The organism is Gordonia neofelifaecis NRRL B-59395 (genome assembly GCF_000192435.1).
GTDB classification, from domain to species: Bacteria; Actinomycetota; Actinomycetes; order Mycobacteriales; family Mycobacteriaceae; genus Gordonia; species Gordonia neofelifaecis.
The window spans coordinates 1-57,671 of record NZ_AEUD01000007.1 but is presented as its reverse complement, the minus strand read 5'-3'; the positions used below and the strand labels follow the sequence as shown (position 1 = coordinate 57,671).

Genomic DNA, 57,671 nt, shown 5'->3' with positions numbered 1-57,671 from the left:
CACGGCCGCGCTCCACTTGCGATAGCTTCGCGGCGCGAAACGCAGCGTGTAGTCCTCGAGTGTCTCCTTGAGCGCCTCGCGCTCTTCGAGATCGGGTGCGGACACCGCCCCGATGTCGCGCGTCACCTGATCGGTCATCGATCCTCCACTCGCCGTTGTTGATTCGGTGAGCTGACCGTATGGACGAGATGTCTCCACGCGGCGACGCGCGAGTTTCGGCCGTGCTACGTGTGCGGCGGGCGACGTTACGAATGCGTGGCGTCCGCAGACTGGTAACCTAGCAAGCGCTTGGTTGAGCGCGACGCAAGGAGAATCCGATGGCCCTCGCCACCGACGACCGGCTCGCCATCGACGACCTCGCGGAGCGCTACGCGCATCTCGTCGACGCGGGCGAGTTCGAGCGGGTCGGCGACCTGTTCCTCCCGGACGCCACCCTGACGACGCCGCTTCCGCCTCGCGAGCTCGGCCCGGTGCAGACCAGCACCGGCAGGCAGGCCATCGTCGACGGCCTCGGCAAGCTCGACGGCTTCGCCGTCACCTTTCACGGACTCGCGGGATCGATGATCGACGAGACCGGACCAGGCCGCGCCCGCGGTCGGATCAACTGCGTCGCGCACCACGTGGCGTCGTCCGGTCGCGACGCCGAGGACGTGGTCTGGCACCTGCGCTACGACGACGAGTACCAACGCGTATCGGGCGACTGGTTCATCGCGAACCGAGCGATCACGATCCTGCTTCTGGACGTGCATACCGTGAAGCTCGCAGGCATCAGAACTGCAGATCAGTCACAAATCTAAGACCTTCGCCTCAAGACGCTCGGGGACTTTAGTCCCACCGATCGCCGTTCGGCCCGTCGATTCCTTCGCGACGCCCGAATCGCCCCGATCCCGGTCCTATGGTGACCGTATGGCACCGTCTGACTCGGTTCAGGGCCCAGCAGCGCAAGCACTGCTGGACGTCGGCAGGTTCTTCACGAAATGGGACGAGACGGACGACAGTCGCGTCGTGTTCCGCGACGGCGGCAGAGCGGGCGACGTCTTCTATCGCGACCGCTGGAGTCACGACAAGATCGTCCGCTCCACCCACGGCGTGAACTGCACCGGCTCCTGCTCCTGGAAGGTGTACGTCAAGGACGGCATCATCACCTGGGAGACGCAGGAGACCGACTATCCGTCCGTCGGCCCCGATCGGCCGGAGTACGAGCCGCGCGGCTGCCCGCGCGGTGCCGCGTTCTCCTGGTACACCTACTCCCCGACCCGCGTCCGGCACCCGTACGCGCGCGGCGTGCTCCTTGAAATGTACCGAGAAGCCAAGGCGCGCTTGAACGATCCCGTTCTGGCGTGGGCGGACGTGGTGAACGATCCGCTTCGTCGCCGCTCGTATCAGCAGGCGCGCGGCAAGGGCGGGCTCGTGCGCGTCACGTGGGAGGAGGCCACGGAGATGGCCGCCGCCGCACACGTGCACACCATCAAGACCTACGGCCCCGACCGCTGCGCGGGATTCTCGCCGATCCCGGCGATGTCGATCGTGAGCCATTGCGTCGGCACCCGTTTCATTCAGCTCATCGGCGGCGTGATGACGTCGTTCTACGACTGGTACGCCGATCTCCCGGTCGCCAGCCCGCAGGTCTTCGGCGACCAGACCGACGTCCCGGAGTCCGGAGACTGGTGGGACGCGTCGTACCTGATGATGTGGGGATCCAACGTCCCCGTCACCCGGACACCGGACGCCCACTGGATGGCCGAAGTCCGTTACCGCGGAACGAAAGTCGTCTCGGTCTCCCCCGACTACGCCGACAACACCAAGTTCGCCGACGAGTGGATGCCCGCACAGGCGGGCACCGACGCCGCCCTCGCGATGGCGATGGGTCACGTGATCCTCAAGGACTTCTACGTCGACCGCGAGAACGCCGACGGGTCCGGCGGCACCCCGTTCTTCTCCGACTTCACGCGCAAGTACACCGACCTGCCGTTCCTCATCCACCTCGACGAGCGCGACGGAACACTGGTCCCCGGCAAATTCGTCACCGCGGACGAGATCGGCGGCACCGCCGACGAGGACCACTGGAAGACGGTGTTCGTCGACGACGTCACCGGCATCCCGATGGTCCCAAACGGCACCCTCGGCGACCGCTATTCGGACTCGGGCGAAGGCAAGTGGAACCTCGCCCTGGAGGGCATCACCCCGCGGCTGACGATGATCGACGAGATCGGCGCGCAGCCCGTCGAGGTCTCGTTTCCTCTCTTCGACGCGCCGGACGGATCCGGGAGCGTGGTCACCCGCGGAGTTCCGGCCCGGCAGTTCGGCGGCGGTCTGGTCACCACCGTCTACGACCTCCTGCTGGCGCAGTACGGCGTCGGCCGCGACGGCCTGCCCGGCCAGTGGCCCACCGGATACGACGACGCCTCGAGCCCGTACACCCCGGCGTGGCAGGCCGAGATCACCGGTGTGCCTGCGGAACAGGCGATCCGGGTCGCCCGCGAGTTCGCGACCAACGCCGAGGAATCGGGCGGCCGGTCGATGGTCATCATGGGTGCGGGCATCTGCCAGTGGTTCCACGGCGACGCGACCTACCGCGCGATCCTGGCGATGCTGATCCTCACCGGGAGCATGGGCCGCAACGGCGGCGGGTGGGCCCACTACGTCGGGCAGGAGAAGTGCCGGCCGATCACCGGCTGGATCTCCCTCGCGAACGCGCTCGACTGGAGCCGTCCGCCACGGACCACACCCGGCACGTCGTACTGGTACATGCACACCGACCAGTGGCGCAACGACGGCTACTCGACGTCGGCGCTCACCTCGCCGCTGTCGTCGGGGACGCTCGACGGGATGCACACGGCCGACGCCATCGCGCAGTCGGCACGACTCGGCTGGATGCCGTTCTACCCGCAGTTCTCGACCAATCCGCTCGAGGTCGCCGACGCCGCGCGTGCCGCCGTCGACGCCGGTGAGGCGGCGACTCCGGCGGACTACGTCGCGGACCGGTTGGTGGACGGCGGACTGACCCCGGCGATCTCGGACGTCGACGCTCCGGAGAACTGGCCGCGCACGCTGGTCCTGTGGCGGTCGAATCTGCTCGGCTCGTCGGCCAAGGGCAACGAGTACTTCCTGCGCCATCTGCTCGGCACCCACCACAACGTGCTCGGCACCGAGAACCCGGAGGCCCCACGACCGCGCGAGGTCAAATGGCACGAGCAGGCGCCGGAGGGCAAACTCGACCTCCTGATGTCGGCCGACTTCCGGATGACGTCGACGACGCTGCTGTCGGACATCGTGCTGCCCGCCGCCACCTGGTACGAGAAGCACGACCTCTCGTCCACCGACATGCACCCGTTCGTGCACGCGTTCAGCCCGGCGATCGACCCGCCGTGGGAGGCCAAGAGCGACTTCGACATGTTCCACCGCCTCGCCCAGGAGCTCTCGCGGCAGGCGAGGACCCATCTGGGCACCCGCCACGACCTGGTCGCGACCGCCCTGCAGCACGACACCCCGGGCGAGACCGCGCAGCCGCACGGCCGGGTCGTCGACTGGCGTGAGACCGGGAACCCCGCGAAGCCGGGCGTCAACACGCCGGTCTTCCAGGTGGTGGAGCGCGACTACACGGCGATCGCCGACAAGCTGGCCTCGGTCGGACCGCTGGCCGACGAGCTCGGGTTCACCGTCAAGCACGTCACCTTCGACGTCGGCTCCCAGGTCCCGAAGCTGGCGGCGTCGAACGGCGTCATGTCCCACGGCGTCGGCGCCGGACGGCCCGCGATCGACACCGACGCCAAACTGGCCGAAGCGATCCTGACCTTCTCCGGAACCACCAACGGCGAGTTGGCCGTCGACGGTTTCAAGAAGCTGGAGCGCCGCGTCGGCAAGAAGCTCGCCGACCTCGCCGAGGGCTCGGAGGAGAAGCGGATCACCTTCGCCGACACCCAGGCGGCCCCGGTCCCGGTGATCACCTCCCCGGAGTGGTCGGGTTCGGAGACCGGCGGTCGACGGTACGCGCCGTTCACGGTGAACATCGAGCGGGAGAAACCCTTCCACACACTCACCGGACGACTGCACTTCTACCTCGACCACGACTGGATGCTCGACATCGGCGAGGCGATGCCGACCTACCGGCCGCCGCTCGACATGCACCGGCTGTTCGGGGAGCCGAAGCTGGGCGCCGACGGCAGCAAGGAGATCACCGTCCGGTTCCTGACGCCGCACAACAAGTGGTCCATCCACTCGGAGTACCAGGACAATCTCTTCATGCTGTCGCTCTCCCGCGGCGGCCCGACGGCCTGGCTCTCGGCCGAGGACGCGGCGTCGATCGACGTCCGCGACAACGACTGGATCGAGTGCACCAACGCCAACGGCGTCTACGTGGCCCGCGCCGTGGTCAGTCACCGCATGCCCGAGGGCGTCTGCTTCGTGCACCACGCGCAGGAGCGCACCATCGACGTCCCGAAGTCGGAGGCCACCGGTCGTCGCGGCGGCATTCACAACTCGCCGACCCGGCTGCTGGTGAAACCGTCCCACCTGATCGGCGGCTACGCGCAGCTGTCGTACGCGTTCAACTACCTCGGGCCCACCGGCAATCAGCGCGACATCGTCTCGACTATCCGCAAGCGAAGCCAGGAGGTGACGTACTGATGCGAGTCATGTCGCAGGTCGCGATGGTGATGAACCTCGACAAGTGCATCGGCTGCCACACCTGCTCGGTGACGTGCAAACAGGCGTGGACCAATCGGGCGGGCACCGAGTACGTGTGGTTCAACAACGTCGAGACCCGCCCGGGGCAGGGCTATCCGCGGCGGTACGAGGATCAGGAGGAGTGGAAGGGCGGCTGGCACCTCAACAAGAAGGGCAAGCTGCGGCTCCGCACCGGCGGACGACTGCAGAAGCTCTTCACCATCTTCCACAGTCCCGTCCAGCCGACGCTCGACGACTACTACGAGCCCTGGACGTACGACTACGAGACGCTGATCAACGCGCCGCTCGGCGACGACTTCCCCGTCGCCCGGCCGAAGTCGTTGATCACCGGAGAGGACACCAAGGTCACCTGGTCGGCCAACTGGGACGACAACCTCGGCGGCTCGATGGAGTACGGCGAGCTCGATCCGATCGTCGCGAAGATCCGCAAGGAGTCCGCCGACAAGATCAAGTTCTCGTTCGAGCAGACCTTCATGTTCTACCTGCCGCGCATCTGCGAACACTGTCTGAATCCGTCGTGCATGGCCTCCTGTCCGTCGGGTGCCATCTACAAGCGCGAGGAAGACGGCATCGTCCTCGTCGACCAGGACCGATGCCGCGGCTGGCGCCAGTGCATCACCGGCTGCCCGTACAAGAAGATCTACTTCAACCACCGGTCGGGCAAGGCCGAGAAATGCACATTCTGCTATCCGCGCGTCGAGGTCGGCCAGCCGACCGTCTGCGCCGAGACCTGCGTCGGCCGCCTCCGCTACATCGGCATCTTCCTGTACGACGCCGACGCGGTGACCGCCGCCGCGTCGGTGCCGAACGAGCAGGACCTGTACGAGGCGCAGCTCGAGCTCATGCTCGACCCGACCGATCCCGAAGTGATCCGCCAGGCCAAGGCGAACGGCATCCCCGACGAGTGGCTCGACGCGGCCCGACGCTCCCCCGTCTACGCCCTCGCCAAGAAGTACAAGGTGGCGCTGCCGCTGCATCCGGAGTACCGCACCATGCCGATGGTCTGGTACATCCCGCCGCTCTCGCCGATCGTCGATCTGCTCGCCGAGCAGGGGCACGACGGCGAGGACCGCGACAATCTGTTCGGCGCCATCGAGGCGCTGCGCATCCCCGTCGAGTACCTCGCGGAGCTGCTGACCGCGGGCGACACCGACCTCATCGAGTTCGTCCTGCAGAAGCTGGCGTCGATGCGGTCGTACATGCGCGAGGTGAATCTCGGCCGCGAACCCAATCCGCTGATCCCGGGCAGCGTCGGAATGAGCGAGGAGGAGATGTACGAGATGTACCGGCTCCTCGCCATCGCCAAATACGACGAGCGCTACGTGATTCCGACGGCCCACCACGAGCAGGCGCACAGGCTCGAGGAGACCGCGTGCCCCGTCGACTACGACGACGAGCTGCGCCACTACGGGTCGTCCGCGTTCGGCGAGGCCAGCGGGCGGCCGGTCCCGGTCTCCGTCGAGACCTTCGAGGCGCTCAGACAACGACAGTCGACCGACACGGCGGCGAGCGAATCGGTGCTGCGCGGCCGGACCAACCTGCTGAACTGGGACGGCAACGGCGTTCCAGACGGCATGTTCCCGAAGGGCGGCAACCGATCATGAAGCTGCTCGCCCGCCGCCGCGACCCGGCACGCATGGACTGGCAGGTGGTCCACCAGGTCTCGGCCTGGTGCCTCGGCTACCCCGACGAGCAGCTCTTCGACCGGCTCGATCTGATGCGCGCCGCACTCGACGAGCAGAGTCCGTCCACGGCGACCGCCGCACTGCGCCGGTTCCTCGAACACGCGGCCACCGCCGACCGGACGGGCCTGGCTCAGCACTACACCGACGTCTTCGACCTCTCGCGCAAGCGAACGCTGTACCTGTCGTACTGGTCCGCGGGAGACACCCGCCGGCGCGGTGCCGTGCTCGGCCGCTTCAAACAGCTCTACCGCGACAGCGGGTTCCTGGTGAACCTGCAGGGCGAACTCCCCGACCATCTGCCGATCGTCCTCGAGTTCACCGCACTGGCCGACGCCGACCGCGGCACGGCGATCCTCTCCGACAACCGTGCGGCGCTCGAGCTGATCCGCTTCGCCCTGCTCGATCTCGACTCGCCGTACGCCGACATCCTGACCGCGGTCTGCGCGACGCTGCCGGGTCAGGCTCCGCCCGACCGCGCCTCTGCCATGGCGATGGCCGCGCCGCAACGGCCCGTCGAGACCGTCGGATTGGAACCGTACGATCCGCGGCTGCTGCCGCTGATCACCGACGACCCCCTCACCGACCCCCTGAGAAACAACTCCGCGAAGGCCTTCCGATGAACATCTTCCTGTGGGGCGTTCTCCCGTACATCACGCTGTTGTGCGTGATCGGCGGAACCATCTGGCGCTACCGCTACGACAAGTTCGGCTGGACCACCCGCTCATCCGAGCTCTACGAATCGCGGCTCCTGCGGATCGGCAGCCCGCTGTTCCACTACGGGATCCTCGCGGTGATCGCCGGGCATGCGATGGGGCTGATCATTCCGGAGTCGTGGACCGACGCGGTCGGCATCTCCGAGACCATGTACCACTGGGTCGCCGCCATCGGCGGCATCATCGCCGCACTCGCCGCGATCGTCGGCGTCGCGATCCTGATCTACCGCCGTCGTCGCACCGGCCCGGTGTTCATGGCCACCACCCGCAACGACAAGCTGATGTACGTCGTCCTGGTGGCCGCGTTGATCGCGGGCACGTACATCACGATCGTCGGCATGATCGATCCCCACGGCGAGGGCGTGGACTACCGCCAGACCGTCTCTCCGTGGTTCCGCTCGGTCTTCGCCTTCCAGCCCGACATCGACGCGATGGAGGCCGCGCCGACCCGCTTCCACATCCACGTCGTGATCGGCATGGTCATGTTCATCCTGGTGCCGTTCACCCGCCTGGTGCACATCTTCACCGCGCCGCTGCACTATCTGTTCCGCCCCTACATCGTCTACCGCAGCAAGGATGCGCGCCCGGCCCCGGGCAACGCGCCGAGCCGTCGCGGATGGGCGCCGATCGGAGTGAAGGATCGTGACTGAATGACTGCCCCGACCACGTTCGACAAAGCCGCCCAGACCCGCAACCTCATCCTCGCGACGGCCGCGTTCGCGATCAGCTTCTGGGCGTGGAACCTCATCGCGCCGCTCGGCGTGTTCTACGCCGGTCCCGACCAACTCGACCTCGACTCCACGCAGAAGTCGGTCCTGGTCGCGGTACCGATCCTCGTCGGCTCGCTCGGCCGCATCATCGTCGGCGTCCTCACCCCGCGCTACGGCGGCCGCATCATGTTCACGGCGCTGCTCGTGATCTCGGCACCGTTCGTGATTCTCGTCGCCGTCGCCGGTGAGCTGAAGTCGTATCCGATGATGCTGGTGATGGGCTTCTTCCTCGGCATCGCGGGTACCACGTTCGCCGCGGGCATCCCGTTCCTGAACACCTGGTACGAACCGAGTCGACGCGGCTTCGCGACCGGCGTCTTCGGTGCGGGCATGGGCGGCACCGCGCTCTCGGCGTTCTTCACTCCGCGCTTTCAGGAGTGGTTCGGCTACTTCCCGACACACCTCATCGTCGCGATCGCGCTGGTGGTCGTCGCCGTGCTCTGTTGGATGTTCATGCGTGAATCCCCGGTGTGGGTGGCGAACACCGAACCCGCCGTACCGAAGCTCGTCAGCGCGCTGAAGCTGCCGGTCACCTGGCAGATGTCGTTCCTGTACGCGGCCGCGTTCGGCGGCTTCGTGGCCTTCTCGACATACCTCCCGACCTACCTCAACGACGTCTACGACATCACCGACCTCAAGTCTGCGGGCGCCCGCACAGCGGGCTTCGCGATCGCCGCCGTCGTCATGCGCCCGGTCGGCGGCGCCCTGTCCGACCGATTCGGTCCCCGCGTGATCACCGCGATCTCCTGCGGCGGCGCAGCGATCCTCGCCGTGTGGATGATGACCAAACCAGACATGGGCAACGGCATGGCCGCCGTCGACTTCATCCTGATGGCGATGATGATGGGCATGGGATCGGGCTCGGTCTTCGCCTGGGTGTCGCTCGCGTCGCCGCCGGCGAAGGTCGGTGCCGTCACCGGTCTGGTCGGCGCGGCCGGCGGCCTGGGCGGATTCTTCCCGCCGCTCGTGATGGGTGCGACCTACGACGCGGTCGACCACTCCTACACCATCGGACTCGGCCTGCTCGTCGCGTTCGCGGCGGCGGCGTGCCTGTTCACCGTGTTCGGGATACCGCAGAGCGAAGACGAGTCCGCTGAGACAGGAGCGAAGGCATGAGTTCGGTATCACTGCCCGAGGTCGTCGAAGAACTGCTGGCCGAGGCCCGCGAGGCCTCGTCCGGCCGAGCCGGCCGCACCGTCCGCGGCCACAGCGACCACCGCCTTCGGCAGACGGTCATCGCCCTGCGCGCGGGCGCGGAACTCTCCGACCACGAGAGTCCGGGCGAGGCCACCCTGCAGGTGCTCGCCGGACGGGTGCGGCTCACCTGCGAAGCCGGCGACTGGGAGGGGTCCGCGGGTGCGCTCACCGACATTCCGCTCGTCCGGCACGGTCTGCTCGCCGACGACGACTCGGCGGTGCTGCTGACGGTGGCACTGCAGTGAGTGGATGACCTTGAGCCGACGCCACACGGAGATCTCGCCCCGGGGATGATCCGCGTGGTTCGCCGTCAGAAGCGTGGTTCACAAGCCCTCGTCTGACGGCGAGCCGCGCGGATGCCGTCAGCCTCGCCCAACACCCGCATGCCGACTGGCGTCAGCCAGACGCGCTCCCCCACCGCAGGCGCCGTGGCGCCGACCGGGATCTCCGCCACGAGGCCGCTCTCGCTCTCGACCCGCACCCGTCCCGCGTGCACCGACACGGCGCTCACCCGGCTGCGCACCGCACCCGACGTGGTGGACAGCGTCACCTCCTGCGGGACGACGATCCCGAAAGCCCTGGCGCCGTCGCGGATCTCACCGTCTCCGACCGCGGGAAGCACCGCGTCTCCGACTACCAGTGCCCCGTCGGTCCATCGCCCTTCGACGACGCTGTAGCCGGCCAGCACCGCGCTGAACGGATGCCCCGGCGCGGCGGCGAGTTCGGCGGGCGTCGCCGCTTCGACCACCGCGCCCTCGTCCAGCACGAGGCATCGGCTCGCAAGCTGCCAGGCGTCGGTCAGCTCATGTGTCACCAGCAGTCCGGTGGTGCCGGTCCGGGCGAGCTCGTCGGCGAGCATCCGCCGGATCGCCGGGGCGCTCTCGGCGTCCAGCGCGGCGAACGGCTCGTCGAGCAGCAGCGCTTCGGGTTCGGCGGCCAGTGCGCGGGCGATCGCGACCCGCTGCTGCTGCCCGCCGGAGAGCCGATTCGGCTTCCAGGCTCCGACGTCCGGCAGGCCGATCCGTTCCAGCCAGCCGGCCGCGACCGCACGAGCCTCCCGACGCGACCGGCCCTGCGCGCGCGGCCCGAAGGCGAGGTTCTCCGCGACGGTCAGGTGCGGGAACAATCGGGACTTCTGTTCCAGCAGCGCGATTCGACGGCGCTCCGGCGGGACGTGCACGCGGCGGTCGTGCTCGTGACCGTCGAGCAGCCGGTCGCCCAGACGGATCTCGCCGTCGGCCATTCCGACGAGCCCGGCGACCGCGCCCAGGACGGTGGACTTGCCGGCACCGTTCGGTCCGAGGATCGCCAGGCACTCACCGCCGGGCACCACGAAGTCCGCCGCGACAGTGAACCCGGAGCGCCGGACCTCGATGCGCGCCGCGAGCCGCTCGCCGCTCATCGGACCGCGTCCTGACGCCACGACCGCAGCCCGAGCACGATCACCGCGGTGCTCACCAGCAGCAGCAACGACAACGCGACCGCCGAGTCCTGAGTGACGCCGACGCCGTTGAACGCGGTGTAGATCGCGAGCGGCATGGTGCGAGTGACGCCCGGCGAATTTCCCGCGAACAGCGCCGTCGCCCCGAACTCGCCGAGGGCGCGGGCGAACGCCAGCGCCGCGCCCGCGGTCAGACCGGGCAGCACGAGCGGCAGGGTGATCCGGCCGAGTACGCGCCACCGGCCCGCACCGAGGGTGGCCGCGATCTGCTCGTAGCCGTCGCCCGCCGTCCGCAGTGCGCCTTCGACCGCGATCACGAAGAACGGCATCGCGACGAATGACTGGGCCACCACCACTGCGGCCGTCGTGTACGGCAGGCTGTAGCCCGTGGCCTCGAAGAGCGGCTCGCCGATCAGCCCCGAACGCCCCAGCAGCGCGAGCAGCGCCAGTCCGCCGACCATCGGCGGCAGGACGAGCGGTATCAGCACGACCGCCCGCAGCACCGACGCCCAGCGCTGCGGGGCCCGCGCGATCACCACCGCCAGCGGAGTCCCGATCGCTACGCAGACCGCGGTGGCACAGGCCGCCGTGCTGAGTGAGAGCCAGAGCGCCGTGAGCGACGCGGACGAGAACAGGTCTGCGCCGATTGTCTCCCAGTGCACTCGCGTGAGGAGACCGATGATCGGCGCCACCAGCAGTGCCAGGGCGATCAGTGCGGGAACGTAGAGCGCCGTCGGCAGCCGCGACGCGGTCATGGCGATCCGAAGCCGTACTCCGCCAGGATCTTCTGGCCGGCAGGCGACAGCACGAACTGTTCGAAGGCGACGGCGGCCTCGGGCGACGGCGCCTTCTTCGACACCGCGATCGGATAGCGATTGACCGCGGCCGTCACGTCGGCGGGCGTGATGCCGGTCAGCTTGTCGCCCGCGGCGGCGACGTCGGTCTTGTAGACCAGGCCCGCGTCCGCCTCGCCGGCCTCGACTCGATTGACCACCGAGGTCACGTTGGTCTCCTCGCTCACCGGGTGCACCGTGACGCCGGCGGCGTCGAGCAGCTTCTTCGACGCCTTGCCGCACGGCACCTCGGGTGCGCAGAGGACCGTGCTCACATCGGATCTGGCGAGATCGGCCAGGGTGGTGATGTGCTTCGGGTTACCCGGTGCCACCGCGATCTGCAGCGTGTTGGTTGCGAAGACGGTCCCGTGGTCGGTGATGCCCGCGTCGGTGACCGGCTTGAGGCTGGACTGGTCGGCGAAGGCGATGACGTCGACGTCGGCGCCCTCGACGATCTGGGTGGCGAGCGCCTGCGAACCGTCGTACACGATCGGCGCCACCGAGTACTCCGGGTGCGCCGCGGTGAACTGTTCGGCGAGCTCGTCGAACGAACCTTGAAGGGAGGCCGCGGCGAAGATCTTGACTGGAGCGGCGCCGCTCGCGGCGGCCTGCTCGTCGCTGCCGCATCCGGCGACCAGCAGGGTCAGGGCCAGCAGGCCCGCGATCAGTCTCTTCATCGACTTCCTTCGGCTCTCTTCGGCGTCTCGACCACCACGGTGGTCGCCTTGACGGTGGCGGTCGCCCGCGACCCGACCTCGAGCCCGAGTTCGCGGACGGCTTCGGTGGACATCAGGGACACCACCCGGTGCGGTCCGCACCGCATCTCGACCTGACTCATCACCGGATCGGACAGGACGCGGGTGACGATGCCGACGAACCGGTTGCGGGCGCTGGTGGCCCGGCCCACGGGGTCGTGAGCGTCGGCCTCCGCCGAGTCGAGATACCTCGCCAGGTCGGCGCCGTCGACGGTCGCGCGGCCGGACTCGTCCGTCCCGGCCGCGATCCGTCCCCGATCGATCCACCGGCGGAGCGTGTCGTCGCTGACGCCCAGCAGCTCGGCGGCGTCGCGTATCCGAAATTCGGTCATATCTAGTGAATCTATCCGTAAACACGGCACATTTCTCGGTATGCATACGCAAATGCGTCCGCGCCGGGTTCGACGCGGACATCCGCACCCGGGACCCTTGTGCGAGTCGAGGCACTAGGCTGACGGCATGCGATCTGCCGCAAAGCAATCCGAGGTCCGACGGTGATCACCATCGACGAGCACCGCGCCCGGATTCTCGCGTCCGTATCCCGCTCGACGGCCACCGAGCGGTCGGTTCATCGGTCCGCGGGCTTCGTGCTCGCCGACGACGTGGTCAGTCGATGGCCGGTTCCGCTCTTCGACAATTCGGCGATGGACGGTTACGCGGTGCGTCGTGCCGACGCCGTCGAAGGCGCGATCCTGCGAGTGGTTGCGGACGTCCCCGCGGGATGTGCGGACGATCCGTCGTTCGGTCCCGGCGAAGCCGTCCGGATCATGACCGGCGCTCCGGTGCCGGCCGACGCCGACGCGATCGTCCCGCTCGAGCACACCGACCTCGGCACGGAGGTCCGCGCCACCCCACCCGAGTCGATCACCGTCACGGTGGCGCCGAAGCCGCACGCGCACATCCGCCGGGCAGGCGAGGACGCGGCGGCGGGCTCGGTCGCGGTGCGGGCGGGCACGGTGCTCGGACCGTGGCAGCTGTCCGCGATCGCCTCCGCAGGCCATGACCGGATCCCCGTCGTCGCACGTCCGCGTGTCGCGGTGATCTCCACCGGCTCCGAGCTCGTCGAACCGTCCGATACCCCGCAACGCGGGCAGATCCCGGAGTCGAACTCCGTCCTGCTGGCCGCGGCGATCGTCGACGCCGGCGCCGAAGTCGGCTGGACGGCGACCGTCCGCGACGACGAGGAGGCCCTCGTCGCGACCCTCGCCGACGCCGACGTCGATGCGATCGTTCTCACCGGCGGTGCGAGTGTCGGTTCGTTCGACGTCGTGAAGGCCGTCCTCAACGGCACCGGCAGCATCGAGTTCACCACCGTCGCGATGCAGCCCGGCAAACCCCAGGGCTTCGGCCTCACCGAGGCCGGCGTTCCGGTGTTCTGCCTGCCCGGCAATCCGGTCAGCGTCGCGGTCTCGTTCGAGATGTTCGTCCGTCCGGCACTTCGCACCATGGCCGGACATCCGACCATAGATCGCCCGCGGTCGGTACGGCGTGCGGCGACCGGTTGGCGCAGTCGTGCCGACCGCGTCCAGGTCCTGCCCGTGACGGTCGACGAGCACACCGTCCGGCCGGCGGCCCCCGGCGGCAGCGGCTCGCACCTGGTGACCTCGCTCGCCGAGGCGACCGCGCTGGCAGTGGTGCCCGCCGAGGTGATCGAAGTCTTCGAAGGAGATCCCGTGACCGTGATGGAGCTGCGATGACCCAGCCGTTCACCCACCTCGACACGGCCGGGCAGGCCCGGATGGTCGACGTCACCGAGAAAGCCCCGACGGTGCGCAGTGCCACCGCAGAGGGCTTCGTGCGGTGCAGCGCGCCGATCGTCACCGCGTTGCGCGACGGGACCGTGCCCAAGGGCGACGTCCTCGCCGTCGCCCGGATCGCCGGAATCGCCGCAGCCAAGCGGACTCCCGAGCTCCTGCCGCTGGCCCACGTGATCGGCGTGCACGGCGCCGCCGTCGACCTGGCGATCACCGACGACGGGGTCAGCGTCTCGGCGACCGTCCGGACCGCGGACCGGACCGGCGTCGAGATGGAGGCGCTCACCGCCGTGAGCGTGGCCGCGCTCGCCCTCGTCGACATGGTCAAAGGCCTCGACAAGTCGGTGGAGATCGAGAACGTACGACTGCTGCGCAAGACCGGCGGCAAGAGCGGCGACTGGGTGCGATGACCGCGGCCATCGTGCTCGCGGGCGGTCGTGCCACCCGGATGGGCGGCGTCGACAAGGCCGCCGTCGACATCGCGGGGCGGTCGTTGATCGACATCGTCTACGAGGCGGTGGCCGACGCACACCCGGTGATCGTGGTCGGACCGGAGTCCCTCGAACGCCCCGGCGTCCGGGTCATCCGCGAGGATCCGCCGTTCGGCGGGCCGGTCGCCGGCCTGGCCGCAGCCCTTGCGGCGATCGACACCGACGAGGTGTGGCTGCTCGCCTGCGACCTGCCGCGGGCGTCGGCGATTGTCGCGCAGTTGCGTGAGGTCCCGCTCGCGGCCGCCGACGACGCGGTGATCCTGGAAGACGCCGACGGTCGCGCCCAGTGGCTCGCCGGCCGTTATCGAGCGGGCGCCCTGCGGCGTGCGCTCGCACGACTTCCGGAGGTCCGAGACGCATCGATGCGCGCACTCGTCGGCGGCCTCGCGCTGCGCTCGGTCGTCGACCGGGCGGGCGCGACAATCGACCTGGACACCTGGGACGATGTGGAGAACTATCGGGCCGTGACGGCCCGGCCGAGCAGTCTGGAGGACGAATCGTGAGCACCTATCCACCCGGTCTGGACCGGTGGGCCGATGAGCTCGCTCCGGCGCTGGGACTGTCGCAGGCCGACGTGCCCACCGAGGTCCTCCTCGACGTGACGCGCGACGTCGCCCACGCGGTACTGCGTCCCGCCGGGCCGATCACGACGTACCTGATCGGCCTCGCGGTGGCGAACGGGATGAGCGTCGAGGACGCCGCCGCTCGCGTGCACGAGCTGGTGAAGGCGAAAGAGGCCGGATGATCATCCGGTACTTCGCGGGCGCCGCCGAAGCGGCGGGCCGCAAGGAACAGACGGTCGACGGCGAACTCACCGTCGGCGACTTGAAGGAACTGCTCTCCGGTGCGCTGGGGCCGGAGTTCGCCCGAGTGCTGACCTGCTGCTCGGTCCTGGTCGACGGAACGCGAGCGACCGACGAGACCTTCGCAGGCTCGGGCGCGACAGTCGACGTCCTCCCTCCCTTCGCCGGCGGCTAGGCGTCGTTCACGTCTCACCCTCGTTCCTGATGACCACAGCCCCCACACAGAGGCTGGTCGAGTAACGAGGAACGAAGTGACGAGAGTATCGAGACCCCACACGACAACCGGGTCTCGATGCGCCTCGTCGCTACGCTCCTCGGCTTACTCGACCAACCTTGGGGCGGCCTGGGGCCACTCAACCCTCACGCTGAGACCAGCCTGGGGGCGGCCTGGGAACTATTCGACCAGCCTTGGCGTCAGCCGCCGATCGCGGACATCGGGCGGTCGGGCTGGAGGAAGCCGGGGTCGTCGATGCCATGGCCGGCGAGCTTGGCGGTCACCGAGGCGCGGATCGCGGCGGCGACGTCGTCGGTCGACGCACTCGAGCGCAGCAAGGACCGCAGGTCCGACTCGTCCCGCGCGAACAGGCAGTTGCGGAGCTGACCGTCGGCGGTGAGCCGAACGCGATCGCACGAGCCGCAGAACGGCGCGGTCACCGAGGCGATCACGCCGACCGTCGTCGGTCCGCCGTCGACGAAGTACAGCTGGGCCGGGTCGGAGCCTCGCCCGGCGCAGGCGTCGAGGGTGAACTCGGCCGACAGCACGTCAAGAATCGCTTCACCGGTGACCATCCGTACGCGCGACCAGATGTGCCCGGCGTCGAGCGGCATCTGTTCGATGAACCGAAGCTGCGCGTCGTGGTCCCGCGCGAAGTGCACGAGGTCGACGAGTTCGTCGTCGTTGGTCCCGTGCATCGCAACGGTGTTGATCTTCAGCGGACGGAGCCCGGTGGCCTGTGCGGCGGCGATGCCCTCGAGGACGTCGGTCAGCCGGTCTCGTCGCGTCAGTGTCGCGAAGCGGTCGGCGCGCAGCGTGTCGAGACTGATGTTGAAACGCTCCAGACCGGCCTCGGCCAGCGGCTCGGCGAGTCTCGCGAGCCCGATGCCGTTCGTGGTGATCGACACGCGGAGCGGTCCACGCTCGCCCTCGATCGCGGCGAGCCTGCGCACCACGTCGACCACGTCGGGCCGCAGGAGCGGCTCACCGCCGGTGAGCCGGATCTCGAGGATCCCGAGCGACGCGAAGACCACGGCGAGCGAGACGATCTCGTCGGACGTCAGCAGCTCCGGCCGGGGAATCCACGGGACCCCGTCCGCGGGCATGCAGTACGTGCAGCGCAGATTGCATCGGTCGGTGAGCGAGATCCGGAGGTCTCGGTGCACGCGGCCGAACTTGTCGACCAGCCCCTCCGACGACGCCGTCATGTCGCGACCGTTCCCAGGCCGACCCAGGTGTGCGAGCCGTCGCTCTCGATCTGCTTCTTCCACATCGGCAGCTCGGCCTTGACCCGCTCGACCAGCTGGCGGTCGACGTCGAACGCCTCGCCCCGATGCACCGACGACACCGCCGCGACGATCGCGACACCGCCGACGGGCAGCCGGCCGACACGATGACTGACCGCGATGCGCAGGTCCGGCCGGTCCACCTGTTCGACGATCGCGCGCAGGAAGCGCTCGGCGTCCGGATGAGCGCTGTACTCGAGCTCGACCACGCGTCCCCACGCGTCCGGATCATTGTCGCGGACGGTACCGACGAACACCGCGGTCGCTCCGGCGTCGTCGGCTGCGACGGCGTTCAGGTGCGCGGCGACGTCCAGGTCATGCTCGCTGATCGCACAGAGAACGATCATCAGTGATCGCCTCCGGCCGCCTGCGCGACGGCGTGGTCGGCGATCTGCAGGACCACCGGCACCCCATCCCGGACAGCGCCCGTCGAGCCCGCCAGATTCACCACGAGCGCACCGTTCCGCATCCCCGCCAGGCCCCGCGACAGCATCGCATGCGGGAGCGCCACGACGCCGACTCGGCGGATCTCCTCGGCCACCCCGGGCAGGACGCGGGACAGGAGTGGCTCGGTGGCCTCAGGAGTCACATCTCGCGGTCCGACGCCGGTGCCCCCGGTCGTGACGACCAGGCCGGCGCCGGCATCGACGACCTCGGTGATCACGCTCGCGATCGCATCCCGGTCGTCTGGCACGACGATCACCTCCGCCGTCCACCCGGACTCACCGAGCAACTCGGCCGCGAGCGGCCCGGAGACGTCCTCGCGGTCACCGGCGAACGACCGGTCCGACACGGTGATCACCGTCGCGCGCTTCTGATTCGGATCCACATGTTCGAGCCTGCCACGTCGGCGCCGTCACGGCGAACGATTGCCCGCCGCTGCGGGTCAACTCTCCTCTGGGCGTTCGCGCTTGGTGTACCAGGGTCGTGGACCGTGCCAGCCGTACCTCAGCGAGGCGATGCGCACGACGGTCACCGATCCGGCGCACAGGAGCCCGACCCACGGCCGGTACACGTCGAGATGCAGCAGCACTGCGGTCACTGCCGCGCCGGCCAGCGACGGGATCGCGTAGAGATGCTCGTTGGAACGAAGCACGGCCGGAACTGTGCCCGACAGCACGTCCCGGATGATGCCGCCACCGATCGCCGTCGTCAGGCCCAGCATCGCGGCGCTCGGCGCGGCGAGACCGTAGTCGTAGGCGGTGACGGTGCCGGTCACCGCGAACAGTCCGAGGCCGACCGCGTCGGTGACGTCCAACGGCCACCGCGTCAGGCGGGCAGGCGGCTGCCACACGAAGATCACCAGCGCCGTGCCGACCGCGGCGGCCACCAGCCACAGATTGGTGAACGCCGTGGGCGGCGTCTTGCCGATGATGACGTCGCGGATGATGCCTCCGCCGAGAGCGGTGGCCGCGGCGAGCAGGACGATACCGACGATGTCGAGGTTCCGTCGCACCGACAGCAGGGCTCCGGACGCCGCGAACGCAACGATGCCGATGAGCTCCCCTCCGTGATGGAGCAGCGACGCCGCGTTGTCGAGATTCGACGACGCCATCCACAACGACATAGGGCAGCCTCCGGGTCATGACGGAACGCGAGACGCGTCCGAGGTGAATCTAGCGCAGCGCATCGCCGGCCTCTGGCATCCGTACGCCGACGGCGTCCCGTGGAGCACTGCGCGCCTGGCAGACTGGAGTCATGGCAAAGAAATGGTCCGAGCTTCCGCCCGCCGCACGCGCGGGCATCATCTCCATCGCAGCCGTCGACGCCGGCCTGCGGGTCTGGGCGATCCGGGATCTGCGGTCGCGCGACAAGAAGGAAGTGAACGGGTCGAAGCTGGTGTGGTCGGCGGCGCTGTCGGTCGTCAACTCGGCAGGCGTCCTGCCCGCGGTGTACCTGCTGCGCGGACGCAGGGCCACGCCCGCCGGACCGCAGTGAGATCGTCGGGACCGTCGATACGGGGGTCCCGACACCCCGCCTGATTCGCGAAGAGCGGCCGCTTCACGTGGAACAACGGAACGACCCCGCCTCCCTCACGGGAGACGGGGTCGTCGTCGATATGCCTATCGGCGGGAAGTCACCAGCTGGACTTCTGCACGCCCGGCAGCTCGCCTGCGTGTGCCATGTCGCGGAAGCACACGCGGCACAGACCGAACTTGCGGTACACCGAGTGCGGACGACCGCACTTGTTGCAGCGGGTGTAACCCCGGACTGCGAACTTGGGCTTCTTGTTGGCCTTGTTGACCAGAGCCTTCTTTGCCATCTCAGTTGTCCCTATCTCAGTTCGCGGCTGCGTCGTTGCTCTTGAACGGGAAGCCCAGAGCGCGAAGCAGCGCACGGCCCTCGTCGTCCGTGGTGGCCGAGGTGACGACCGTGATGTCCATACCGCGCGGACGGTCGATGGAGTCGATGTTGATCTCGTGGAACATCGACTGCTCGTTCAGACCGAACGTGTAGTTGCCGTTGCCGTCGAACTGGCGATCGCTCAGACCGCGGAAGTCGCGGATACGCGGGAGCGCGATCGACACGAGGCGATCGAGGAACTCCCACATGCGGTCGCCACGCAGGGTGACGCGCGCACCGATCGGCATGCCCTCGCGCAGCTTGAACTGTGCGATCGACTTGCGCGCGCGGCGGATCTCCGGAGCCTGACCGGTGATGAGCGCCAGATCGGCGACCGCACCGTTGATCAGCTTCGCGTCACGGGCGGCGTCGCCGACACCCATGTTCACGACGACCTTGACGACGCCGGGGATCTGCATCACGTTGGCGTAGTTGAACTCTTCGTTCAGCTTGCCCCTGATGTCCTCGCGGTACTTGGCCTTGAGGCGGGGCTGGACCTTCTCAGAAGTGGTCATGTCAGATGTCCTTCCCGGTCTTGCGGGAGATGCGGACGTTCTTGCCGGTCTCCTCGTCGCGACGGTAACCGACGCGAGTCGGGTTGCCCTCGGCGTCGACGATCATCACGTTCGAGACGTGGATCGGAGCTTCCTGCGTCACGATGCCGCCCGACTCGGCGCCACGCTCGTTGGCCGAGGCGCTGGTGTGCTTCTTGATGCGGTTGACGCCCTCGACGAGCACGCGCTCGCGCTTCGGGTAGGCCTCGATGACCTTGCCCTTGGCGCCCTTGTCCTTGCCCGCGATGACGATGACGGTGTCACCCTTATGGATCTTCATGGGTCAGATCACCTCCGGTGCGAGCGAAACGATCTTCATGAAGCGCTTGTCGCGCAGCTCGCGGCCGACGGGGCCGAAGATGCGGGTACCGCGCGGGTCGCTCTCGTTCTTGAGGATGACGGCCGCGTTCTCGTCGAACTTGATGTACGAACCGTCGGGGCGACGGCGCTCCTTGACGGTGCGCACGATGACGGCCTTGACGACCTCACCCTTCTTGACATTTCCGCCGGGGATGGCGTCCTTGACGGTGGCGACGATGACGTCACCCACGCCGGCGTAGCGCCGCGACGAACCACCGAGAACACGGATGCAGAGGATCTCCTTCGCACCGGTGTTGTCGGCGACGCGCAGCCGCGATTCCTGCTGAATCACTGCGTAGTCTCCTTGACCTGGATACTTATGTCCGCCGGATTTCCGACCCGACGCACACGGTCTGTCACCATCGAAATCCGCGCCTGCCTGGGCGTTCTCCGGAATTCGGAGTCCGCTGCAGTGGGTTCGCGACTCGACTTGCGGTGCACGCACCGCAGGCAACCGCTCTAGTGTAGGCCAGACTCGTAGCGTCGGCCAAATCGATGTGGGCCCCGGACCTGCAGAAACCCGTTCATTCGACGTCGCCGAGGTCTCCGGTCGGGAAATCGATCCGCCGGACCTGACCGCCCTCGGCGATCGCGATCGTCGCGAAGCTGTCGCGCCGCTCCGGGAGGAGTCGCACCGTCACCTGAGCACCCGCCCGCGCTCCCACGAGTACGCCGACAGCCGCGTCACGGACCTTGGCGAACTGCGCCGACTCGTCGTCCCATGTGGCCTTCTCACGATCGTCCAGAAGCAGCACCCGGACACCGCGTCCACGCGCATCCCAGGCCGCGTCCGCGACCTCTGGCGCATCCAGACCCGGTGCCCGGATCCGATCACGGAGACCCGCTTCGATCAGCAGGCATGCCGCGACCTGATCGTCCGACAACCGCGCGCCCGAGGCGATGTACTCCAGCAGCGGTCGGACCTGATCCTGCAGCCGGGACAGTCGCGCGTCCCGAACCATCCGGACGCCTTCGGCCTGCCGGTCTCGCTCACCCAGGCGGCGCAGCGCGCCGATCTGCTGCGCCCGCGGTCGGACCAGCATCGCGAAGAAGGTAGCCATCGCCAGGATCCCGGTGTTCCCCGGCATCACGATCCCGACCGCCACCGCGATGTCCTCACCTCGTGCTGCTGCGGCCACGACGATGGCGATCAGGCTCACCAGCCCACCGAGCCAGGCGACGCCGGTACGACCCCGGACGGCCAGCATCACGAATGTGAGCGCCGCGGACCCGCCGAGCGCCAGGACCACGGCCCGGTCGCCGAGGTCCGTCGATGAGACCGCCAGACCGCACGCCGCGGCGGCGGTCAGTGCTGCGATCATCGCATCCGGCAGGCGCATGGGATCCGACGGCGAGGCCAAGACGACGAACCATCCACCCCCGAGCAGCGCGAAGCCCGCGAGATAGGCCACCGGGACCTCGATGCCGCCGCTGGCGACGCCGATGAACAGCAGCGCCAGCCAGGCTCCGGCGGCGAGAAAGGCCGCGGCCGGATTGCGGAGGCCGAGCATCGTCGCGACATCGGAGGTCTTACCCGCGACCGGCACGGGATCGCCGGCGGTCACGCGTGGTCCTCACGGGACTCCGGTGTCCACCACAGCCGCACCGTCGATCCACGCCCGGGAGTACTCATCACCGCGGTCTCGCCGCCCACGAGAGCTCCGACTCGGTGCCGGATGCTCAACGCCAGTCCCAACCTGTCGTCGCCGACGGCTTCGGGATCGAATCCGACGCCGTCGTCGGTGACGACGACCTGGACCAGATCCGCGCGGACGCCGATGTACACCGCGGTCTCCGCATCGGGCCCGGCGTGTGCGGCACTGTTCCGCACGGCCTCGGCCGCGGCCTCGGCCAGCGCCGCGACGACCTCCGCCGGGCACGACGGCGCGTCGGCGGCGACCTCGACGGTCACCGGAAGGTCACTGCTGATTCCGCCGATCACCGCGCGCAGCCGGGCGACCAGTTCGGGCCCGGGGACGTCGGCCTCCGCGAGATCGTCGGCGGCCAGGCGATCCAGCGCGACCAGTGCCTCGCTCGCCTGCGCAGGCACCCGGGCGTCGTCTCGATCGGCGGCGACGGCGACGAAGGTCGACAGGACGTGATCGTGGATCAGCGCATCCACCCGGGCCAGTTCGATGTTGGCGACGTTCCGCGCCACCGCACGTTCGGTATCCGCACGCGACTCGTCGAGGTCCGCTCCGACCTGCAGCACCCGCCGGACGAGCAGGATGCACAGCGAGGTGAAGACGATGCCGAACAGCGCCTCTTCGACTGCCGCCCACGCGTCGACTCCATCCACGTTCCACACCGCGACCGCCGCACCGGCCAGCTTGCCGACCACGAGGACGGCGACCGCCTCCAGTACCGGACGGACGAGCACCACCGCCAGGCCCGCGAGCCCGACGAAGTCCAGGATCCAGATCGGCGACGTGTCCGAACCGGACTCGCATACGAGCAGCCACAGCACGGCCGCCCCCAGCGCTCCGACGGCACACGAGATCGCCGCGGCGGCGATCGCCGCGTGCCACCGCCGGACGACGGACACCGCGAAGAGCGCGACCCCCGGGCCGAATGCCAGCAGGCCCCCGACCACCGGGTACCACGCAGGTACGCGGCCGGCCGCCTCACTGATCATCTGCGGCAGCACGATGATGGTGTAGACCACATACCCGGCGCCGGTGAGCCGGGCGAGTGCGACCCGCAACCGGTCCAACTCGCCGCGACCGTGTTCGACCGGGCGCGCGAAAAGGCTCCGCCCACTGTCCCGAAATCCGGGCAGCGGGCGGAGTCGCTCGGTAAGAGTGCGGGTCACCACTCCTCTAGTGTCGTATACCCGTCCTGCAGCGCGCGCGCGAGCAGGTGCGCCTTGGTCGGCGCACAGCGTCCGACGGCCGCGTACTTGGCGCGGATCCGTGAGATGTGCGTGCTCACGGTCGACTGGGAGATGAAGAGCTTGTGCGCGGCGTCCTCTTTGGATTCCGCAGCCATCCAAGCGAGAAGCACCTCGACCTCACGCGTGGACAGGGCGGGCCGCGCAGGCTGCGTGGGGACCAGATGCGGTACGACCGCCTCCATGACAGGCGACGTCATCTGCGACGCTCGCCCACCGTTGATTCCGATCTCGAGTTCGGCAACGCTCACAGGCGATCCTCCTGATCAATCCCCGACCGGCTGAATAAGTGCACCCGGAAGATGAGTCGCCCAGGTTCGACACAAACGTTACGAAGGTCCGGCGTCGCCCGGTAGACCCAGAACTGGTGACACCGAACCCGAGGTCACAGTGCCCGACGACCCGCCGACCGGACCCGTCCACCCACGGGTCAGGGCGCGTGGTCTCGGTGCGGCATCGGAAGCCAGCCGTCTTCGACCGCACGCTTGAACAGGTCCAGCTTGGTCCGCGTCGGACGGCCGGCGTCGGCGTACTTCTGCCGAATCCGTTTGAGGTACTCGTTGACCGTGTCCGGAGTGACCCCGAGTTCGTGGCCGACGCTGATCGAGGTGCCTCCGGAGGCGTACAACGTCAGAACGCGTTGCAGCTGGGGGCTGAGGTCGACGCCGTCGAGGTTCGGGTCGCCGTCGATGGCGGCCGCCCATTCGGTTGTCAGGACTTCTTCGCCGCCGGCCGCCGCGCGGATCGCCGCCAGGACCTCCTCTTCGGAGGCCGACTTCAGGACGACGCCGAGGGTGCCCGCGCGCGCCGCCGATCTCAACAGGTCGGGATGCTCGCCCGAGGTGTAGACCACCGTCACGATTCCCCGATCGGCGAGGGTGTTGACGTTCTCCCGCGGCGTGGTTCCGTCATTCAACCGGAGATCGAGGATCACGACGTCGAGATCGGCCGTCTTGGCCAACAGCTCCGCCACCGTGGGCGCGGCCTCGACGAGTTCGAGGTCGGTTTGACCCTCCAGGATCCGTTCGATGCCCCACACCGGGGACTGATGGTCGTCGACCATGCCCACGCGGACGACGCCGGGCCGCTCACCAGCGAGATCACCACGCTCATCCATCAAGTTCGTCATCTCCCCATTCCTGGCCCGACCTCGACATCTCGGACACGTCAAAAATAGCCGACCCCTCCGACAAGAGCCGCCCGATCACCCGTTCGTGGGACTAAAGTCCGTGACCGGAGTCGTCCAGTTCACCAGGGAACCCACCCGTAACAGCACCGTTGTCTCGTAGCGTGACCCGAATGACTGCTCACGATGTTCACGACGTGCTCGGCACAGACGTGACGATGCCCGTCCAGATCCGCTCCGCCCGCTGTTTCGTGGCCGGCTTCACCGCGTCGACGGAAGCGGTGGCCGCAGCCGTCCGCCGTCGCGGGGCCGCCGATCTCGCACCGCTCGAGGTCCGCCGAGGCCGCGCGATCTGCATGGTGGTGTTCGTCGACTACCGCGACGGCGACCTGGGACCGTACAACGAGTTCGGGGTCTGCTTCCTGATGCAGCCGCCGGGTGCCGCAGCCTCGCCGTTGCGCACGCTGCGCTCGCTCGGCTCCGGCGATGCACACGCGCTGATCCACCAGCTGCCGGTCGACGGCGAGTTCACCATGGCTGCGGGCCGAGGCATCTGGGGCTTCCCCAAGGTTCTCGCCGACTTCGACGTGGACCACGACTCGGCCGTCAAGCACGGACGCGTCAGCCAGGACGGCCGATTGATCGCCGACCTGACCGTCGGGCGAGGCCTGCCCGTGCCGGACACCGCGCGCGACACCGTCCTCCAGGCGTACTCGCAACTGGACGGCGTCACCCGTCGCACACCGTGGCGACTGACGTCGACCGTCGGCACCCGCACCAGGATCGGCGGCGCCAGGCTGACCCTCGGCGATCATCCGATGGCCGACGAGCTCCGTCGGCTCGACCTCTCCCGTACCGCACTCATGGCCAGCTCCGTGGCCGATCTGTCGATGGTCTTCGACGACGCGACGGTCATCACCCCGGCGGGCTGAGCACCCGGAAATTCTGTTAGGCTCGCCTAAACTACTCAGACCGAACACAGGAGAGTCATGACCGTTTCCCGCAACCTGCGTCGTCCCGCCGCGGCGGTGGCCGCACTCGCCGCCGCCACCGCGCTCCTGGCCGCATGCTCGAGCTCCGACGACGACTCCGCATCCGCGACAAGCGCGTCCGCACCCGCGAGCGCCTCGGCCACCGTGGCCGTCGCGGGTCTCGACAACGGTCAGGCGCAGGTCATCGTCCGCAAGGCCGTCGACGGCGACACGACCGTCGCCGAACTCTCGACCGTCCTCGACACCTCCACGCCGGGCGCCGCCGAGGCACTGAACGCGTTCTCGAAGGCCGCGAACGAGGCCGGTTACACCCCCGACGCCTACACCGTGAAGTCGGTCAAGGCCGACGGCGAGAACAAGGCCGTCGCCGTGACCGCGATCAAGTCGCCGCATGCTCCCGAGCCGGTCGACCTGAACCTCGCGATGGTCAAGCAGGACGGCGAGTGGAAGCTGGCGGGAGCCTCCGTCACGACGCTGACGTCGATGATGCCCCAGCACTGATGCTGCAGCACTGACGCGCCGGCACCACGCGTTCCGACACCGGCGGCACCCTCTCACATCGAGAGCGTGCCGCCGGTGTCTCGTGTCCAGGCCGGCTCGCCGGACTCATCGACGGCGCAGACCCGCCGCCGCACGGACGCACCGTCCGACTCGGCGATCACCGCGACCATCGCGCGGGCCGCGGGAACCAGTCGTGCGGTGACGCTGCCGCGGTCCGCGCCGCTCAGCACGTCGATCAGTTCCGCGTGGATCCGATCGCGGTCCCGCACCGCGCCCGCGTCCCCGCTGCGGTCGTCGAAGAGCCGCACCGCGACGCCTCGTTCCCGAGCGGCGGATACCTCCGCCCGGACCTCCGGTGACATCCACCCGCGGCCGCGCACCTCGTCGCGCAAGGCCGCTTCGAGCAGGCGCGCGCGCACCGCATCGTCTGCCGAGAAGTGGCCGCCGCGCGCGGCGTGCTCGAGGAACGGCCGCACCTCGTGATCGAGTTCGGCCAGCGTCCGCGCACGTTGCGCGACGGTCGCCGCCAGGGCCGCCTCGGCCTCCACCGCTGCCACCTCCCGGCGGTCGAGCACCCGGGAGAAGGCCAGCAGGGGACGCACGAACGCCATCATCAGGGTCACCGGAACCATCGACGCAAGCATCCTCAGCACCACCGGCACCACCGTTCCCGGTCTCCACCCCCACACCGCTGCAGCGACCGCCGCGACGCCGACGACGGCCAGGAAGCCGAGCCAGGCCCATCTCACCCGTCCGCGGACGATGAGTAGACACATCGCGATCGCATAGACCACCATCGGCGCGCCGGGTCGCACCCAGTTCGTCGGTCCCACCGGAATGGACCACCAGACGGCCGCGCCGGCCACTGCGCCGATCACCGCCACTGCGATCGTCGCCGACCGCCCGAGCGGATCCTCCTCACCGCGCGCCGCCAGCCACAGCGACACGGCCAGCCCCACCGACCCGAGGACCGCGGCCACCCACCGGGCCGGACTCAGTTCGAGGGACGGAAGCATCAGGCCGACCGCCACATAGGCGGCCATCACCCCACCGACCGCGACCCGGAGGCCCCGGCGGCCGAGACCCATCATGCCGGCGATCGTCTCGGATCCCGTCGCGCCCGGATCCGTACGCGACGCGGTCACGGCCGACGCCAGTGCAACGACACCATGGTGCCGCCAGTCGTCGACGAGTCGATCCAGGCTCCGCCGCCCGGCTGCTCCCGCATCCGGCGAAGGATCCCGAGTTCGACGCCCGCACGGTCCGCAGGGATCCGCCGGGGGTCGAAACCCACCCCGTCGTCGACGACCCGCAGCCGGATCAGATCCGAGTCGAAAACGCCGATCAGGGCGCATGCGGCCGTCGGGCCCGCGTGCGCGACGGCATTGCCGACGGCTTCGGCCGCCGCATCGACGAGCGCCTCGCCGAGGCGGTAGGGGTAATGGGCGTCCGGGTCGAGGACGGTCAGTTCGGTCATCGGGTCGTCGGCGACCGCGTTCACCGCTTCGCGCAGGCGCAGGGAGGTCTCCGCTACGGACATCTCGGCGGGCGGCGGCCGGGATCGACTCCTGCCGTCGAGGTCGGCGAGTGTCTGGGTCGCCTTGGCTTGCAGCCGGGGCTCGGGCACGCCCTCCGACACCTGGCGAAGCACCGCGATCACCTTGTCCCGAACCACGATGTCGAGCCTCTCACGCTCGGCCACGCGCGCGGCGCGACTCGCCGCGCGCGCACTCGCGGACAGAACCTGCTCGCGACGCTCGTCGGCGGCGCGGACCGCCCGCATCGTCGAGTATTCGAGCGTCAGGAACACTCCGACCAACGCGGCCGTCAGCAACGAGTTCGCATAGCCGAGCACGCCGAACTGTCCCTGCTTGACGTACTGCTGGGCGGTCGCCAGCAGCAGCAGGACGAACCCGGCGTACAGCACCGGCACCCTTGCGCGGTACACGGTGGCCATCACGATCGCAGGCAGGACCACGGTGTTCGCCGGCCAGATCGGCGGCGAGCCGTACGACGGCGGTGCCGCGTCGCCCGTCCAGGCGATCAGCCACAGGACGACCACGGTCACGTTGGCCGCACCGAGCGTCAGCGCGAGCGGTCCGATCAGCCGGCCGGATCCGCGGGTCGCATCGGCCAGCAGGGCCGCTGCGGCTCCGACGACGAGAACGATGCTCACCGGCACCCACCACACCGCGACCAGCGAGATCACCTGGTCGTAGTAGCTCACCATGATCGTCGGCACGATCAGCGTGGTGATGGCCATGCAGACTGCCACGCCACGGCGCATGCGGAGTTCGTTCACAGTTCCACCACCCGCGTCGCGCCGGAGACGCCGAACTCGACGCGCCGGCGAACGTCCGGCCGGGCGACGGTCACGGCGGCGATCGGTGTGCGGTCCGGCGGCGAGACCCGGGCCACGATCTCACCGGTGGTGAGCGAGCCGAGTTCGGCGCACAGTCGGGGAATCACCTCGGCCAGGACCACCGATGCGTCCTCCGGAGCCACATCCCGGAGGCCGCCGTCGTCGAGCAGGGTGACCGATACGCCGCGCGAGCGCGCGCGCCACACCGCCTCACGTACCTGCGCGGTGTCGAATGCGGGGGCCCGGATCCCGTCTCGCAGGCGGGCCTCGATCAGGCGGGCTCGCTGCACATCGGCGATCGTGACCCGATCGGCATCGATCGCGTTCTCGAACAGCGGGCGGACCAAGCCGTCGATCCTGGCGATGCGCTCGTCCCGCGCGGCGCTCGCCGCACGACCCGCCCATTCCTCGCCGCTGGCACGGTCGTGGCGGATCGCGAGCGCGTCGATCTCCCGAAAGAGAGGCGCCAGCGCGGTCGTCGCCGCGGTCGCCGCCACCAGCAGCAGCACCGTCGTGGTCTGCACCGTGCTCCACCAATGCGTGGCATCCGTCGACGTGCCGGCGACGACAGTGAGCGCGATGCCGGCGAGCGCCCCGATCCACGCCTCCAGGAGTCTGCCTCGGAACACCACGACCGTCTCCACGACGAAGGCGGTCACGAACATCGGCAGGTAGAGCCTCGCGTCCGCCGAACCGTCGTTGGCGAGCGCCGACCAGAGCGCGCCCTGCGCGGCCAGGGTGAGCACGACGACCCCGACGGCCGGGCGTCTCCCGAATCGTCCCGGGCGCGGCACCAGCGCCAACCCGAATGCGCAGGTGTACAGCACGAACCCGGCGACGACGCCCAGCCAGTACGACTGCCCGGGTGAGTCGACGACCCCCTGCACGATCATGAGGACGACCGACCCCGCGAGATACACGATCAGCACCGCCATCAGCGCGCGCCGCACTGCCGGTTCGGTGATCGATCGCTGCAGATCCGCGGATTCGCTCATGGACGGACGCCGCTCTGCACCCACATCAGCTCCACTCGGGTGCCGTGTCCGGGTTCGCTCACCACGCGGCTGCTGCCGCCTTCCAGTTGCCGCATCCGTTCCAGGATGCCGAGTGCCACACCGATCCGGTGGGCGGGCACGGCTGCGGGATCGAATCCGACGCCGTCGTCCACCACGACCGCAGACAGCCGATCGGGTTCCACACCGCAGCGGATCGCGCCCGCCGCCCCCGGGCCCGCGTGGCGGTGGAAGTTCCGCACGGCCTCGCCGACGGCGTCGACGATCGCGTCGGCTGCGGCCGCCGGATACTCCGCATCACGGGGCGCAGTCACGATGGTCTCGATGTCGAGCCCGCTGCCCAACTCGTCCACCGACACCCGCAGTCGTTGCACGAACTCGGTCGCGGCGACCTGATCCCGCCCCGTCCCGGTGTCGGTCGACCAGTTCGCGATCTCGTCGAGCACGCTCCCCATCGCCCACCGGAATCCCTCGGAGAGCGGTCCGGGCCGCAGCGCCATGAGCAGAGCGATGAGGCGATCGTGCACCATCGCGTCGAGTCGCCGGCGCTCCGCGTCGCGCACCCTGCTCTGCAGGAGCTCGGCCGTCTGGGCACCCGCGGCCCGCCGGCGTTCGTCGAAGCGCCGTGCCCCGCTCATCACCGCCCAGCAGATGACGAGATAGATGCTCGCCAGGGACAATGCCCAGAAAGCCGATACGAAGTCTGTCCAGTCCGCCCCGCCGGACACGATTGCGGCGGCGAACAGGCTCAGCCCGCCCGCGACCAGCAGATTGACGACGGCGGCCGCGATGCGGTCGCACAGGACCAGAACGCAACTGCCCACCTGCGGCAGAAAGACCAGCCCGAAGTCGAAGGCGCTCGCGGACGAATCGGCCCCGGACTGCCCGGTCCAGCCGATGAACCACGCAACGGCGACGAGGAGATAGGCGGCAGCGCAGACGTACGCGACGGGGGCGAGCAGTTCGACTCGGCGACTCAGTCCGCCGACGAAGAACGCCAGCGCCGACGCGACGACGACCGCGCCGCTGAGCCAGGCCCACCAGTCCGCGGTCAGCGAGGCGTACTGAGACAGATCACTCGGGGCGAGGAGGAAGATACCGAGGTAGGTGACCCCGAAGACCATCGTTCCCGTGGACTGCATGCGGGACGACGCCGACGGCTGCTCACTGCGGCCGGGCATCACACCCCGGCTCGGCTATGCGGAGCACCGCGGGAGGAACGACTCAGACGACGGAGCGGAGCCCGACACCCGCGGTGGGGAGATCCCGGCCCAGCCACTGAACGATCTCCTGCATCGCGCGAGCGAGATCGCGCGGCGCGAGCGAACCGAGACCCGGCATGTTGTGCATCACCGATGCGGTCAACGCGCTCTCGACAGACATGTACTCGGCATCGATCACCCGGCGGTAGCCATGGAGGGAGTCGACGAGGTCGCCGTACGTCACGCTCTGATCGCCGATGCGAACAGCAGTCATCCACGGTGCTGCATCGGCCCGATCGGCCAGATGCACGCTGAGACTCCGGATCCACTCCTTGCGGTCGACGCTCGCGTAGTTGTCCATCTCCATACCCTTCCGGGTGCCACATGCTGTGATTCTCGAGGGGTTCCGGCTGGAAACCACCTGGGAACCAGGCTATCGGCATCGGGGGCGCGGAGCATAGGGGCATCGCGTCGCTGACACAAAAGAGCTGTTCCGTTAACCTTTTCGATACCTTGTCGCCGCCCGTGACCTGGCCTTTTAGATGGATTGTTCGTCGCGACACGCGGATCACAAAAAATGAGATCCTTGTCACATGTTCGTAGGACACCTATCGAATGTCATCGGACTTGTCCGAATCATGCGTTTTTCTGATCGGCGGCCATCGCGTCGATCAGGCTCTGCGGACGCAGGTCGGTCCAGTTCTTCTCCACGTACTCGAGGCAGGCCTCTCGGCTCTCCTCGCCGAACACCTTCGTCCAGCCCGCCGGAATGTCGGCGAAAGTCGGCCACAGCGAGTGCTGGTTCTCCTCGTTCACCAGAACGTAGAAGCGTCCGTTCTCGTCGTCGAAGGGGTTCGTCATGTCTTGTCCTTCCTGCGATGCACACCTAGCACATCACATTCTCCAAAAGCATTTCACCGGGTCGCCGGGGTCCTCCCGACATTCATCCACTGGAACGTCAATCGATGAGAGGACCCCGTAGCGTTACCCGAGCGATTACTATACGTCGGCCTCCGAGAGCGCCGCCGCGATCCGCGGGCCGATGACCGCCAATGACGCGGCGTCGGTCATTCCGAGGTGATGCGTGTCCACGAATTGCTCTCGCACCGCGGCCACGTGCGGCCGCCACGCGTCGACCATCGTCGCCGGGTCCGCCTTGTCCGCGGTGGCGACGAAGACCTGGATCTCGCCTCCGAACGGCTCTGGACGAAGGGTCAGCGACACCTCTCCCGCGGTCGCGAAGCTGGTCATGATCCGCTCCACCTGGCCGTCGCCGAACAGGCCCATGCCCGCGATCTGTGAACGAATGATCTCGGTGACTCCCTCCGGCGTGTCGGCCGTGACGTCGTCGCCGAGGTCGAACAACTCGCGCCATCCGCCCAGGACGTCCATCACGTCCTCGGCGTCGATCGACGGTTGATCGCCCGACTGCTCCATCGCCCTCGCGACCGCCTCGGGGTCCTCCGGCTGCGCGTCCATCACGCCGAGGTAGGCGATAGTCTCGCCTGCGGACTCGAGTTGATTGGCCATCGCGTATGCGATCACGCCGCCGACCGACCATCCGAGGATGCGGTACGGCCCCTCGGGCTGCACCCGGCGGATCTCCTCGACGTATCGGCTCGCCATCTCCGCCACGTCGGAGTACACCGGTTCGCCGGCGACGACGTGCGGGTCCTGCAGGCCGTACACCGGTCGGTCCGGCAGGTACGGCAGCAGTCCGCCGTAGAACCACGCCAGTCCACCCGCGGGATGGATGCAGAACAGCGGCGGCCGGGTTCCGTCCGCGCGCAGGGCGATGAGGACGTCGTTGGCCTCTTCGTTCCCCGCAGCGATCCGGGCGGCGAGAGCACGCGGACTCGGCGCGCTGAACAGCCACGACAGTTCGATCTCCACCCCGTTGCGCTCTTTGAGCCGGGAGCGGACACGGGTGGCCGAGAGCGAGTTGCCGCCCACGTCGAAGAACGACGCGGTCGCACTGACCCGCTCGACGTCGAGGACGTCGGCGAACACGGCGGCGATCGCCTCCTCGATCGCGGTCTCCGGGGCCACATAGTCGGCCGAGGTCGGTGCGATGTCCGGCGCGGGCAGCGATCGGCGATCGATCTTGCCTGCGGCGTTGAGCGCGATGTCGTCGAGGCACGTCCACACCGTCGGAACCATGTAGCCGGGCAGCGCGGCCTCGGCGGCGGCACGGACGGCGTCCACCGGCGCCGACGCCGGCGACAGGTAGGCCGCGAGGAACTCCCGGCCCGCCTCCCCGGCGACGGTGACCGCGGCCAGCGCCACACCCTCCGTCTCGCCCAGGACCGCTTCGATCTCGCCGAGTTCGATCCGCAGACCGCGCAGCTTGATCTGCGAGTCGGTCCGGCCGAGGTACAGGAGCTCGCCGTCGGCGGTCCACTGCGCGAGGTCGCCGGTCCGGTACATGCGGGACCCGTCCGCGGCGAAGGGATTCGCGATGAACCGCTCCGCCGTCAGTCCGGTCATGCCGCCGTAGCCGCGACCGACCGCGACACCGCCGACGTAGAGCTCGCCGGGCACGCCGACCGGGACCAGCCCGAGTCGGGCGTCGAGGACCAGCAGGTCGACGCCCGCGATCGGCGCTCCGATCGGCACCGATCCGGTCTCGTCACCGGTGACCTCGCGGAACGACACCACATCGGAGGCCTCGGTCGGCCCGTAGCTGTTGAACACGCGCAGCCCGCCCGCGAGGAGCGGTCGCAACGGCGCGAGCCGAACGGGCTCGCCGCCGAGGAACAGCGTCCGGAGTCCGGCCAGCGCCCCGGCCCCGTCGGATTCGACGAGCGCCTCGAACGCCGACGGTGCCATGTTCATCACCGCGATCGAGCGTTCGGCGAGGAGCTGCAGAATCTGCTCGGGGTCGAAGACCGCGTCGGCGAGGTGCACCGTGGCTCCGGAGGCCAGCGCCGCCCAGACGTTCTTCTGCGTGAGGTCGAACGTCGGCGACGAAGCCACCAGCACGCCGTCGCCCTCCGACAGCGCCAACTCCCGGTGATACCAGCCGATCGTGTTCTCGATGCCCGCGAGCGGCACCATCGTCGGCTTCGGCCTGCCGGTCGATCCCGAGGTGGTGATCACGTAGCCGAGCCGGCCGGCCGGTCCGGCGGGGACGTCGGCGAAGGGCTCGACCGCCCGCTGCTCGCCGACCGCCACCAGCTCGACGCCGTCGGCGAGATCGTCCGCGTGGCGGTCGATCCAGTCGGCGACACCGACGACCACGCGTGCGGCCGCGTCCTCGACGAGCGAGCGGAGCCGGGCGATCGGGACGGACGGGTCGACCGGCGCGTAGGCCGCGCCGACCTTCCAGGCGGCGATCATGCCGACGATCCAGTGAACCGAACGGTCGAGCGCCAGCACCACCACGTCGTCGTACCCGATGCCGAGACCCGCGAGCTCGGCCGCCAGCGCGTCCGCGCGGGCGACGACCTCGCCGTAGGTGAACGTCGCGTCGCCCACGTTGACCGCCACCGCATCCGGTGTCCGCCGGGCACGGTCCACGACCGCGCCGATCAGCGCTGCCGAGGGTTCCGTCTCGGCGCCGTGCGAGAAGCCGAGAACCCCGGCTCGCGCCTCCGCCGACAGGATCGACGCGTCGCCGACCGCCTGCCGCGGGTCCGCGGTCAGTCCGTCGAGCAGTAGCACCAACCGGTCCGCCGCCGCGCGGATCGTCGACTCGTCGAACAGATCGGTGGCGTAGATCATCGATCCGGTCCAGGCACCGTCGGACGCCGACACGTTCACCGTGAGGTCGAACTGTGCGGGCTTCTCCGGCGCGGTGGCCGGAGTCACGGTCAGGTCGCCGAGTGCCACCGGCTCGTCCGCGACGGCGGCGCCGTCGCCGCCGAACGACAGCATCACCTGGGCGAGCGGTGAGAACGCCTCGGTCCGCGTCGGGTTCAGCGCGTCGACCAGCACCTCGAACGGCACCGCGGCGTGCGCGAAGGCGTCGACGTCGGTCACTCGGGCCTGGTCGATCAGCTGGTCGAACGTCGATCCGCCGTCGATCCTGGTGCGCAGCACCAGGGTGTTGACGAACATGCCGACCAGCGGATCGAGCGCGCGTTGTCCGCGGCCCGCGATCGGTGTGGCGATCGCGATGTCCGAGGTTCCGGACAACCGGGCCAGCAGCGCCGCGAGTGCGGCATGCACCACCATGAACGGAGTGGCCGACTGCGCTGCCGCGACGGCGGCGATCCGCTCCCCCACCTCTGCGGGGATCTCGAACGCGACCTCTGCTCCCCGATGCGACGCCGCAGGCGGACGCGGACGATCGGTCGGAAGCCGCAGCACGTCCGGCAGTCCGGACAGCTGCGTGGTCCAGTACGCCAGGTCCCTGCCGAGGACCGACGCGGGATCGCCCGGATCGCCCAGGACGCGATGCTGCCAGAGGGCGTAGTCCGCGTACTGCACGTCGAGCGGAGCGAAGATCGGCACCGTCCCGGCGGCCCGCGCCGCGTATGCGGTCACCAGGTCGCCGACCAGCGGGGTCACCGATTCGCCGTCGGCCGCGATGTGATGAGCGACGACCGCCAGCACGTGCTCGTCCGGGCCGAGTGCCAGCAGGCGGACCCGGATCGGCAGGGCGGTGCCCAGGTCGAAGCCGCTGGTGACGGCTCGTTCGACGTCCGCGGGGTCGGTCACGACCGCCCAGTCGAGCAGTTCCTCCGCCCGTTCCGGCTCGTGGATCAGCTGATAGGCCACCCCGTCCTCGGAGGGGAACGACGTTCGCAGCACCTCGTGCCTGCGGACGACGTCCACGGCGGCGGCGCGCAGCGCGCCGACGTCGAGGGCACCGGTCAGCCGGACCACGGCGGGCACGTTGTACGCACCCGAACCGGACTCCAGCTGGTTGATGAACCAGATGCGCTGCTGAGCGAACGACAGCGGAATCCGGTCGGGACGCGGCCACACCGCCGAGACCGCCTCGAGCGCCGCGCCGCGGCCGGCGACCGCCCGGACGAGATCGCGGACGCTCGGCGCACCGAACACGTCGCGCACCGACACGTCGACGTCGAGCGCCTCCGACACCCGCGCCACCAGCCGGGTCGCCGACAGCGAGTTGCCGCCGAGCTCGAAGAAGCCGACTGTGACGCCGACCCGGTCAAGGCCCAGGACCTCGCCGAACACGGCGGCGACCGCCTCCTCGTCAGGGCTCGCCGGTGCGACGTACTCGGCTTCGGCGATCTCGGGCTCGGGCAGCGCCGGCCGATCGAGCTTGCCGACCGCGTTGATCGGGATCTCTTCGATGACCATGATGCTCGCCGGGACCATGAACGACGGCAGGCGATGCCGCACGCCGTCGCGGAGTTCGTCGACGGACAGCTCGTGCCCGCCTTCGGGCACCACGTAGGCCGCCAGCGACGACGCCGGCTCGCCCACGCCGATCACCACCGCCGCGGCGACGCCGGGCAGATCGGACAGCACGGATTCGATCTCACCGAGCTCGATGCGCTGACCGGCGATCTTCACCTGGAAGTCGGCGCGGCCGGCGAACTCGAGTTCGGCGTCGTCGTTGATCCGGACCAGGTCGCCGGTGGCGTACATGCGCGAACCGTCCGCGGTGAACGGATCGGCGACGAACCGCTCGGCCGTGAGCCCGAACCGCTGCAGGTAGCCGCGGCCGAGGCCCTGCGGCGCCGACAGGTACAGCTCGCCGACGAAGCCGTGCGGCACCGGCTGCAGGCGGGCGTCGAGCACGTACCCGGTGAACCCGCGGACCGAGGTACCGACGTTCACCGGCTTCCCCGCCTCCAGGATCGCGGTCGACGAGATGACCGTGGCCTCGGACGGACCGTAGAAATTGAACATCGCCTTGCCTGCGCCGGCCCGATTCGGCCCGCTCGCTCCGCTCCCGGCGCCGGCCCACTTCTCGACCAGTTCCTGCCCGCACGGCTCACCGCAGACGATGAGGTTGCGCAGCGCACTCGCGCTGTCGACGTCGAGGGTCGCGAGCACCGACGGCGTCAGCACCAGATCCGTGATGGCGTACCGCGCCAGGAGCGCGTCGAGCGCCGGACCCGCGTAGTCGGACGCCGGTGCGATGACCAGCGTGTGACCCGCGCCCAGCGCCCAGATCATCTCGAAGAACGACGCGTCGAAGCTCGGCGATGACAGGTGCAGGATCCGCGTGTGGTCGTGGTCGTCGCGGGTACCGGTGATCTGAGCCAGCCGATCGGCCATCGTCGCCAGACCGCGGTTGTGGTTGGCCGCGGCCTTCGGCCGGCCGGTGGTGCCCGAGGTGAAGATCAGATACGCCAGATCGTCCAGCCGCACCACGCCGTTCCGGTCCGCGTCAGTGACGTCGGAGTCGTCCACGTCTGCCGCGACCAGATCGTCGACCAGCAGCCACTCCGGATCGAAGCCCGCGAGCCGGGACAGGTGTCCCGGCACTGTGATGCCGAATCGCGAGCGGGTGTCGTCGAGCATGCCCGCGATGCGCTCGTCCGGATGCGCCGGATCGATCGCCACGAACGCGGCGCCGGTCTTGACCGTGCCCCACACCGCGGTGACCGACTCCACCGATCGGTCGATCACGACCGCCACGATGTCCTCCGGCCCCACGCCCTCAGCGATCAGCGCGCGGGCCACGCGGTTGGTCCGCGCCTCGAAGTCGGCGTAGGTGATGACCTCGTCGCCGTCGATGAGTGCCGGGTGGTCGGGGTCGATCTCGCGGTCGGCGATCATGTCGACGACGCGCTTGGGTTCGACGGCGTCGGCGGGCGACGGGAGCACCGCGCCCGCCAGCGCCTCACGGGCGATCAGCGGGATGTCACCGATCGGCCGCGCGGCGTCGGCCGCGAGCTCCGACAGGATCTGCCGGACGGCGTCGGCGAACACCTGCGCCTGGCCGTCGCTGAACGCGATCGGCAGGTACTTGACCGTCAGCAGGATGCCGTCCGCCGTGGGCGCGGCCCCGAGGTTCAGCGGGTAGTGCGTCGCGTCGGTGACCTCGGCGCCGCGGATCTGCAGGCCCGATCCGACCGACTCGGTGTCGGCGTCGGCCAGGCTGTCGGTGTCGACCGGATACGACTCGTAGACGGTCAGCGTGTCGAACAGCGCGGGCAGCCCGGTGAGCGCGGTCAGTTCCGGTAGACCGATGTGCTGATGGTCGAGCACCTTGACCTTGTCCGCCTGCAGCGACGCGAGGACGTCGAGCGCGGGCGCGGCCGGATCGACGTCGACGACCACCGGCAGGGTGTTGATGAACAGGCCGACCATGGATTCGACGCCGTCGAGATCAGCGGGCCGACCGGATACGGTCTCGCCGAACGTGACGACCCGATTGCCGGTGTACCGCGACATCAGCACCGCCCAGGCGAACTGCAGGACGGTCGAGACGGTCGCACCGCTGCGCCGCGACAACTCCTCGATCGCCGCCGTCAGCTCGGCTCCCAGCGACATCCGCAGGTCGCGCGGCATCGTGTCGGCGGTCGCCTCCACCGTGGTCGCGACGAAGGTCGGCTCGGTGATCGGCGCGAGAACCTCACGCCACGCGTTCAGGCCGGCCGCATGATCGGCTCGCCCGATCCGGCGTGCGTAGTCGGCGAAGTCGAGCGTCTCCGACCCCGCCGGGCGGCCCAGTCCCGTGTACGTCGCTCCGGTTGCGTAGAGCGCGAGGAGGTCGGCCATCACCAGCGGACCCGACCATCCGTCGAACAGGATGTGGTGGTTCGTGATCACGACGCTCGCGCCCTGCGCGTGCTCGACGAGCACGATGCGCAGGAGCGGTGCGACCGCCATGTCGAACGGTACGAGCTTCTCCGCGGCGGCCACGCGATCGATCTCCGCCGCGGCGGCCTCACCGTCGCGGTCGCCGAGGTCGACCACCCGCCACGGCACGTCGACGGTCACCGGCACCACGCCGACCACCGCGCCGCCTCCGGTCTGGACGAAGGCCGAACGCAGCGAGCCGTGATGCGCGAGCAGGTCGCCCGTCGCCCGACGCAGCCGCTCGACGTCGATGTCGCCGCCGAGATGCAGAACGGCCTGCGTGACGTACACGTCGACGGCCGCGTCGCCCGCGAGCTGCGACTGGAAGTACAGACCGCGCTGGAGCGGAGTGAGCGGCCAGACGTCGGCTCCGGGATGCTGCTCGGCGATCGTGTCGAGATCGGCCTGGCTGATCCCACTGCCCGGCACATCCGACGGCGAGAGTCCCACGTCGCCGCGGGCCGCGTGCACGACCGCCGCGAGCTCGCGGCTCCAGTTGTCCGCGATGACGCGGACGTCGTCGCCGGTCAGCACCGCGGGTGCGTAGCGGAAGTCCGCGGACAGCACCGGTCCGTCGGTGCCCGCCACGGTCGACGCGTTGATGACCAGCGGCGCCATCGCGGCCAGTCGGCCGCGCACCGCCGACGGCAGGAACGGCGCGTCCGGCGCAGGGAGGAACGGGGCGGCCTGCGGGGCCTGGCCCTCCGCTCCGGCACCGGCGGTCGATCCCGAGCCACCGAGGTAGTTGAAAGCGATCGACGGCAGCGGCCGGTCGCCGAGCGCCGAGCCCGCGCGGTACCGCAGCAGTCCGTACCCGACACCGTGGCCGGGCTGTCCGAGCCGCTCCTCCTTGACCGCCTTCACCGCGTGGACCGGGTCGTCGGACGGGTCGACGAGGATCGGGGCGATCGTCGTGAACCAGCCGACCGTGCGCGACAGGTCGGCGCGAGCCGGAGTCGCGGCGTCCGCGAGCACGTCCTCGTATCGGCCGTGTCCCTCAGAGAGGACCGCGATCGGCCCGGCGTCGGCGATGCCCGTCGACTCCTGCCACGACCGGACCGCACGTCCGAGCGCGGCCAGCATCGCGTCCGTCGCATTGCCGCCGAAGGCCTGCGGCACCGCTGCGATCAGCGGTTCGGAGACGGCGGTGTCGACGGTGTGGACGACGGACTCGGTCTCCGAGTACACGTCGCGCACCGGATCGAAGGCCGTGCCGAACGGTGCGGACGTCTCCGGCGACCGCGCGAGCCAGTAACTCAGCTCGCCGTCGCGGTCGACGGCGTGCGCCGACAGTGCGGCGTTCCAGGCGCGGACCGACGATGCCTCCGGCCGTACGAGGACCGGCTGTCCGCCGGACGACTGCGCCCAAGCGGTGACGAGGTCCTCGATCAGGATCGGCCACGACACCGCGTCGACGGCCAGGTGATGCACCGTGAGCACGACGCGTGCCTCGCCCTCGGCGCGCACCAGGCTGGCCCGCACGAGGTCGCCCGACGTCGGGTCGAGCGCGGCCGCATCGGCGGCGTGTGCCGCCCGGACCGCGTCCGGCAGTGCGTCGTCGGCGTCGATCACCGTCACCGCGGCGGCGGGGTCGAAGTCGCCGCCGACGGACATGCCCCATCCTCGGCTGCCCCGCCGTAGCGACGCCGTAAGCATCGGATGTGCACGGACCACTGCGTCCAGCACCACACCGAGCTGCTCGCCGGTGACGCCGTCGGGCGCGGTGAGGACCATCGACTGGTTGAAGTCGGCGAAGTCCGCGGCGGTCGGCGCGGCCTCGATCAGCCAGGACACGATCGGCCCCACCACGGCGTCGCCCGCGGGTCCGCCCGGTTCGACGATCATCGGGAGGCGCTCGGCGCCCTCCGCGACGACGCGGGCCATCCCGCGCACCGACTTGTGCTCGAAGATCTCCCGCGGGGTCAGTTCGAGGCCTGCCGCGCGCGCCGCGGACGCCAACTGGATCGACATGATCGAGTCGCCGCCCATGGCGAAGAACGACTCGGTGACGCCGACGCGTTCGCGGCCGAGGAGTCCGGCGACGATCGCGGCGAGGGTCTCCTCCGCCGCAGACGCCGGGGCGACGAGATCGTCGTCGGCGATCACGAGCTCGGGCTCGGGCAGGGCGCGACGATCGAGCTTGCCGCCGGGGGTCAGCGGCAACGCGTCCAGCATCGTCACCACATGAGGCACCATGTGGGCCGCCAGCCGCTGCGACGCCTCGTCGAGGATCTCGTCGACGGCGGGTTCGCCGCCCGCCGCGGGGACGACGTAGGCCGCCAGTCGCGACCGGCCCGACGCGTCCCGGACACCGATGACGACGGCCGAGTCGATGGCCGGCAGGTCCGCCAGCACCGCCTCGATCTCGCCCAGTTCCACACGCTGACCGTTGATCTTGACCTGATCGTCGGCGCGGCCGGCGAACTCGATCTCGCCGTGGGCGTTCACGCGGACGAGATCGCCGGTGGCGTACATCCGGGCACCGGGGGTGGCCGAGAACGGGTCCGCGACGAACGAGCCGGACGTCTGGCCGGGGCGGCCCAGGTATCCGCGGGCCAGCGAGTCGTCGGACGCCAGGTACAGCTCGCCCACGACGCCCTGGGGCACCGGATGCAGTCGGACGTCGAGGACGTAGGCGGCGAAGCCGCGCACGGGATGGCCGATGGTGACCGGCTGTCCGGGCATCGACCGTCCGGTCAGCGACCACACCGTCGCCTCCGAGGGACCGTAGAAGTTGTACATCGTGCGGTCGGCGACCGACCCGGCGCCGACCCACTTCGCGATCAACTCGGGCGGGCAGGCCTCGCCGCCGGTGACCAGGTTGCGGATGCGATGTCCGCGTGCCGGGTCGACGGTGGCCAGCACGGTCGGCGTGATGAGGGTGTCGGTGACGCCGTCGCGATCGAGGATGCGACCGAGCGCCTCGCCCGCATACTCCGAGGCCGGCGCGATGACGAGCGTGTGACCGAGTCCGATCGACCACATCATCTCCAGCACCGATGCGTCGAAGCTCGGCGACGCGACGTGCAGCACGCGCGTGTCGGGCGACTCCGCGTGCGACCCGCTGACCTCGCGGAACTGGTCGATGAAGTTCGCCAGTCCGCGATGGCTCACGCCGACCGCCTTCGGCCGGCCGGTGGAGCCCGAGGTGTAGACGAGGTAGGCGAGGTTGTCGACTGTCACGACGCCGTTGCGGTCGGCCGCGGTGATCGGTGCGGCGTCGCCGACCGAGATGTCCGCGACGTCGAGCCATTCGCAGGCGGGAGACGTCCCCGCTCCGTCGCCGAGGCGACCGCGGGTCGCGGCGTCGGTGATCCCGAGCCGGACGCCCGAATCGGCCACCATGTAATCGATGCGGTCCTGCGGGTACGCGGGATCGATCGGTACATAGGCGGCGCCCGCCTTGATGACGCCGAAGACAGCGACCACCGAGTCGATCGACCGTTCCAGTCCGATCGCCACGATGTCGTCCGGCCCCACCCCGCGCTCGATGAGGGCACGGGCCACCGCGTCGGTGCGAGCGTCGAACTCACGGTAGGTGAGCTCGACGCCGTCACAGACCAGCGCCGGATGGTCCGGGTCCACGTTGCGCCGAGCGAGCAGCTCAGGCAGCGGTGCCGGGACGCTGACGCCGCCGTCCGCGGCGGGCAGTGTGCCGCCCACGGAGTTCCGGCTGACCGCCGACGCGATGCCGGTGCCGACCAGGTCGATGTCGCCGGTGGCGATCCGCGGATCGGCGATCATGGCGGCGAGCGTCCGCAGCCAGGCGTCGGCGAACCGGCGCACGGTCGCGTCGTCGAACAGCGACGTGGCGTACAGGAAGCGCGCCGTCATCGGGGTGTCCGCCGTCGACTCGGCGACCTCGACGGTGAGGTCGAACTTGGCGACCGGCTCGGCGGTGGCCAGCGGCTCGGCCGTCAGACCCGGCAGCTCCACTCGCCCGAGATCGGCGCCGCCGCCGGCACTCACGTGCGCGAAGGCGATCTGAACCAGTGGCTGGTGCGACGTCGATCGTTCCGGTGCCAGTTCCTCGATGAGATCGTCGAACTGGGCGTCCGCATTCGCGAAGGCGTCCAGGTCGACGCCGCGGACACGGCCGAGGAAGTCCGCGACCGACTGCGCCGGATCCACCTCCGTGCGCAGGACCAGCGTGTTGACGAACATGCCGACCAGGTCTTCCAGGGCCGCGTCTGTACGACCGGCGATCGGCGAGCCGATCACCACATCGGTGGTCGCGGCCAGACGCGCGACGGTGATCGCCAGCGCGGCGTGCGTGACCATGAAACCGGTGGCGCCGTGACTGCGCGCGAGACGCTCGACGCCGTCCGCCAGCGCCTCGTCGACGTCGACGCTCAGCACCGCGGCCGCGGTGTCGAGAACGGCCGGGCGGGGACGATCCATCGGGAGATCGGTCACCGCGGGCAGGTCGGCGAGCTGTTCGCGCCAGTACGCCATCTGCCTGCCCATCGGCGACGAGGCGTCCGCCACGGCGCCGAGGACTTCGCGCTGCCAGAGCGCGAAATCGGCGTACTGGACGCCCAGTGTCGGCTGCGCGGGGACGTCCGCACCGGTCCGCCGCAGATAGGCCGTGAGGAGATCGCGGACGAAGACCTGATTCGACTCGCCGTCGAAGGCGATGTGATGAGCGGTCAGGACGAGGTCGAGTCCGTTCTCCGTACGACGGAACGCGCCGCGGATCGGCAGCTCGACGGCCACGTCGAATCCACTCGACGCCGACTCGATGAGGCCCGCGACGTCGGCGGTCTCGGTCCAGACGAACAGTTCCGAGGCCTGTGCCGCGGACAGGATCCGCTGGCGGGGTCCCCGATCGTCGGACGGGTACACCGTCCGCAGCACCTCGTGCCGATCGAGCAGATCGTCGAGGGCTCCGCGGAGCGCTTGGAGGTCCAGGGCGCCGTCGAGCTTCAGGCCCATCGGGATGTTGTAGGCGGGCGACACGGTGTCGAACTGGTTGATGAACCACATGCGCTGCTGCGCGGTCGACAGCGGCAGTCGTTCCGGCCGCTCCCGCGCGGTCAGCGCGGTGATCTGCCTGCCGCGTCCGTCGATCGCCTCGGCGAGCTCGCGGACGCTCGGTGCGTCGAAGACGTCGCGGACGGTGACGTCGACGTCGAGCACGGCCGCCACCCGCGCCGCGAGCCTGGTCGCGGCCAGCGAGTTGCCGCCGAGGTCGAAGAAGGACTCGGTCACCGAGATCGACTCGGCGCCCAGCAGATCGGCGAACACTCCGGCGATCGCCTCTTCGACGCGGTTCGCCGGCGCCGCGAACTCGGTCGCCGAACCGGTGAAGTCCGGGAGCGGCAGTGCCTTGCGATCCAGCTTGCCGTTCGCGGTGAGAGGCAGGCGATCGACGGCGATCACCAGGTCCGGAACCATGTACCGGGGCACTCGGGTCCCGGCGGCCTCCCGGACGTCTGCGACGTCGAGAGTCGCGCCCGCGTCGCCGACCACGTAGCCGATGAGCAGATCGCCGCGGTGCCGGTCGGTGACGATGCGCGCCGCGGCTCCGGTGACCCCGTCCACGCTCAGCAGCGCGGACTCGACCTCGCCGTACTCGATGCGGAAGCCGCGCAGCTGCACCTGCCCGTCCGCGCGGCCCAGGTACTCGATGTCGTCGCCGACCCACCGGGCCAGGTCGCCGGTCCGGTACAGTCGCGAACCCGCGGCGTCGGCCGCGAACGGATTCGCGACGAACCGCGTCGCCGACAGTCCCGGACGATTCAGATAGCCCTGTGCCAGCTGTCCGCCCGCGACGTACATCTCGCCGACCACGCCCGTGGGAACCGGCCGCAACCGGTCGTCGAGGATGTGGATCGCCAGTGAACTCAACGCGCGTCCGATGAACGACGGGTCCGCCGCAGAAACCGCGGCGCGGTCGATCGGCCGGTACGTGACGTGGACCGTCGTCTCGGTGATGCCGTACATGTTGACCAATTGCGCGGTGTCAGCCGGGTACTCGTCGAACCAGCGGCGCACGTGCTCGAAGCCGAGTTCCTCGCCGCCGAACACCACGTACCGGAGCGCGAGCTCCGGATCACGGCGTCGGCGAGCATCGATGAGCTGGTAGAACGCCGACGGCGTCAGGCTCAGCACCGAGACGCGCTCGGCGGCGAGCAACTCGACGAAACCGTCGATGTCCCGCGCCAGGTCCCGGTCGACGATCACCACGCGGGCACCGGAGAACAGCGGTCCCCACAGCTCCCAGACCGAGAAGTCGAAGGCGTAGGAGTGGAACAGCGTCCACACGTCGTCGGCACGGAAATCGAAGTCCTCACCGCACGCCGCCATCAAGGCCGCGACGTCACCATGGGTGACCTCGACGCCCTTCGGCAGACCCGTCGAGCCGGACGTGTAGATCACGTAGGCGCGTGCCGCGGCGGGCGTGCGAACCGGGACGAACGACATGCCCGCGGCATCGTTGCCGACGATCAGATCGTCGACGTCGAGCACCTGGACGTCGGCCTCCACGACGGACCACAGACCGTGGTCCTCGGTCGAGGAGTCGGTGAGCACGACCCCGACCCCCGCGTCGCCGACGATGTACGACAGCCGGTCGACCGGGTTGGTCACGTCCAGCGGCAGATACGCCGCGCCCGCCTTCAGCACGCCCAGGATCGACGACACCAGGTCCACCGATCGGGCGGTGGCCAGGCCGACCAGGTCGCCCGGACGGACTCCCGCGGCGACGAGACCGGCGGCGATCGCGGACGACCGCCCGTCCAGTTCCGCGTACGACACGGACCGGCCGAGCGCGGAGACCGCCGTCGACGCCGGGTGGGCGGACGCCGACTCGGCGAACGAGTCGACCAGCGAGCGCTGCCGCTCCGGATCGACCGCCGGTGCGGGCAGCGACGACAGCCGCGCACGCTCGGCGGCCGTCAGCACGTCGACGTCACCGACGGCGGCCGCCGGATTCGCGGTCACCGCATCCAGCACGACGAGGAAGCGGTCGGCGAGCAACGCGATCGACGCCTCGTCGAACAGATCCGTGGCGTAGACCAGCGACGACTGCCACGCCTCGCCCGCCTGCATCGCGACATTCACATGCAGGTCGTACTGGGCCGGGATCTCGGGGGAGCTGATCGGCTCCACCCGCAGATCGCCGATGTCCACACCCGGCTGGTCCGAACCCGTCTGCGTCACGGCGAGGATCACCTGGGCCAGCGGGCCGAACGACTCGCTGCGCACCGGCCCGACCGCCTCGACGACAGTCTCGAACGGGGCGTCCGCGTGGGCGAACGCGTCGAGGTCGACCTGCTTGACTCGGCTGAGAAGCGCGTCGAACGTGTCACCGGACGACACCGGCGTCCGCAGCACCAGGGTGTTGACGAACATGCCGACGAGTGGCTGCAGCACCTGCTGACCGCGGCCGGCGATCGGCGTCGCGACCGACACGTCGTCGGTCGCTCCGAGGCGGCCGAGCAACACCGCGAGCGCGGCGTGCACCACCATGAACGGAGTGACCCCGGCCGCCTGAGCGGTCTGTGCCACCCGATCGCCGAGCTCCGCCGGGATGCCGAAATCGAGCTTCCGGCCGCGGTGCGACGCGATCGCCGGACGCGGCCGGTCCATCGGCAGGTTCAGCACGTCCGGTGCTCCGGCCAAGTGCTCGCGCCAGTACGCCAGCTGGGTGCCGACCACCGAATCGGGGTCCTCCGGCGAGCCGAGAACGCGGTGCTGCCAGATCGCGAAGTCGGCGAACTGGACCGGCAGCGGGTCGGCGGCCGCGGACGATCCGGTGACGCGGCGGGCGTAGGCACCGACCACGTCCCGCACCAGCGGGCCCATCGATTCGCCGTCGGCACCGATGTGATGGGCGACGACCGCGAGCACGTACTCGCCCGCCGACTGCTCCCACAGGCGCACCCGCAACGGCCACTGGGCGGTGACGTCGAAGCCCGTCGTCACCGCGGCGGCCACGGCGTCCTGCGAATCGACGACCGCCCAGTCGAGCCCGTCCTCGATCTCGTCCACCGACGCGATGCGCTGCGTCGGCACTCCGTCGAGTGCCGGGAACGAGGTCCGCAGGACCTCGTGTCGCTCCAGCAGATCGACCACCGCACCGCGCAGCGCCGGCACGTCGAGCGTCCCGCTCAGCTTCAACACCGCGGGGATGTTGTACGTCGGGGCCGTCGGTTCCAGACGGTTGATGAACCACATCCGCTGCTGTGCGAACGACAGCGGGATCTCCGCGGGCCGCGGCACCACCGCGACGATCGGGGCCAGCGCACCGCGATGACCCGCTGCCGCGACGACCAGTGCCCGGACGGTCGGCGCCTCGAAGAGGTCACGCACCGACAGGTCGGCATCGAGGATCTCACCGGCGCGGACCGCGGCACGCATCGCCGACAACGAATTGCCGCCGAGGTCGAAGAACGACGCCGTGACGCCGACCTCGTCCAGTCCGAGCACCTCGGCGAACGCCGCCGCGACCGCACGCTCGGCGTCGTTCTCGGGCGCCACCATCTCGGCGTCGGCGATCTCGGGCGCGGGCAGCGCCCGCTTGTCGAGCTTGCCGACCGGAGTGAGCGGCAGGGCGTCCAGCACGGTGATCGTCGACGGCACCATGTAGGCGGGCAATCGGGTGGCCGCGAACTCCCGCAGCGCGGCGACGTCGATCGGCTCCGCGGTGACGACGTACCCGGCGAGGGCCGAGACCACTGACGTGGTGGTCCGCTGCCCCGCTGCGGTGACACCGATGACGACCGCCGATTCGACGGCCGGATGACTGCCGAGCACGGCTTCGATCTCGCCGAGCTCGATCCGCAGGCCGCGCAGTTTCACCTGGTCGTCGCTGCGGCCCGAGTACTCGACCACCAGCTCACCGTCGGTGCCGCGCACCCAGCGGACGATGTCGCCGGTCCGGTACAGACGCTCCCCCGGTGCGCCGAAGGGATTCGCCACGAAGCTCGCCGCGGTCAGGTCGGGACGTCCGAGGTAGCCGCGCGCCAGCACGGTTCCGGCGGCGTACAGCTCGCCGGGCACGCCGACCGGCACCGGCCGCAGGTTCGCGTCCAGCACGTAGAGGTCGGCGCCGGCGATCGGCGAACCGAGGACGACGCGCGACGAGTCGAGCGGGCCGCTGATGGTCACCGCGACCGTCGCCTCCGTGGGGCCGTACATGTTGTGGAGCGGCGTGTGCCCGGCCCACTGCGCCGCGACGGCGGGCGGCAGTGCCTCGCCGCCCACGCCGAGCGAGTTCAGCGGCGGCACGTCCGACGGATCGAGCGAGCCCAGCACTGCCGGCGTCAGGAAGACGTCCGTGGCGCCGATCTCCCGGATGAACTCGGCCAGCGGCGCACCGCCGACGACGTCGGCCGGCCGGTAGCGCAGGGCGCCGGCGTTGCCGATCGCCAGCAGGTACTCGAGGACCGAGGCGTCGAAGGCCGGCGACGCGTAGCCCAGGACCACGGCGCCGTCCGACAGCCCGAGCCGCTCGGACTCCTGGGCCGCGAAGTTCGCGAGTCCGGCATGGGTCACCGAGACGCCCTTCGGGCGTCCGGTGGTGCCCGACGTGTAGATGACGTAGGCGGTGTTGTCCGCCGTCGGACGGATCGCCAGTTCGCCGGGCTCGATCGGCTCGCCGCCGCGACCCGCGGCCGCCTCCGACACGTCGATCCAGTCAACGCCCGCGTCCGGCAGTTCGCCGGACGCCGCACTGCGCAGTCCGAGCAGCACGCCGGAGTCCTCGACGGTGGTCACGATCCGCTCGTCCGGGTAGTCGGGGTCGATCGGCACGTAGGCGCCGCCGGTCTTGGTCACGGCCCACATCGCGGTGTACAGCTCCACCGAGCGCGGGATGGCGAGCGCCACCAGCGCCTCGGCGCGCACACCGCGCTCGATCAGCGCGCGCGCCAATCGATTCGACCGCTCGTCCAGTTCCGCGTAGGTCAGCCGGCCGCCGTAGCCGTCGGTGACCGCCACCCGGTCCGGATGAGACCGGACCACCGCGCCGAACAGGTCGGCCAGCAGTCGCGGCTCCGACCGATCGCCACCGCTGACCGGCGTCAACGGCCGGGACTCGGCCTCCGACAGCAGTCCGATCGACGAGGTCAGCGCGTGCGGATCGGCGACCATCGCCGACAGCACCCGCGCCAGGGCCCCGGACAGCATCTCGACCAATTCCTCCGAGAACGCCGAGGGCAGGTACTTCAGCTTCAGCGTGAGCCGATCGCCGGTCATCATGGTCGCGAGGTTCAACGGGTAATGCGTCGCATCGCTGGCGTCGACGTCGAGGATCTCCAGGCCGCCGGTCATCCCGGCGCCCGCGGTCGAGAGCGACTCGTTGTCGACCGGGTACGACTCGTGCACGGTCAGCGTGTCGAACAGTGTCGGCATCCCGGTGAGCGCCGCGATCTGCGGGAGACCGAGGTGCTGGTAGTCGAGCACGGACACCTTCGCCCGCTGGAGCCGTCCGAGCACCTGCGCGACGCTCGCCGACGGATCCACGTCGACGACGGCGGGCAGGGTGTTGATGAACAGGCCGACCATGGACTCGACGCCGTCGAGTTCCGCGGGTCGTCCCGAGACGGTCTCGCCGAAGGCGACCACGCGGTTGCCCGTCAGTCGGGACAGCAGCACCGCCCACGCCGCCTGGAGGACCGTGCTGAGCGTGACGCCCTGGCTGCGCGCCAGCGACTCGACGGCCGCGGTCGTCTCGGCGTCGAGGGTGCGCGCCAGGTCCCGCGGCATGGCGTCGGCCGAGGCCTCCGCGCCCGCGGAGACCAGCGTCGCGTCGTCGAGCGGCGCGACGACCTCCGCCCACGCGGCCAGTCCGGCGTCGGTGTCCACCGCCGCGATGTACCGCAGGTAGTCGCCGAAATCGGTGCGCTCGGCGCCGGTGACCGGCGCGCCGGTCACGTACAGGGCGAGCAGGTCGGCCAGCACCAGCGGCCCCGACCAGCCGTCCAGCAGGATGTGGTGGTTGGTGACGACGAGGCTAGCGGTCTCATGATGGGTGACCAGCACGAACCGGATCAGCGGCGGCGCGTCGAGATCGAACGGCAGCAGCCGCTCCTGCCGCGCGATCTCCGCGACGCGTCCCGTCACGTCCGGAGCGTCCGCGGGCAGATCGACGACGGTCCACGGCAGGTCGACCTCGGCGGGAACCACCGTGACGGCCTCGCCGGACTCGGTGCGCAGGTACCCGCTTCGGAGCACCGGATGGTGCGACAGGAGCTTCTCCGCCGCGGCCCGCAGACGGTCGGCGTCGAGGTCGCCACCGAGTTCGAGCACGGCCTGCGTGACGTAGACGTCGACGCTCTCGGCGTCCAGGTGGGCCGACAGCGCGGCCTGGAAGGCGAGGCCCTGCTGCAGCGGCGTGAGTGACCACACCGCGGCCGACGGGAACCGTGCGGCGATCGTATCCAGGTCGGACTGCGTCACGGATGCGCCCGGAACATCGGCGGGCGAGAGTCCCGGCCCGGCGTTCGCTGCCTCGACGACCGCCGCCAGCTCGGCCTCCCACCGGCGCGCCAGATCCTCGATCGCATCGCGGTCGAAGAGCGCCCCGGGGAACGAGAAGTTCGCCGACAGGCTGCGGCCCTCCGGCGACGCGACGGTGCCGACGTTGACACTGAGCGGGTTGAGCACCGGCATCGCACCGGACGACGACGGCGCGAACGCCGGCGCGTCGTCGGCCCCGCCGAACGGCAGCGGTTCCACCGACTCGGGCGCACCGCCGGAACGACCGGCGCCGAAGAAGTTGAAGCCGATCGACGGCAGCGGCCGCCGACCGATCTCGGAGCCGTCGGCGTAGCGGAGCAGACCGTAGCCGACGCCCGCGGACGGCTGGCCCAGTCGCTCCTCCTTCGCCGACTTCACCGCGTGAGCGGCGTCGGCGCCGGGGTCGACGACCACCGGTGCGATGGTGGTGAACCAGCCCGCGGTGCGGGTCAGGTCGGACCGGCGCGGCTGGGCACTCGCGACGAGGATGTCCTCGTCGCGACCGTGCGTCTCGACCAGGAACGGGATCGGCGCGTCATCGGTGATGCCGCGCGCGGCCTGCCACGACCGCACCGCCCGGGCGAGCGCGCCGAGGAGTGCGTCGTTGGCGCTGCCTTCGGCACCGGTGGTCCCGAAGGCCTCGGGAACCGAGGTCAGGACGACTTCGGTGATCACCGGGTCCACCCGATGGATCACCGAGAGCTCAGTTCCCATGGTGTCGCGACCGGTGTCGGGCACCGCACCGAGATCGGTGGCGGTCTCCGGTGATCGGGCGAGCCAGTAGGCGGCCTCGTCCACTCGCTCGGCCGTCTGATCGGCGAGGGCGCCGAACCACGCGCGACCGGAGGTCGTCTCGGGCCGCAGTGCGATCGGCGTGCCGGAGGCACGCTGAGCCCACGCGGTGACCAGGTCCTCGATGAGGATCGGCCACGACACCGCGTCGACGCCCAAATGATGGATCACCAGGACGATGCGTCCGACACCCGCCGGGTCGACGACGGCGATCGCCGACAGCAGCGAACCGGTGGCCGGGTCGAGGCGCGCGGACGCGTCGGCGAAGGCCTCGTGCAGTGCCGCCTCGAAGCCCGCGGAGCCGACCGGGTCCGAGACGGTGACGACGCCGGTGGCCGCGAACGGGTCGAACTCGGCACCGGCGGTCATCGCCCAATCGCCGTCGACGCGCTCCAGGCGCGCGGACAGCATGGGGTGGGCGGCGACCAGTGCGCCGATCACCTCGGCGAGGCCGTCGTGGTCGAGACCGCTCGGTGCGACGAGGGTGGCCGACTGCGAGAGGTCCGCGAACCGTTCCGGCTCGCCGGCGAGCTCGATCATCCACCGCACCACGGACGGAATCGCCGAGACGCCCTTCGGACCGTCGGCGGGCTCGTCGAGCATCGGCAGACGCGCCGAGGCGTCGGCGATCGCCGCGGCCATCGCGCGGACGGTCCGGTGCTCGAAGATCTCGCGGGGCGAGAGGTCGACACCCGCGGCACGCGCGGCGGACGCGAGCTGGATCGACATGATCGAGTCACCGCCCATGGCGAAGAACGACTCGGTGACACTGATCCGGTCGAGTCCCAGCACACCTGCGACCAGCGCCGCGAGGGTCTCCTCGGCCGGACTCGCCGGCGGGACGTAGTCGGCTTCGGTGGAGGCGAAGTCGGGTTCGGGCAGCGCCCGGCGGTCGAGTTTGCCCGCCGAGTTGAGCGCCACGTCGTCGAGCAGCGTCCACACCGACGGACGCATGTACTCCGGCAGCGCCTGCTCGACGGCGGTCTTCACCGCGTCCAGATCGATCGTCGACGGGGACACGTATCCCACCAGGTGCTCGCCGCCACCCGGTCCGGTCGCGACGGTCGCCGCCGCATGGACGACACCCGGGGCACCGGCGAGGACGGACTCGATCTCGCCCAGCTCGATGCGCTGACCGCGCAGCTTCACCTGGAAGTCCGCACGACCCAGATACTCGATGTCACCGTTCGCACGACGACGCACCAGGTCGCCCGTGCGATAGAGCCGCGCACCCGGCGCACCGAACGGATCGGCGACGAACCGCTCCGCCGACAACCCCGGCTGCGCCGCGTACCCGCGGGCCAGCTGGACGCCGCCGAGGTACAGCTCGCCCGGAACACCGTCCGGTACCTGCTGCAGACGCGAGTCGAGGACGGCCATCGAGGTGTTCCACACCGGCTTGCCGATGGTGACCAGATCCGGAGCGTCGGAGACGTCGGCCCAGCCGACCTCGACGGCGGCCTCGGTGGGACCGAACAGGTTGTGGATCCCGACCTGCGGCCAGACGGCGTGCGTCGCGGCGACCGCGGCGGGCGGCAGCGCCTCGCCCGAGGCGAAGACCCAGCGCAGCGTCGTCAGGCGTGCCAGACGCTCGGCGTCGAGGACGTCGAGGAACACCGCCAGCATCGACGGCACGAAGTGCACCGACGTCGCCGAGGTCTGCTCGATGAGGTCGGCGATGTACTCGGGGTCGGCGTGGCCGCCCGGCGCCGCGACGACGACGGTGGCGCCGGCGAGCAGCGGCCCGAACAGTTCGGGCACCGACACGTCGAAGGTGTACGGCGTCTTCTGGATCACCCGGTCGCCGGCGGTCCAGGCGAAGGCGTCCAATCCCCACCAGAGCCGGTTGAGCACGGCGCGATGCGAGACCGTGACACCCTTCGGCTTGCCCGTCGAACCGGAGGTGAACAGGGTGTACGCCGCACTGTCCGGACGCAACGGTCCGCGACGTTCGGCGTCGGTCACCGGACCGGAGTCGGTCGGGGCCGGCCCGGAGGCGTCGACCACGCGCACCGGAGTCCCGGTGAGTCCCGCGACCGCGTCGGGCGTCTCGGCGACGGTCAGCACCAGAGCGGCGCCCGCCGTCGACATCATGTACTCGACGCGATCGGCCGGAGCCTCGACGTCGATCGGCACGTACTGACCGCCCGCGGCGATCACCGCGTGCACGGCCACCAGCATCTCCACCGATCGCGGCAGGCACACACCCACCGCGACATCCGGTCCGACGCCCGCCGCGATCAGTTCGCGGGCCAGCGTGTTGACGCGGGCACCCAACTCGGCATAGGTCACCTCGCGACCGGCGAACAGCAGCGCAGTCGCCTCCGGGGTCGTCGCGACCTGCCGCGCGACCGCGTCGGCGATCGTCGGTGCCGAGGGCACCGTCACCTCCGGTCCCCACGCGTGTGCGGCGATCTCGCGCTGCGTCTGCGTCGGAATCAGCGGGGCGTCGCCGATCGGCGACTCCGGGTCGGCGGTCAACTCGCGCAGCAGCGCGACGAACCGATCCGCCAGCGCGCTCATCGTCGAGGCGTCGAACAGATCTGTGGCGTACGTGAACGACGCCCGCCAATCCTGGCCGTCCTCGGTCACCGTCACATTGACTCCGAGATCGACCTTCGCGGGGCTGTCGACACCTTCGACGGGGCTGATGGTCAATCCGCCGACGGTTTCGTCCTCGAACATGGCGGCGCCGGACTGATCGAAGGTCAGCATCACCTGCGCGAGCGGCGCGAACGCCTCGCTGCGGACGGGATCGACGGCTTCGACGACCGTCTCGAACGGCACGTCGGCGTTGCCGAACGCATCGAGGTCACCCACGCGCACCTGCTCGAGCAGCTCGCTGAAGGACTGCCGCTGGTCGACGACCGCACGCAGCACCAGGGTGTTCACGAACATACCGACCAACGGGTCGAGTACGGCGTGGCCGCGCCCGGCGACCGGCGTCGAGACCGCGATGTCCTCGGTGGCGCTCATGCGCGACAGCAGCGCGGCGAGCGCCGCGTGGACGACCATGAATGCGGTCGCGCCGGTACTGGCCGACAGCTCCGCGATCCGGTCCGCCACCTCGGCCGGCACGGTGAACGCGAAGTCGGCGCCACGCTCGGAGGCGACCGCCGGACGCGGCCGGTCGGTGGGCAGGTCGAGGACGTCGGGCAGACCGGCGAGCCGGTCGGTCCAGTAGGCGAGCTGCCTGCCGAGCACCGATCCGGTATCCGATGTAGACCCGAGCACTTCGCGCTGCCAGATCGCGTAGTCCGCGAACTGCACCTCCAGCGGCGTGAACTCCGGTGCGGCACCGGCACTTCGGGCCAGATAGGCGACGACCGCGTCGGTGATCAGCGGTGCCATCGACTCGCCGTCGGCCGCGATGTGATGGGCCACGACCGCGAGCACATGCTCGCCCTCGGCGGCCTGCCACAGGCGGGCCCGCAACGGCAGATCGACGGACACGTCGAAGCCGGTCGAGAGGGCCTTCTCGATGTCGGCGCGGCTGTCGACGACCGCCCAGTCCAGGCCCGCTCCGGGCGCGTGCACCAGCTGATGCGGCGCGCCCTCGCGGGCCGGGAACGTGGTGCGCAGCACCTCGTGCCGGTTCACCACGTCGACGAAGGCCGCGTGCATCGCCTCGGCGTCGAGCGGGCCCGTCAGGCGCAGCGCGATCGGGACGTTGTAGGTCGGCAGGCTCGGATCGAACTGGTTGATGAACCACATCCGCTGCTGTGCGTACGACAGCGGAATCAGCTCCGGTCGCGGATCGGCGACGGTCACCGGCGGCAGCGCGGCGCCGTGCCCGGCGACCGCCGCGGCCAGCGCACGCGCGCTCGGCGCATCGAAGACGTCGCGGATCGACACCTCCACCTCGAGGGCGTCGGACACCCGCGCGGCCACACGGGTGGCCGACAGCGAGTTGCCGCCGAGGTCGAAGAAGCTCTCGGTCACCGAGACCTGTTCCAGCCCGATGAGGTCGGCGTAGATCTCAGCGACGGCGCGCTCCGCGTCGTTCTCGGGCGCGACGTACTCGGCGACCTCGATCACCGGTTCCGGCAGGGCACGCTTGTCGAGCTTGCCGACCGGAGTCAGCGGCAACGCGTCCAGCACGGTGATCGACGCGGGCACCATGTGCGCGGGCAGCCGCTCCCCCAGGAACGCCTTCAGCTCCGCGACGTCGACGACGGCCGGATCACCGACCACATACCCGGCGAGGGCCGTGGCGACAGAGCCGCTTGTGCTGAGCCCCGTCGAAGTGCCTACACCCACGACCACCGCGGAGTCGACCGCCTCGTGCGAGGCCATCACCGACTCGATCTCGCCGAGCTCGATGCGCAGACCGCGGAGCTTCACCTGATCGTCGCTGCGACCCGAGTACTCGACGACCATCTGCCCGCCGTCGCCCTTACGCCAGCGGACCACGTCGCCCGTGCGGTACATCCGGTCCCCCGGAACACCGTAGGGATTGGCGACGAACCGCACCGCGGTGAGCGCCGGGTGATCGAGGTAGCCGCGGGAGACCGCGTTGCCGACCACGTAGAGCTCGCCCGGGACGCCGACCGGCACCGGCTTGAGCCTGTTGTCGAGAATCAGCAGGCCCACGCCGTTGATCGGTCCGCCGAGGTACACCGGAGCTCCCGGCTGCATCGGCTCGCTGATCGTGACACCGATGGTCGTCTCGGTGGGACCGTACAGGTTCTGGATGCGTCGCATCTGCGACCACTCGTCGCGCAGGGCCGCCGGAACGGCCTCACCGCCCGCATACACCACGCGGAGCGCGGGCAGCCCCGCCGATTCGAGCGTCGAGAGCACCGTCGGCGTCAGGAAGGTGTGGGTCACCGCCTGGCGCATCATGAAGTCCTGCAGGACCGGTCCGCCGACCGCGTCGTCGGGCCGATAGATCAGCACGCCGCCGGAGACGGTGGCGAGCAGGTACTCGAGTACGGAGGCGTCGAAACTCGGCGATGCGAATCCGAGGACGCGGGAGTATTCATCCGCGCTGGAACGACGACGCTCCTCCTCCGCGAAGTTCGCCAGACCCGCATGGGTCACCGCGACGCCCTTCGGACGGCCAGTGGAACCCGACGTGTAGATCACGTACGCCGTGTTGTGGATGCGGACCGGAGCCAGAGTCTCCGACGCGGCGACCTCGCCCGCGTCAGCGGCACCGATCTCCTCGACGACGCGCACGTCGTCGAGTCGGACCCAGTCGAACCCTTGGTCCGGCAGGTCGCCGGACCCGGCGACCGCCAGGCCGAGCATCGCGCCCGAGTCCTCGACCATCGCCTGCACACGATCGGCCGGGTAGGTCGGGTCGATCGGTACGTAGCCGCCGCCGGTCTTGGCGACCGCCCAGATGGCGGTCAGCAGCGGAACCGACCGCGAGATCGCCAGTGCCACCAGTGATTCGGTGCCGATTCCGCGAGCGATCAGCCATCGCGCCAGCTGGTTCGACCGTGCGTCGAGCTCGGCGTAGGTGAGCACCGTGCCGTCGGCGTCGACAACCGCCTGTCGGGATGAGAACTCCGCAGCAGCTCGGGCGAACATCTCGCGCAGCAGCATCGGCTCAGTGCTCAGCCCGGTCACGACCATCGGCTCGGCCGGGGCGCCGTCGAGCGGATCGACGACTCGGTACTCGCGTCCCGAGGCCGGCGTCGCGGGCGTCGAGTCCGCGCCCGACGCCGCCTCGTCGTGCTCGCGCTCGGTGAGCGGCAGGTCGCCGACCGCGATCTGCGGATCGGTCAGCGCCGCGTCCAAGATGCCGACCAGGTAGTCGGCGAACCGGGTGACGGTCGAGCCGTCGTACAGATCGGTGGCGTACAGCATCGAGCCGAGCCACGGCTCGCCTGCGGGCCCCTGGCCCACCGACACGAGCAGATCGACGCGCGCCGGAACCGAACCGGTCTCGACCGGGGCCACCGTCAGCCCGCCGATCTCGCCCTGCGCGAGGTTCGCGCCGGCGAGTTCGGGCAGCGCCGATTGGTCGAACGTCAGCCACACCTGCGTGAACGCGGCGAACGCGCTCGAGCGGGCGGGATTCACGGCGTCGACGACCGTCTCGAACGGCACGTCGGCGTTCGCGAAGGCGTCCAGATCGGCGGCTTTCGCGCGCTCGACGAGGTCGGCGAACGAGCCGCCACCCTCCACCAGCGTGCGCAGCACGAGAGTGTTGACGAACATGCCGATCAGCGGATCCAGATCCGCCTGACCGCGGCCCGCGATCGGCGTGCCGATCGCGATGTCCTCCTGGGCGGTCAGCCGCGAGACCAGCGCGGCCAACGCGGCATGTACCACCATGAACGGCGTGACGCCGTACTCGCGGGCCCGCTCGCCGATCCGCTCGGCCAGGTCGGCCGGAATCTCGAACGTCACACTGTCGCCGCGACGCGACGCCGTCGCCGGACGCGGCCGATCGGCGGGCAGTTCCACCAGGTCGGGCAGACCTGCGAGGCGACTCTCCCAGTGGGCCAACTGCTGCCCGACCACCGACGCCGGGTCCTCGGGCGAACCGAGCTCCCGCTGCTGCCAGATCGCGTAGTCCGCGTACTGGATCGCCAGCGGCGCGAACACCGGGTCGGTGTCCTCGGCGCGCGCGAGGTACGCCGTCACGAGGTCGGTGATCATCGGCGCCATCGACTCGCCGTCGGACGCGATGTGATGCGCCACGACCGCCAGCACGTGCTCGTTCGGTGCGGCTGAATCATCGGGCCCGCTCGCTTGGCTCCCGGCGCCCGGCCAGATCCGCACGCGGACGGGGAACTGGCGCGTCACGTCGAATCCGGCAACGACGGCCGCTTCGATCTCGGCCTGTGACTCGACGATGTCCCAGTCCAGCCGGGCCGCGACCGCCGAGGCCCGGGCGATCTTCTGGTGCGGCTCGCCGTCGACCGCCGGGAAGGTGGTCCGCAGCGATTCGTGCCGCGCCAGCAGATCGAGAACCGCGGCGTGCAGCGCGTCCGAGTCGAACTCGCCACTGATGCGCAGCACCGTCGGCAGGTTGTAGGCGGGAGACGAGGTGTCGAGCTGGTTGATGAACCACATGCGACGCTGCGCGAACGACAGAGGAATCAGGTCCGGCCGCGGGTCCACCGCGACGATCGGCGCCAACGCCGCGGACTTGCCACCCGAGGCGGCCACCAGTTCTCGGACGGTCGGCGCGTCGAACAGATCACGCACCGACAACTCCACGCCCAACGCCTCACCGGCACGCGCCACCAGACGCATCGCCGACAACGAGTTACCACCCACATCGAAGAAGTCATCGGTCACACCGACCGTCTCCACACCCAGCACATCGGCGAACGCCTGCGCCACCGCGGCCTCCACCGGACCCTCCGGCGCCACGAACTCCGCATCCAGCGAACCGAACTCCGGCGCAGGCAACGCCTTCCGATCGATCTTGCCCGCCGTATTCAACGCGATGTCGTCGAGCACCATCCACACCGACGGCACCATGTAGCCCGGCAGTGCCTTCGCGGCCGCGGCCTTCGCCGCGTCGGCATCCGGTCGCTCGCCCGGAGCACCGGCCAGATACGCGACCAGATGCTCGCCACCGCCCGGTGCCGAGGCCACGGTCACCGCGGCATGAACCACGCCCGGCGCACCCGCGACCACCGCTTCGATCTCACCCAGCTCGATGCGCTGACCGCGCAACTTCACCTGGAAGTCCGTGCGACCCAAGTACTCCAGACCACCGTCCGGCAGACGACGAACCAGATCA

At 69.9% G+C, this 57,671-nt stretch carries 39 protein-coding genes (1 of these 39 running past the window's edge); 15 read left to right on the top strand and 24 right to left on the bottom strand.

Features of this window, described 5'->3' with window-relative positions; translation table 11 throughout:
* Positions 1-138, bottom strand: partial view of a purine-cytosine permease family protein gene (locus SCNU_RS09635; protein WP_009679177.1) — the 5' portion only. Its footprint begins 1,554 nt before the window's first position; only the first 138 of its 1,692 coding nucleotides appear in the window; the start codon lies at positions 136-138; the stop codon falls past the left edge of the window.
* 179 nt (positions 139-317) lie between these two features.
* Between SCNU_RS09635 and SCNU_RS09630 the strand changes: the two genes are divergently transcribed.
* From SCNU_RS09630 to SCNU_RS09600, 7 genes are all read left to right on the top strand, one after another.
* Positions 318-797 carry a nuclear transport factor 2 family protein gene (locus SCNU_RS09630; protein ID WP_009679176.1) on the top strand — a complete coding sequence of 160 codons (480 nt, stop codon included), beginning with the start codon at positions 318-320 and terminating at the stop codon, positions 795-797.
* A gap of 109 nt (positions 798-906) precedes the next feature.
* Positions 907-4,626: a nitrate reductase subunit alpha gene (locus tag SCNU_RS09625; protein ID WP_009679175.1), complete on the top strand. Its 3,720-nt coding sequence runs from the start codon at positions 907-909 to the stop codon at positions 4,624-4,626.
* Positions 4,626-6,290 (top strand): nitrate reductase subunit beta, encoded by a 1,665-nt coding sequence (narH, locus tag SCNU_RS09620; RefSeq protein ID WP_009679174.1) that lies wholly within the window; start codon positions 4,626-4,628, stop codon positions 6,288-6,290. The genes SCNU_RS09625 and narH overlap by 1 nt, the downstream gene beginning before the upstream one ends.
* A complete protein-coding gene (gene narJ / locus SCNU_RS09615; RefSeq protein ID WP_009679173.1) occupies positions 6,287-6,991 on the top strand; it encodes a nitrate reductase molybdenum cofactor assembly chaperone in 705 nt (234 codons plus the stop codon). Before narH ends, narJ begins: the two co-directional genes overlap by 4 nt.
* The gene (gene narI, locus SCNU_RS09610; RefSeq protein WP_009679172.1) at positions 6,988-7,734 is read left to right on the top strand and encodes a respiratory nitrate reductase subunit gamma; all 747 of its coding nucleotides are present in this window, start codon (positions 6,988-6,990) and stop codon (positions 7,732-7,734) included. The genes narJ and narI overlap by 4 nt, the downstream gene beginning before the upstream one ends.
* On the top strand, positions 7,735-8,970 hold the full coding sequence (locus SCNU_RS09605; protein WP_009679171.1) for an MFS transporter: 1,236 nt from the start codon (positions 7,735-7,737) through the stop codon (positions 8,968-8,970).
* Positions 8,967-9,296: a cupin domain-containing protein gene (locus SCNU_RS09600; protein WP_009679170.1), complete on the top strand. Its 330-nt coding sequence runs from the start codon at positions 8,967-8,969 to the stop codon at positions 9,294-9,296. The genes SCNU_RS09605 and SCNU_RS09600 overlap by 4 nt, the downstream gene beginning before the upstream one ends.
* 65 nt (positions 9,297-9,361) lie before the next feature.
* Here the strand turns inward: SCNU_RS09600 and SCNU_RS09595 are convergent, their stop codons facing one another.
* The 4 genes from SCNU_RS09595 to SCNU_RS09580 are packed head-to-tail and all read right to left on the bottom strand — an operon-like array spanning position 9,362 to position 12,412.
* Entirely contained in the window at positions 9,362-10,453 is a 1,092-nt protein-coding gene (locus SCNU_RS09595) for a sulfate/molybdate ABC transporter ATP-binding protein (protein ID WP_009679169.1), read from the bottom strand.
* Positions 10,450-11,247 (bottom strand): ABC transporter permease, encoded by a 798-nt coding sequence (locus SCNU_RS09590; RefSeq protein WP_009679168.1) that lies wholly within the window; start codon positions 11,245-11,247, stop codon positions 10,450-10,452. Before SCNU_RS09590 ends, SCNU_RS09595 begins: the two co-directional genes overlap by 4 nt.
* Positions 11,244-12,002 (bottom strand): molybdate ABC transporter substrate-binding protein, encoded by a 759-nt coding sequence (gene modA / locus SCNU_RS09585; RefSeq protein ID WP_009679167.1) that lies wholly within the window; start codon positions 12,000-12,002, stop codon positions 11,244-11,246. The genes SCNU_RS09590 and modA overlap by 4 nt, the downstream gene beginning before the upstream one ends.
* Positions 11,999-12,412: a TOBE domain-containing protein gene (locus SCNU_RS09580; protein ID WP_009679166.1), complete on the bottom strand. Its 414-nt coding sequence runs from the start codon at positions 12,410-12,412 to the stop codon at positions 11,999-12,001. Before SCNU_RS09580 ends, modA begins: the two co-directional genes overlap by 4 nt.
* Positions 12,413-12,574: 162 nt before the next feature.
* Here SCNU_RS09580 and SCNU_RS09575 point away from each other — a divergent pair, with 162 nt between their 5' ends.
* From SCNU_RS09575 to SCNU_RS09555, 5 genes are read left to right on the top strand one after another with little or no spacing between them, the layout of a single operon-like run.
* Positions 12,575-13,777: a molybdopterin molybdotransferase MoeA gene (locus tag SCNU_RS09575; protein WP_009679165.1), complete on the top strand. Its 1,203-nt coding sequence runs from the start codon at positions 12,575-12,577 to the stop codon at positions 13,775-13,777.
* Positions 13,774-14,244 (top strand): cyclic pyranopterin monophosphate synthase MoaC, encoded by a 471-nt coding sequence (gene moaC / locus SCNU_RS09570; RefSeq protein WP_009679164.1) that lies wholly within the window; start codon positions 13,774-13,776, stop codon positions 14,242-14,244. Before SCNU_RS09575 ends, moaC begins: the two co-directional genes overlap by 4 nt.
* On the top strand, positions 14,241-14,828 hold the full coding sequence (gene mobA / locus SCNU_RS09565; protein WP_009679163.1) for a molybdenum cofactor guanylyltransferase: 588 nt from the start codon (positions 14,241-14,243) through the stop codon (positions 14,826-14,828). Before moaC ends, mobA begins: the two co-directional genes overlap by 4 nt.
* Positions 14,825-15,070 (top strand): DUF6457 domain-containing protein, encoded by a 246-nt coding sequence (locus SCNU_RS09560; protein WP_009679162.1) that lies wholly within the window; start codon positions 14,825-14,827, stop codon positions 15,068-15,070. Before mobA ends, SCNU_RS09560 begins: the two co-directional genes overlap by 4 nt.
* Positions 15,067-15,303, top strand: coding sequence for a MoaD/ThiS family protein (locus tag SCNU_RS09555; RefSeq protein ID WP_009679161.1), 237 nt, complete (start codon positions 15,067-15,069; stop codon positions 15,301-15,303). Before SCNU_RS09560 ends, SCNU_RS09555 begins: the two co-directional genes overlap by 4 nt.
* 239 nt (positions 15,304-15,542) lie before the next feature.
* On the opposite strand, the gene moaA is transcribed toward SCNU_RS09555, so the two are convergent.
* The 4 genes from moaA to SCNU_RS09535 are packed head-to-tail and all read right to left on the bottom strand — an operon-like array spanning position 15,543 to position 18,195.
* Positions 15,543-16,550 carry a GTP 3',8-cyclase MoaA gene (gene moaA / locus SCNU_RS09550; RefSeq protein WP_009679160.1) on the bottom strand — a complete coding sequence of 336 codons (1,008 nt, stop codon included), beginning with the start codon at positions 16,548-16,550 and terminating at the stop codon, positions 15,543-15,545.
* A complete protein-coding gene (locus SCNU_RS09545) occupies positions 16,547-16,975 on the bottom strand; it encodes a molybdenum cofactor biosynthesis protein MoaE (RefSeq protein ID WP_009679159.1) in 429 nt (142 codons plus the stop codon). The genes moaA and SCNU_RS09545 overlap by 4 nt, the downstream gene beginning before the upstream one ends.
* Positions 16,975-17,457 (bottom strand): MogA/MoaB family molybdenum cofactor biosynthesis protein, encoded by a 483-nt coding sequence (locus tag SCNU_RS09540; RefSeq protein WP_009679158.1) that lies wholly within the window; start codon positions 17,455-17,457, stop codon positions 16,975-16,977. The genes SCNU_RS09545 and SCNU_RS09540 overlap by 1 nt, the downstream gene beginning before the upstream one ends.
* 57 nt (positions 17,458-17,514) lie before the next feature.
* Positions 17,515-18,195 (bottom strand): trimeric intracellular cation channel family protein, encoded by a 681-nt coding sequence (locus tag SCNU_RS09535; RefSeq protein ID WP_009679157.1) that lies wholly within the window; start codon positions 18,193-18,195, stop codon positions 17,515-17,517.
* A 131-nt stretch (positions 18,196-18,326) separates the two neighbouring features.
* Between SCNU_RS09535 and SCNU_RS09530 the strand changes: the two genes are divergently transcribed.
* The gene (locus tag SCNU_RS09530) at positions 18,327-18,566 is read left to right on the top strand and encodes a DUF5652 family protein (RefSeq protein WP_009679156.1); all 240 of its coding nucleotides are present in this window, start codon (positions 18,327-18,329) and stop codon (positions 18,564-18,566) included.
* Positions 18,567-18,705: 139 nt separating this feature from the next.
* On the opposite strand, the gene SCNU_RS09525 is transcribed toward SCNU_RS09530, so the two are convergent.
* The 8 genes from SCNU_RS09525 to SCNU_RS09490 all read right to left on the bottom strand — a co-directional run bounded on the left by SCNU_RS09525 (position 18,706) and on the right by SCNU_RS09490 (position 23,904).
* Positions 18,706-18,891, bottom strand: coding sequence for a type Z 30S ribosomal protein S14 (locus tag SCNU_RS09525; RefSeq protein WP_006895617.1), 186 nt, complete (start codon positions 18,889-18,891; stop codon positions 18,706-18,708).
* A gap of 16 nt (positions 18,892-18,907) precedes the next feature.
* Complete coding sequence (gene rplE, locus SCNU_RS09520) at positions 18,908-19,486, bottom strand: 50S ribosomal protein L5 (protein ID WP_009679155.1); 579 nt, start codon at positions 19,484-19,486, stop codon at positions 18,908-18,910.
* Between the two features lies 1 nt (position 19,487).
* Positions 19,488-19,805 carry a 50S ribosomal protein L24 gene (rplX, locus tag SCNU_RS09515; protein WP_009679154.1) on the bottom strand — a complete coding sequence of 106 codons (318 nt, stop codon included), beginning with the start codon at positions 19,803-19,805 and terminating at the stop codon, positions 19,488-19,490.
* Between the two features lie 3 nt (positions 19,806-19,808).
* Positions 19,809-20,177 (bottom strand): 50S ribosomal protein L14, encoded by a 369-nt coding sequence (rplN, locus tag SCNU_RS09510; RefSeq protein ID WP_009679153.1) that lies wholly within the window; start codon positions 20,175-20,177, stop codon positions 19,809-19,811.
* 232 nt (positions 20,178-20,409) lie between these two features.
* Entirely contained in the window at positions 20,410-21,450 is a 1,041-nt protein-coding gene (locus SCNU_RS09505) for a hypothetical protein (protein ID WP_009679152.1), read from the bottom strand.
* On the bottom strand, positions 21,447-22,697 hold the full coding sequence (locus SCNU_RS09500; protein ID WP_238526420.1) for a sensor histidine kinase: 1,251 nt from the start codon (positions 22,695-22,697) through the stop codon (positions 21,447-21,449). The genes SCNU_RS09505 and SCNU_RS09500 overlap by 4 nt, the downstream gene beginning before the upstream one ends.
* Positions 22,694-22,975: a response regulator transcription factor gene (locus SCNU_RS09495; RefSeq protein WP_083812585.1), complete on the bottom strand. Its 282-nt coding sequence runs from the start codon at positions 22,973-22,975 to the stop codon at positions 22,694-22,696. The genes SCNU_RS09500 and SCNU_RS09495 overlap by 4 nt, the downstream gene beginning before the upstream one ends.
* Positions 22,976-23,205: 230 nt before the next feature.
* The gene (locus tag SCNU_RS09490; RefSeq protein WP_009679149.1) at positions 23,206-23,904 is read right to left on the bottom strand and encodes a DNA-binding response regulator; all 699 of its coding nucleotides are present in this window, start codon (positions 23,902-23,904) and stop codon (positions 23,206-23,208) included.
* A 170-nt stretch (positions 23,905-24,074) separates the two neighbouring features.
* Between SCNU_RS09490 and SCNU_RS09485 the strand changes: the two genes are divergently transcribed.
* Both SCNU_RS09485 and SCNU_RS09480 read left to right on the top strand, forming a co-directional pair.
* Entirely contained in the window at positions 24,075-24,833 is a 759-nt protein-coding gene (locus tag SCNU_RS09485) for an acetoacetate decarboxylase family protein (protein WP_040518140.1), read from the top strand.
* Positions 24,834-24,890: 57 nt separating this feature from the next.
* Complete coding sequence (locus SCNU_RS09480) at positions 24,891-25,394, top strand: MTB12 C-terminal domain-containing protein (RefSeq protein ID WP_009679147.1); 504 nt, start codon at positions 24,891-24,893, stop codon at positions 25,392-25,394.
* 53 nt (positions 25,395-25,447) lie between these two features.
* Here the strand turns inward: SCNU_RS09480 and SCNU_RS09475 are convergent, their stop codons facing one another.
* The 7 genes from SCNU_RS09475 to SCNU_RS21035 all read right to left on the bottom strand — a co-directional run.
* Positions 25,448-26,539 (bottom strand): hypothetical protein, encoded by a 1,092-nt coding sequence (locus SCNU_RS09475; RefSeq protein WP_009679146.1) that lies wholly within the window; start codon positions 26,537-26,539, stop codon positions 25,448-25,450.
* Positions 26,536-27,681, bottom strand: a complete 1,146-nt coding sequence (locus tag SCNU_RS09470) for an ATP-binding protein (RefSeq protein WP_040518172.1) — start codon at positions 27,679-27,681, stop codon at positions 26,536-26,538. The genes SCNU_RS09475 and SCNU_RS09470 overlap by 4 nt, the downstream gene beginning before the upstream one ends.
* Before the next feature lie 11 nt (positions 27,682-27,692).
* The gene (locus SCNU_RS09465) at positions 27,693-28,751 is read right to left on the bottom strand and encodes a hypothetical protein (protein ID WP_238526419.1); all 1,059 of its coding nucleotides are present in this window, start codon (positions 28,749-28,751) and stop codon (positions 27,693-27,695) included.
* Positions 28,748-29,950, bottom strand: a complete 1,203-nt coding sequence (locus SCNU_RS09460; RefSeq protein ID WP_040518171.1) for a sensor histidine kinase — start codon at positions 29,948-29,950, stop codon at positions 28,748-28,750. The genes SCNU_RS09465 and SCNU_RS09460 overlap by 4 nt, the downstream gene beginning before the upstream one ends.
* Positions 29,951-29,993: 43 nt before the next feature.
* A complete protein-coding gene (locus SCNU_RS09455; RefSeq protein WP_139025925.1) occupies positions 29,994-30,332 on the bottom strand; it encodes a hypothetical protein in 339 nt (112 codons plus the stop codon).
* 275 nt (positions 30,333-30,607) lie between these two features.
* Entirely contained in the window at positions 30,608-30,832 is a 225-nt protein-coding gene (locus tag SCNU_RS09450; protein WP_009679141.1) for an MbtH family protein, read from the bottom strand.
* Between the two features lie 138 nt (positions 30,833-30,970).
* Positions 30,971-57,671: non-ribosomal peptide synthase/polyketide synthase (locus SCNU_RS21035; RefSeq protein ID WP_009679140.1), on the bottom strand; the 26,701-nt coding region annotated here is incomplete at its 5' end.

Excerpts from the sequence above, each read along its gene's own strand:
- SCNU_RS09555 (WP_009679161.1), top strand. The coding sequence starts at position 15,067 with ATGATCATCCGGTACTTCGCGGGCGCCGCCGAAGCGGCGGGCCGCAAG.
- moaA (WP_009679160.1), bottom strand. The coding sequence starts at position 16,550 with ATGACGGCGTCGTCGGAGGGGCTGGTCGACAAGTTCGGCCGCGTGCAC.
- SCNU_RS09525 (WP_006895617.1), bottom strand. The coding sequence starts at position 18,891 with ATGGCAAAGAAGGCTCTGGTCAACAAGGCCAACAAGAAGCCCAAGTTC.
- SCNU_RS09490 (WP_009679149.1), bottom strand. The coding sequence starts at position 23,904 with ATGACGAACTTGATGGATGAGCGTGGTGATCTCGCTGGTGAGCGGCCC.
- SCNU_RS09535 (WP_009679157.1), bottom strand. The coding sequence starts at position 18,195 with ATGTCGTTGTGGATGGCGTCGTCGAATCTCGACAACGCGGCGTCGCTG.
- SCNU_RS09630 (WP_009679176.1), top strand. The coding sequence starts at position 318 with ATGGCCCTCGCCACCGACGACCGGCTCGCCATCGACGACCTCGCGGAG.
- SCNU_RS09625 (WP_009679175.1), top strand. The coding sequence starts at position 907 with ATGGCACCGTCTGACTCGGTTCAGGGCCCAGCAGCGCAAGCACTGCTG.
- SCNU_RS09460 (WP_040518171.1), bottom strand. The coding sequence starts at position 29,950 with ATGCCCGGCCGCAGTGAGCAGCCGTCGGCGTCGTCCCGCATGCAGTCC.
- SCNU_RS09450 (WP_009679141.1), bottom strand. The coding sequence starts at position 30,832 with ATGACGAACCCCTTCGACGACGAGAACGGACGCTTCTACGTTCTGGTG.
- mobA (WP_009679163.1), top strand. The coding sequence starts at position 14,241 with ATGACCGCGGCCATCGTGCTCGCGGGCGGTCGTGCCACCCGGATGGGC.
- narJ (WP_009679173.1), top strand. The coding sequence starts at position 6,287 with ATGAAGCTGCTCGCCCGCCGCCGCGACCCGGCACGCATGGACTGGCAG.
- narH (WP_009679174.1), top strand. The coding sequence starts at position 4,626 with ATGCGAGTCATGTCGCAGGTCGCGATGGTGATGAACCTCGACAAGTGC.
- SCNU_RS09600 (WP_009679170.1), top strand. The coding sequence starts at position 8,967 with ATGAGTTCGGTATCACTGCCCGAGGTCGTCGAAGAACTGCTGGCCGAG.
- SCNU_RS09480 (WP_009679147.1), top strand. The coding sequence starts at position 24,891 with ATGACCGTTTCCCGCAACCTGCGTCGTCCCGCCGCGGCGGTGGCCGCA.
- SCNU_RS09530 (WP_009679156.1), top strand. The coding sequence starts at position 18,327 with ATGGCAAAGAAATGGTCCGAGCTTCCGCCCGCCGCACGCGCGGGCATC.
- modA (WP_009679167.1), bottom strand. The coding sequence starts at position 12,002 with ATGAAGAGACTGATCGCGGGCCTGCTGGCCCTGACCCTGCTGGTCGCC.
- SCNU_RS09590 (WP_009679168.1), bottom strand. The coding sequence starts at position 11,247 with ATGACCGCGTCGCGGCTGCCGACGGCGCTCTACGTTCCCGCACTGATC.
- SCNU_RS09485 (WP_040518140.1), top strand. The coding sequence starts at position 24,075 with ATGACTGCTCACGATGTTCACGACGTGCTCGGCACAGACGTGACGATG.
- SCNU_RS09605 (WP_009679171.1), top strand. The coding sequence starts at position 7,735 with ATGACTGCCCCGACCACGTTCGACAAAGCCGCCCAGACCCGCAACCTC.
- SCNU_RS09595 (WP_009679169.1), bottom strand. The coding sequence starts at position 10,453 with ATGAGCGGCGAGCGGCTCGCGGCGCGCATCGAGGTCCGGCGCTCCGGG.
- narI (WP_009679172.1), top strand. The coding sequence starts at position 6,988 with ATGAACATCTTCCTGTGGGGCGTTCTCCCGTACATCACGCTGTTGTGC.
- SCNU_RS09465 (WP_238526419.1), bottom strand. The coding sequence starts at position 28,751 with ATGAGCGAATCCGCGGATCTGCAGCGATCGATCACCGAACCGGCAGTG.
- SCNU_RS09470 (WP_040518172.1), bottom strand. The coding sequence starts at position 27,681 with ATGCGCCGTGGCGTGGCAGTCTGCATGGCCATCACCACGCTGATCGTG.
- rplE (WP_009679155.1), bottom strand. The coding sequence starts at position 19,486 with ATGACCACTTCTGAGAAGGTCCAGCCCCGCCTCAAGGCCAAGTACCGC.
- moaC (WP_009679164.1), top strand. The coding sequence starts at position 13,774 with ATGACCCAGCCGTTCACCCACCTCGACACGGCCGGGCAGGCCCGGATG.
- SCNU_RS09495 (WP_083812585.1), bottom strand. The coding sequence starts at position 22,975 with ATGACGTCGCCTGTCATGGAGGCGGTCGTACCGCATCTGGTCCCCACG.
- SCNU_RS09545 (WP_009679159.1), bottom strand. The coding sequence starts at position 16,975 with ATGATCGTTCTCTGTGCGATCAGCGAGCATGACCTGGACGTCGCCGCG.
- SCNU_RS09455 (WP_139025925.1), bottom strand. The coding sequence starts at position 30,332 with ATGGACAACTACGCGAGCGTCGACCGCAAGGAGTGGATCCGGAGTCTC.
- rplX (WP_009679154.1), bottom strand. The coding sequence starts at position 19,805 with ATGAAGATCCATAAGGGTGACACCGTCATCGTCATCGCGGGCAAGGAC.
- SCNU_RS09580 (WP_009679166.1), bottom strand. The coding sequence starts at position 12,412 with ATGACCGAATTTCGGATACGCGACGCCGCCGAGCTGCTGGGCGTCAGC.